The 57671-nt window shown below is 39.5% G+C and carries 52 protein-coding genes (2 of these 52 cut by a window edge); 23 read left to right on the top strand and 29 right to left on the bottom strand.

The window, feature by feature from the left end; all coding sequences use genetic code 11:
- Nucleotides 1-1520 carry the 5' portion of a trypsin-like peptidase domain-containing protein gene (locus AB669_RS14860; RefSeq protein ID WP_047800069.1) on the bottom strand. The gene continues 34 nt to the left of window position 1, outside the view, so 1520 of the gene's 1554 nt are visible here — the first part of the coding sequence; its start codon is at nt 1518-1520; its stop codon lies off the left edge, out of view.
- Nucleotides 1521-1897: 377 nt separating this feature from the next.
- Here AB669_RS14860 and dapF point away from each other — a divergent pair, with 377 nt between their 5' ends.
- Together dapF and AB669_RS14850 are read left to right on the top strand one after the other, a co-directional pair.
- Nucleotides 1898-2680, top strand: coding sequence for a diaminopimelate epimerase (gene dapF / locus AB669_RS14855; protein ID WP_047800068.1), 783 nt, complete (start codon nt 1898-1900; stop codon nt 2678-2680).
- A 64-nt stretch (nt 2681-2744) separates the two neighbouring features.
- Complete coding sequence (locus tag AB669_RS14850) at nt 2745-3113, top strand: YccF domain-containing protein (protein ID WP_047800067.1); 369 nt, start codon at nt 2745-2747, stop codon at nt 3111-3113.
- Between the two features lie 30 nt (nt 3114-3143).
- Here AB669_RS14850 and AB669_RS14845 read toward each other — a convergent pair whose 3' ends face one another.
- On the bottom strand, nt 3144-4118 hold the full coding sequence (locus tag AB669_RS14845) for an App1 family protein (RefSeq protein ID WP_047800066.1): 975 nt from the start codon (nt 4116-4118) through the stop codon (nt 3144-3146).
- A 58-nt stretch (nt 4119-4176) separates the two neighbouring features.
- On the opposite strand from AB669_RS14845, the gene AB669_RS14840 reads away from it, so the two are divergent.
- Nucleotides 4177-5034 (top strand): diacylglycerol kinase family protein, encoded by an 858-nt coding sequence (locus AB669_RS14840; RefSeq protein ID WP_047800065.1) that lies wholly within the window; start codon nt 4177-4179, stop codon nt 5032-5034.
- On the opposite strand, the gene AB669_RS14835 is transcribed toward AB669_RS14840, so the two are convergent.
- The 9 genes from AB669_RS14835 to AB669_RS14795 form a co-directional block, all read right to left on the bottom strand.
- Nucleotides 5017-5424, bottom strand: a complete 408-nt coding sequence (locus AB669_RS14835; protein WP_047800064.1) for a hypothetical protein — start codon at nt 5422-5424, stop codon at nt 5017-5019. The genes AB669_RS14840 and AB669_RS14835 overlap by 18 nt on opposite strands.
- An 18-nt stretch (nt 5425-5442) precedes the next feature.
- Entirely contained in the window at nt 5443-6099 is a 657-nt protein-coding gene (locus tag AB669_RS14830) for an energy transducer TonB (protein WP_231582688.1), read from the bottom strand.
- 16 nt (nt 6100-6115) lie between these two features.
- Complete coding sequence (locus AB669_RS14825) at nt 6116-6820, bottom strand: peptidoglycan DD-metalloendopeptidase family protein (protein WP_047800063.1); 705 nt, start codon at nt 6818-6820, stop codon at nt 6116-6118.
- A 23-nt stretch (nt 6821-6843) separates the two neighbouring features.
- The gene (gene rbfA, locus AB669_RS14820) at nt 6844-7221 is read right to left on the bottom strand and encodes a 30S ribosome-binding factor RbfA (protein WP_047800062.1); all 378 of its coding nucleotides are present in this window, start codon (nt 7219-7221) and stop codon (nt 6844-6846) included.
- Nucleotides 7222-7224: 3 nt separating this feature from the next.
- Nucleotides 7225-8415 (bottom strand): GTPase HflX, encoded by a 1191-nt coding sequence (gene hflX, locus AB669_RS14815; RefSeq protein WP_047800061.1) that lies wholly within the window; start codon nt 8413-8415, stop codon nt 7225-7227.
- 103 nt (nt 8416-8518) lie between these two features.
- Entirely contained in the window at nt 8519-9301 is a 783-nt protein-coding gene (gene trpC, locus AB669_RS14810; protein ID WP_047800060.1) for an indole-3-glycerol phosphate synthase TrpC, read from the bottom strand.
- A 15-nt stretch (nt 9302-9316) separates the two neighbouring features.
- Entirely contained in the window at nt 9317-9901 is a 585-nt protein-coding gene (locus AB669_RS14805) for an aminodeoxychorismate/anthranilate synthase component II (protein ID WP_047800059.1), read from the bottom strand.
- Between the two features lie 47 nt (nt 9902-9948).
- Nucleotides 9949-11346, bottom strand: a complete 1398-nt coding sequence (locus AB669_RS14800; RefSeq protein WP_047800058.1) for an anthranilate synthase component I family protein — start codon at nt 11344-11346, stop codon at nt 9949-9951.
- A 397-nt stretch (nt 11347-11743) separates the two neighbouring features.
- On the bottom strand, nt 11744-12187 hold the full coding sequence (locus AB669_RS14795) for a hypothetical protein (RefSeq protein WP_047800057.1): 444 nt from the start codon (nt 12185-12187) through the stop codon (nt 11744-11746).
- Between the two features lie 111 nt (nt 12188-12298).
- Here AB669_RS14795 and AB669_RS14790 point away from each other — a divergent pair, with 111 nt between their 5' ends.
- From AB669_RS14790 to AB669_RS14770, 5 genes are all read left to right on the top strand, one after another.
- Nucleotides 12299-15319 (top strand): amidohydrolase family protein, encoded by a 3021-nt coding sequence (locus AB669_RS14790; protein ID WP_047800056.1) that lies wholly within the window; start codon nt 12299-12301, stop codon nt 15317-15319.
- A gap of 1 nt (nt 15320) precedes the next feature.
- A complete protein-coding gene (locus AB669_RS14785; RefSeq protein WP_047800055.1) occupies nt 15321-16631 on the top strand; it encodes an amidohydrolase family protein in 1311 nt (436 codons plus the stop codon).
- Nucleotides 16632-16793: 162 nt separating this feature from the next.
- On the top strand, nt 16794-19970 hold the full coding sequence (locus AB669_RS14780; RefSeq protein ID WP_231582687.1) for a TonB-dependent receptor: 3177 nt from the start codon (nt 16794-16796) through the stop codon (nt 19968-19970).
- A 105-nt stretch (nt 19971-20075) separates the two neighbouring features.
- Complete coding sequence (locus AB669_RS14775; protein WP_047800398.1) at nt 20076-21824, top strand: ABC transporter ATP-binding protein; 1749 nt, start codon at nt 20076-20078, stop codon at nt 21822-21824.
- A 15-nt stretch (nt 21825-21839) separates the two neighbouring features.
- Complete coding sequence (locus AB669_RS14770) at nt 21840-22058, top strand: PLDc N-terminal domain-containing protein (protein WP_231582686.1); 219 nt, start codon at nt 21840-21842, stop codon at nt 22056-22058.
- Nucleotides 22059-22116: 58 nt separating this feature from the next.
- Here AB669_RS14770 and AB669_RS14765 read toward each other — a convergent pair whose 3' ends face one another.
- The 5 genes from AB669_RS14765 to AB669_RS14750 form a co-directional block, all read right to left on the bottom strand.
- Nucleotides 22117-23397, bottom strand: a complete 1281-nt coding sequence (locus AB669_RS14765; RefSeq protein ID WP_231582685.1) for an MFS transporter — start codon at nt 23395-23397, stop codon at nt 22117-22119.
- A 90-nt stretch (nt 23398-23487) separates the two neighbouring features.
- Nucleotides 23488-25593, bottom strand: a complete 2106-nt coding sequence (gene recG / locus AB669_RS14760) for an ATP-dependent DNA helicase RecG (protein WP_047800051.1) — start codon at nt 25591-25593, stop codon at nt 23488-23490.
- 160 nt (nt 25594-25753) lie between these two features.
- Nucleotides 25754-26134: a RidA family protein gene (locus tag AB669_RS14755; protein WP_047800050.1), complete on the bottom strand. Its 381-nt coding sequence runs from the start codon at nt 26132-26134 to the stop codon at nt 25754-25756.
- A 13-nt stretch (nt 26135-26147) separates the two neighbouring features.
- Nucleotides 26148-26285, bottom strand: a complete 138-nt coding sequence (locus AB669_RS22590; RefSeq protein WP_316798843.1) for a DUF6728 family protein — start codon at nt 26283-26285, stop codon at nt 26148-26150.
- A gap of 98 nt (nt 26286-26383) precedes the next feature.
- Nucleotides 26384-27727, bottom strand: coding sequence for an OmpA family protein (locus AB669_RS14750; RefSeq protein WP_047800049.1), 1344 nt, complete (start codon nt 27725-27727; stop codon nt 26384-26386).
- 172 nt (nt 27728-27899) lie between these two features.
- On the opposite strand from AB669_RS14750, the gene AB669_RS14745 reads away from it, so the two are divergent.
- Nucleotides 27900-29189: an aminopeptidase P family protein gene (locus AB669_RS14745; protein ID WP_047800048.1), complete on the top strand. Its 1290-nt coding sequence runs from the start codon at nt 27900-27902 to the stop codon at nt 29187-29189.
- A gap of 253 nt (nt 29190-29442) precedes the next feature.
- Here AB669_RS14745 and meaB read toward each other — a convergent pair whose 3' ends face one another.
- On the bottom strand, nt 29443-30345 hold the full coding sequence (meaB, locus tag AB669_RS14740) for a methylmalonyl Co-A mutase-associated GTPase MeaB (RefSeq protein ID WP_047800047.1): 903 nt from the start codon (nt 30343-30345) through the stop codon (nt 29443-29445).
- Between the two features lie 92 nt (nt 30346-30437).
- Here meaB and AB669_RS14735 point away from each other — a divergent pair, with 92 nt between their 5' ends.
- Nucleotides 30438-31313 carry a hypothetical protein gene (locus AB669_RS14735; protein ID WP_047800046.1) on the top strand — a complete coding sequence of 292 codons (876 nt, stop codon included), beginning with the start codon at nt 30438-30440 and terminating at the stop codon, nt 31311-31313.
- 9 nt (nt 31314-31322) lie between these two features.
- Nucleotides 31323-32378, top strand: coding sequence for a glycosyltransferase family 1 protein (locus tag AB669_RS14730; protein ID WP_053058424.1), 1056 nt, complete (start codon nt 31323-31325; stop codon nt 32376-32378).
- On the opposite strand, the gene AB669_RS14725 is transcribed toward AB669_RS14730, so the two are convergent.
- Nucleotides 32354-33541 carry a glycosyltransferase family 87 protein gene (locus AB669_RS14725; RefSeq protein ID WP_047800045.1) on the bottom strand — a complete coding sequence of 396 codons (1188 nt, stop codon included), beginning with the start codon at nt 33539-33541 and terminating at the stop codon, nt 32354-32356. The two genes, AB669_RS14730 and AB669_RS14725, sit on opposite strands and share 25 nt — an antisense overlap.
- Before the next feature lie 170 nt (nt 33542-33711).
- On the opposite strand from AB669_RS14725, the gene AB669_RS14720 reads away from it, so the two are divergent.
- Nucleotides 33712-35544 (top strand): ABC transporter ATP-binding protein, encoded by a 1833-nt coding sequence (locus AB669_RS14720; protein ID WP_047800044.1) that lies wholly within the window; start codon nt 33712-33714, stop codon nt 35542-35544.
- Here the strand turns inward: AB669_RS14720 and AB669_RS14715 are convergent.
- Nucleotides 35541-36779 (bottom strand): glycosyltransferase family 4 protein, encoded by a 1239-nt coding sequence (locus tag AB669_RS14715; protein ID WP_047800043.1) that lies wholly within the window; start codon nt 36777-36779, stop codon nt 35541-35543. The two genes, AB669_RS14720 and AB669_RS14715, sit on opposite strands and share 4 nt — an antisense overlap.
- Nucleotides 36780-36876: 97 nt before the next feature.
- Between AB669_RS14715 and AB669_RS14710 the strand changes: the two genes are divergently transcribed.
- Genes AB669_RS14710 through AB669_RS14690 form a run of 5 tightly spaced genes read left to right on the top strand, consistent with a single transcriptional unit; the run spans nt 36877 to nt 41445 of the window.
- A complete protein-coding gene (locus tag AB669_RS14710; protein WP_047800042.1) occupies nt 36877-37683 on the top strand; it encodes a DUF5672 family protein in 807 nt (268 codons plus the stop codon).
- A gap of 6 nt (nt 37684-37689) precedes the next feature.
- Nucleotides 37690-38619, top strand: coding sequence for a glycosyltransferase (locus tag AB669_RS21615; RefSeq protein WP_053058423.1), 930 nt, complete (start codon nt 37690-37692; stop codon nt 38617-38619).
- 7 nt (nt 38620-38626) lie between these two features.
- Complete coding sequence (locus AB669_RS14700; RefSeq protein WP_047800041.1) at nt 38627-39358, top strand: glycosyltransferase family 2 protein; 732 nt, start codon at nt 38627-38629, stop codon at nt 39356-39358.
- 3 nt (nt 39359-39361) lie between these two features.
- Nucleotides 39362-40372: a hypothetical protein gene (locus AB669_RS21610; protein WP_156166755.1), complete on the top strand. Its 1011-nt coding sequence runs from the start codon at nt 39362-39364 to the stop codon at nt 40370-40372.
- Nucleotides 40372-41445, top strand: a complete 1074-nt coding sequence (locus AB669_RS14690) for an acyltransferase (protein ID WP_047800040.1) — start codon at nt 40372-40374, stop codon at nt 41443-41445. Before AB669_RS21610 ends, AB669_RS14690 begins: the two co-directional genes overlap by 1 nt.
- A 94-nt stretch (nt 41446-41539) precedes the next feature.
- Here AB669_RS14690 and infB read toward each other — a convergent pair whose 3' ends face one another.
- From infB to AB669_RS14670, 4 genes are all read right to left on the bottom strand, one after another.
- Nucleotides 41540-44584, bottom strand: a complete 3045-nt coding sequence (gene infB / locus AB669_RS14685; RefSeq protein WP_047800039.1) for a translation initiation factor IF-2 — start codon at nt 44582-44584, stop codon at nt 41540-41542.
- 60 nt (nt 44585-44644) lie between these two features.
- Complete coding sequence (nusA, locus tag AB669_RS14680) at nt 44645-45889, bottom strand: transcription termination factor NusA (RefSeq protein ID WP_047800038.1); 1245 nt, start codon at nt 45887-45889, stop codon at nt 44645-44647.
- 1 nt (nt 45890) lies between these two features.
- Complete coding sequence (gene rimP, locus AB669_RS14675; protein WP_047800037.1) at nt 45891-46355, bottom strand: ribosome assembly cofactor RimP; 465 nt, start codon at nt 46353-46355, stop codon at nt 45891-45893.
- A 121-nt stretch (nt 46356-46476) separates the two neighbouring features.
- Entirely contained in the window at nt 46477-46908 is a 432-nt protein-coding gene (locus AB669_RS14670; RefSeq protein ID WP_047800036.1) for a hypothetical protein, read from the bottom strand.
- Nucleotides 46909-46924: 16 nt separating this feature from the next.
- Between AB669_RS14670 and AB669_RS14665 the strand changes: the two genes are divergently transcribed.
- Entirely contained in the window at nt 46925-47269 is a 345-nt protein-coding gene (locus tag AB669_RS14665) for a phage holin family protein (RefSeq protein WP_047800035.1), read from the top strand.
- Nucleotides 47270-47315: 46 nt separating this feature from the next.
- On the opposite strand, the gene AB669_RS14660 is transcribed toward AB669_RS14665, so the two are convergent.
- From AB669_RS14660 to panC, 4 genes are all read right to left on the bottom strand, one after another.
- Nucleotides 47316-48455 carry an acyl-CoA dehydrogenase gene (locus AB669_RS14660; RefSeq protein WP_047800034.1) on the bottom strand — a complete coding sequence of 380 codons (1140 nt, stop codon included), beginning with the start codon at nt 48453-48455 and terminating at the stop codon, nt 47316-47318.
- 155 nt (nt 48456-48610) lie between these two features.
- Nucleotides 48611-49588 (bottom strand): lysylphosphatidylglycerol synthase transmembrane domain-containing protein, encoded by a 978-nt coding sequence (locus AB669_RS14655; protein WP_082120687.1) that lies wholly within the window; start codon nt 49586-49588, stop codon nt 48611-48613.
- Nucleotides 49589-49592: 4 nt separating this feature from the next.
- The gene (gene panD, locus AB669_RS14650; protein ID WP_047800032.1) at nt 49593-49943 is read right to left on the bottom strand and encodes an aspartate 1-decarboxylase; all 351 of its coding nucleotides are present in this window, start codon (nt 49941-49943) and stop codon (nt 49593-49595) included.
- 13 nt (nt 49944-49956) lie between these two features.
- Entirely contained in the window at nt 49957-50802 is an 846-nt protein-coding gene (gene panC / locus AB669_RS14645; protein WP_047800031.1) for a pantoate--beta-alanine ligase, read from the bottom strand.
- Nucleotides 50803-50951: 149 nt separating this feature from the next.
- Between panC and AB669_RS14640 the strand changes: the two genes are divergently transcribed.
- The 3 genes from AB669_RS14640 to glmS all read left to right on the top strand — a co-directional run bounded on the left by AB669_RS14640 (nt 50952) and on the right by glmS (nt 55170).
- On the top strand, nt 50952-51776 hold the full coding sequence (locus tag AB669_RS14640; RefSeq protein WP_047800394.1) for a glycogen/starch synthase: 825 nt from the start codon (nt 50952-50954) through the stop codon (nt 51774-51776).
- A 21-nt stretch (nt 51777-51797) separates the two neighbouring features.
- A complete protein-coding gene (locus AB669_RS14635) occupies nt 51798-53195 on the top strand; it encodes a DUF4270 domain-containing protein (RefSeq protein ID WP_047800030.1) in 1398 nt (465 codons plus the stop codon).
- A gap of 136 nt (nt 53196-53331) precedes the next feature.
- Nucleotides 53332-55170, top strand: coding sequence for a glutamine--fructose-6-phosphate transaminase (isomerizing) (gene glmS / locus AB669_RS14630; RefSeq protein WP_047800029.1), 1839 nt, complete (start codon nt 53332-53334; stop codon nt 55168-55170).
- A 69-nt stretch (nt 55171-55239) separates the two neighbouring features.
- On the opposite strand, the gene AB669_RS14625 is transcribed toward glmS, so the two are convergent.
- Together AB669_RS14625 and mutY are read right to left on the bottom strand one after the other, a co-directional pair.
- Entirely contained in the window at nt 55240-55680 is a 441-nt protein-coding gene (locus AB669_RS14625) for a single-stranded DNA-binding protein (RefSeq protein ID WP_047800028.1), read from the bottom strand.
- A gap of 60 nt (nt 55681-55740) precedes the next feature.
- Entirely contained in the window at nt 55741-56790 is a 1050-nt protein-coding gene (gene mutY / locus AB669_RS14620; RefSeq protein ID WP_047800027.1) for an A/G-specific adenine glycosylase, read from the bottom strand.
- 168 nt (nt 56791-56958) lie between these two features.
- On the opposite strand from mutY, the gene AB669_RS14615 reads away from it, so the two are divergent.
- Together AB669_RS14615 and AB669_RS14610 are read left to right on the top strand one after the other, a co-directional pair.
- A complete protein-coding gene (locus AB669_RS14615) occupies nt 56959-57261 on the top strand; it encodes an HU family DNA-binding protein (RefSeq protein ID WP_010601128.1) in 303 nt (100 codons plus the stop codon).
- A 9-nt stretch (nt 57262-57270) separates the two neighbouring features.
- A protein-coding gene (locus AB669_RS14610; protein WP_047800026.1) for a M48 family metallopeptidase crosses the window boundary here: on the top strand, nt 57271-57671 show its beginning. The gene runs 475 nt beyond the window's last position; the window shows 401 of its 876 coding nt (coding positions 1-401); its start codon is at nt 57271-57273; its stop codon lies off the right edge, out of view.

Here is a 57671-nt window from a genome sequence, read left to right as displayed (position 1 = left end):
TGCTCACCAATACCAGAAATATTGATCATATTATTTCTGCCCATTGGCAATGCCTTCTGCACATCTGCAACAGAGCTTACCGGCTGTCCGTTAACTTTCGTAATAATTAATCCCTTTTCTACACCAATGTTATCGAAAGCTTTACCAGTAACAACTGAAGTCACTACAACCCCACTATTAATTCCATACTTAGATTTCTGGGCTTGCGTAGCAGGAGCAAACGTTGCGCCCAACTTAGAAACCTCAACACTTTTCGCAGCAGTATTGGTTGCGGTTAAACCAACACTTGATTCACCTTTTAAGGTTACGGTAATGTCTTTTAATGAACCATCTCTCAATACGCTTAATTTCACTTTATCACCTGGATTTAGGCGGCCAATTTTCTCCTGTAAATCAGGTGAGTCGTTAATAACCACACCCTCTACCTTTTTGATAATGTCGCCTGGTTTAATACCAGCTGCAGCAGCACCGCCACCAGCAACCACATCACTCACGTATAAGCCGCTCACCTCGTTTGTCTTGATATTATCTGGTTTTTCCTCTGCACTAAGCGGGAAGAAGTTAACACCAATATAACCACGTTTAACAGAGCCATATTTCATAAAATCATCAACAATTTTACGGGCGAGGTTAACCGGTATAGCAAAACCATAACCCTGGTTATAACCACTTTGAGAAGCAATAGCTGAATTGATACCTACAAGCTCGCCACTTGCGTTTACCAATGCGCCACCACTGTTTCCGGGATTAATGGCAGCATCTGTCTGGATAAAAGATTCGATACTCGTGTTCGCCGGTGCCTGTGGTCTTTTACCTGTACGCTGATATTCACGGTATTCCTGCTCTGTCATTTCATTTCCACGTTGTTCCTGACCAATAATACCTATGCTCCGGTTTTTTGCGCTTACAATACCTGCTGTAACAGTTGTATTTAAATCTAACGGGAAACCTACTGCCAGCACCCATTCACCAACCTGAACATTATCAGAGTTACCCATTTTCACTACCGGCAATCCTGTAGCGTTTACTTTGATCAAGGCTAAATCTGTATTAGGGTCACGACCAATTACCTTAGCTTCTACCTTTCTTCTGTCGGTTAACACTACTTCCACTTTCGAAGCATTTTCTACTACGTGATTATTCGTTACGATATATCCATCCTGGCTGATGATGACACCCGATCCGGATGCCGCCCTTGGCTGACGTTGTGCCTGACGGCCACCGCCTCCGAAGAAATCATCGAACATATCAAAAGGAGATGAACTGCGTTCATTACCACCACTCTTAGCTTCGTATGTTGTTTTAATGTGGACTACGCCTGGCGCAACCGCAGCCGCTGCCTGAGTAAAATCTGCAGTACCCGCAGATGAAACCTTTAACGGGTTATTGGCAAAGTACAAATTCTGCTTTTCAGAAATTGTACTGCCTGTTTGGTTGCGCTCAAATAGCTTATAACCCCCAACCGCTGCTACCCCACCTATAAAGGCAGCTAATACGGTAACTCCTAATATTTTTTTCATGTGTTTGTATATTGTTTTTTAATAGTCATGAAGCCATTAAAACCTATTGATTGGTTAGACTCTAGTAACTTCACTTGTTTGATAATGTTAATTTAAAAACCTGATCTGTTATAAACTAATTTGCTAGCTAATGGTTTGCCTATAATCGATTTCGGTCAATTCGCTTAAGCACCTGGTCACTTTGATTTAAGCAGGATGCTCAGGCAGTTTTTATCTGCTCAAATTTTCTTTTGTAAGTTTATTCAAATTTAATACCATATAAACGATATTTGCATCTTCAAAGCGCTTTAAACCTTGTTAAAAAATGTTAAATTACAAAACATAAGGAGCCTAAGAAATATTGCAACTCAAATATTGCATAAAATAATGAAGATTAAATGAAAATCAATTTTTTAAAATATCAGGGTGCAGGTAACGATTTTATTTTGATTGATCACACTGCAGGACCACTAAAAAACATTGATAATGAACTGGTTGAAAAACTATGTCACCGACGTTTTGGTGTGGGCGCAGATGGGCTCATGTTTCTGACCAAACATCCTGATTATGATTTTGAGATGCACTACTTTAATGCTGATGGAAAATTAGGTAGTATGTGTGGAAACGGTGGCCGCTGCATTGTGGCCTTTGCTAAGCACCTGGGCATCATTGGCAAAGAGACTAACTTTTTGGCAGTAGACGGTCCTCATTATGCCAGAATTTCAGAATCGGGAGATTGGGTTGACCTTCAGATGATTGATGTGGATTCCATCACAAATGATGGCGAGGCTTTCGTACTAAACACAGGCTCTCCTCATTATGTTGCCATACAGGATAACTTAAGCAGTTTTGATGTTTTTAATGCCGGAAAAAGCATCCGCTATAATACCAACTATAACGAAAAGGGAATTAATGTAAATTTCGTTGAAGATAATGGCGACCATTTATTTGTGCGTACTTACGAACGTGGCGTTGAAGATGAAACCTATGCCTGTGGCACTGGTGTTACCGCTGTTGCAATGGCAATGGCGAAATACAAAAACCAGACAGGCCATATTACAACTGCGATCAAAGTATTGGGCGGCGACATTAAAATAGAATTCGATTACGACGGACATAAATTTACCAATGTATTTTTATGCGGTCCGGCAAAATTAGTATTTGAAGGCGAGGTTGAATAACCTGGCCTTTAAGTATCCAGTTGTAACAAAGCCAGCCATTCGATATCTTAACTAAAAGCAAAACATGAACTTTTTAGGCAATATCATCTGGATTATTTTTGGCGGTATATTTATCTTTTTCGAATATATTATTGGCGGATTAATTTTATGCCTCACTATTGTTGGCATACCCTTTGGCATTCAATGTTTTAAATTTGCGATAGTTGGCCTTGCGCCTTTTGGCGTCAAAATTAAAGATACATCTTCTAACACCGGCTGCCTGTCAACCATTATGAACCTGATCTGGATTCTCTGTGGAGGATTCTGGATTGCACTGACACATCTTTTCTTTGGGATATTACTTTGTATCACCATCGTAGGTATCCCGTTCGGACGTCAGCATTTCAAGCTCATGAATCTGGCGTTTACACCCTTTGGAAAATCCATTTCCTGAAAAACTATAACTGACGATAAAGCGTAAGAACTATTTTATCAGGCCTATTTTTTTTGAATGGCTGATGGCTTCCTCACTACTGTTAAACAAACAGGTTTCCACCCCCTTAAGCTCAATTTTGTCTAAAGCGGACCTTGCATCTATGAATTTTTCAGGCCTGATGTTCCTGATGTAGACCGCAGCTATATTTTGTGGATATTTTTCTACGATAGCCGCATATATAGTGGGATCCTGCTGAGAATTGTCGCCAAAGAAAACAAATTTTTGGTTCGGGAAAGCATCAAGTATCCTCATAACCCTAAGTAACTTGCCCTCGTGTCCGGTTTTACCTGTAGCTATTAAATCCTTCCATCTTTTTAATGTGTTCAGTAAAAAAGCCCCATCTGGCAGTTTATGGAAATGAAATGTTTCAATTAAATAATCGTAAAGGTTCCATTCGCTGCTGCTGACATAAAAAAAAGGGTTGGGCTGATCCTCCTGCGTATGTGATAAAGCAAGCTGCCGGTAATGTTCTGCAACATTCGGAAACGTTTTTCGTGTATGTGGATTTTTAATAAAAAGTTCTCTTAACCTCCTGGCAATGGTAGCCGAGTGAGAAATCATCACGGTATCATCCACATCAGAAATAAAAGCATACTGTGTGATATGAGGAACATACACTTTCCCTTCACCTGCACTTAACACATTTCCGGCCTCATCCACCGCCTCAACTTTTACAAAATGCCATCCCGCTTTCACATCTTCAGTAGCTTCCCATTCAAACCTGAAAAAGCCGTCTTGTTCCGTACGGTTATAAATGGTTTGATCAAAAAACTGCAGCCTTACGTTTATAAATGGATAGGGCTTCAGGATGAAAAGCTTTAACAGGTGTAGAATATTAACAAATATTTTGTTGCTGTAAATCTGCCGGCTTTTCGCCCTGCGTTTGAAAACATGCCCATAAACTACCAGATTATGCTTGTGTCCGTATCCATGATAAACTTTTACACTTGCAGATTTATTCATTGTTGTAAAACAGTGTTTGTTAAAACTTGTTTGTGTTGTAAATCATTAAGGTAAAAATATGAAACTTCAATTCATCATCAATCCAGGTTCAGGAAGTCACGATATTGACCTTAAAGAGGCAATCACTTCGCATTTTGCGAACAGAGAAGCAGATGTAGTGATTTATGAACTACCGGATAATTGTTCGCTTGCAAAAATTAAAGAACAAATTGAATCTGTTCAGGCAGACAGGGTGATTGCGGTTGGAGGTGACGGTACTTTGAAACTGGTTGCGAGTTGTTTATTAAAATCACAAACACCCATTGGGATTATCCCTGCAGGCTCGGCAAATGGTATGGCAAAAGAACTTGGTATCCCAACAGATATCAGTGAGGCACTGAGCCTGATTGAGCATGGAACTGCCAAACAAATCCACGTGATTAAGATTGATGATGAGATCTGCATCCATCTGGCAGACCTGGGATTTAATGCTTATCTGGTTAAAAAATTCGATGCGCTGCCGGAAAGGGGGATGTGGGGTTATGCTAAAGCTACCTGGCATGCGCTCTGGAACCATAAAAGGATGGAAGTGGAGCTTTCGCTGAAAGGCGAGAAAATAAAGTCAAAGGCCGCAATGGTGGCCATTGCCAACGCCACCATGTATGGAACAGGCCTCAAAATAAATCCAGATGGAAAACTTGATGATGAGCTGTTTGAAATTATCCTGGTGAAAGATTATTCCTATCTGGAGATTATAAAGATATGGTTAACCAGACTGCCTTTTAATCCTAAAAAGATTGAAGTATTTCAAACAGCATCAGTAAAAATATTTTCAAAACATCAGGTTCACTTTCAGGTAGACGGAGAATATATCGGGAGGGTAAATGAAGTAAGTGCGGAAGTGATACCACGTGCGATATCAGTAATTGTTCCTTAATTGATCGCGGTGAGTCTGGATCGTGAAGTATAGTCTGAAAAACTCTGCGACAAAGCATACTTTGAGCAGGATATAAAACCATTTTTCACTTAAACTAACCTGAAACAACTCAGGGAGGTAAGTGAGAAACCCGATAGAAAATACCCATACGATTAATCTGAATGGGAACTGCACATAATAGGTAATAAAACCAAAGCGCTTATATTGAAAGAGTCCTGCAGCAGAAACAAATAATGATAAAAACAGTGGGATTAATAACGCTACCTTGATTTGAGAGAGCAGCTGATCTGGAATTTGATTTAAGTGAGTGACCATACTCCAGAATTGCGTGGCCAATAATATAATGCTGATTACATCCAGCAATGCAAAAAGTCTGCTTGTATTTCTCATTAAGCGATTTATATAAACCTACTTGCAATATTTAACCAGGTATTCATCCGCTAGTTTGCTCCCCATGTATTTAACAAACAAAAAGTCTTCACACGCGCCTTGTTTATCGCCCTGCTTCATTTTTTTCATTCCGCTATCGATACGCGATTTGAGGTAATCATCATCTATACCCAACTGATTTTTGATGGAGATAATCTGCGCCTCCTGACCTGGTTTGGCCTGATCTATATTTTTATAAAAGTTGATTACGGAATTGGTCAACCCTTCTTCAGCCTGGTAGTTGCGTATGGCTTCCTGAATATCTGAACTGGATTTACCTTCGCAGTTGTAACCCGAAAGCCTGAAATTAACAGGTACCACAACAGAAGCAGTTGTATCGTAACCTGCAGGAACCTGCCATTTTCCACTGCTCATTCTCACAAGCCTAAGGGCTTCCTCATCCAGCTCACTCAGTATTCCTTTGCTCACTTTCGAAGAATACACCCTTCCTTTTTCATCTAGTTTAAAACTGATATTTACGGTGCCCTGAATACAGTTATCTTTTGAAAAGCCGGGATAGATCATCTTGTCTCTCAAAAAAGTAGCAAAGCCGGTTTTGCCAGATTTAAACTGCAGCTGGGCCATGCTGGCACCACTATAAAGCAGCAGGCAAAGGATAATCAACTTTCTCATCATACTAATTTACGCTTTATCAGGCAATAAAAGTTGATTGCAGAATAATATTCGGATCAGGGCAGTTGGCCAGATATTTCTCCCGTTCGCTATACTTGCATACACCAGGATAATCACCTTTAAGGCCTTCCATATCCTGAATGACTTGAAAATGCAGATGCGGAGGCCAGTAGCCGTTTTCTTCTTTTACCCCTAAAGTGGCAAAAGGAGTGGCTGCCGGAATGAACTTTCCTGCAGTTAGTCCGTCCAGGGAACTGAGACTCAAATGTCCGTGAAGCACGTTAAATTGAATGCCTTCGATATCGTAGGTCAGAATAATCGTAGCACCATAGTCGCCGAAATGGTTATTATTGGCAAAACTATGCACAGTGGCATCAAAAAAATTATAAACCGTAGTGCCTGCCGGCGCCCATATATCAACCCCTAAATGCAATCTCCTGGGCTCTTCGCCAGTATCAAAATGAGCACTTCGGGAATAAATGGTTCTATGCTCATCATAGCCACCAATTCCATAGCGGGCATCACGGGTGGCAAGTTTTTGATTTACCCAGGCAGAAAATAATGCAGTATCATCTAAAATCTCATTGGTCAGCTCGGTATTAGCGGCTGTGAAATCCATCTGAAGTAAACGGTCTTTCGAAGTGTCGAAATCTATAACAGGCTGAATTAACAGTCTGTTAGACTCAATGATCTGTTCAAAAGATGGCTTCGAAAAGTTGGACATACTTACTGCGATACTGCTTAGAATTATTCTTCGTCTTCGTCTTTTTGTCTGGGCTCTTTGGCAATCTTTTCGAAAAGATGATCCATGCGTTCTACATATTCGTTTGTATCATCAACAAAAAATGTTAACTCGGGCACTACCCGTACCTGGTGACGGATTCTGCTGCCCAGCTTATATCTGATTTCACCAGCATGTGCATTCACAGTGTTGATTGAAAGCGTAGTATTATTGGTATTAAAAAAGCTTAGATAAACCTTTGCCACAGCTAAATCCGGCGATACGCGAACGCGGGTAATGGTTACCAGTGTATTTGGTAAAAATGCAGCACCCTCACGCTGAAAAACCTGTGCTAACTCCTCTTGCAGTACCCCTGCAAATTTCTGCTGACGTTTACTTTCCATATTCTAATATAACAAATTACTATCATACGGGTATCTCGCTACGTGTGCAGCTTTGATTTTATCGTACAACAGTGTTTTAAATTCTTCAATATTTTCTTTTTCTGTTGCCGAAATAAAGAGAACAGGCACCTTATCGTGACTCATCCAGCTGCGCTTAAAATCCTCGAGTGTTAGTTTTCCATCATCTTCTTCGTTGTCAACTTCAGGAGATACATATGCATCTATTTTATTAAATACCAGGATGGTATCTTTATCTACAGCGCCAAGATCTTTTAAAGTTTCATTAACGGTATTAATCTGGTCTTCGAAATTGGGATGCGAAACATCCACAACATGGATCAATAAATCCGCCTCACGAACCTCATCCAGGGTAGATTTAAAACATTCTACCAGATGGTGAGGAAGTTTGCGGATGAAACCCACAGTATCAGACAGCAAAAAGGGCAGATTTTCAATCACCACCTTCCTCACTGTAGTATCCAATGTGGCAAATAACTTATTTTCTGCAAAAACTTCAGATTTGGAAAGCATATTCATGATGGTTGATTTTCCTACGTTAGTATAACCAACCAACGCTACACGAATAAGCTGCCCTCGGTTTTTGCGCTGGGTTTCATTCTGCCTGTCAATATTCCTCAGGCGTTCTTTTAGCAGTGATATTTTATTTAGAATAATACGCCTGTCACTTTCAATTTGCGTTTCCCCTGGTCCACGCATACCAATCCCTCCTTTTTGTCGCTCAAGGTGAGTCCACATCCCCGTTAAACGAGGCAAAACGTATTGTAATTGGGCGAGCTCAACCTGTGTTTTTGCCTGTGCGGTTTGTGCCCTGCTGGCAAAGATATCGAGGATTAAATTGCTTCTATCGAGTACCTTTACACCGAGTTCACGGTCAATATTTCTCAATTGTGAAGGCGAGAGCTCATCATCAAACACAACAGTATCAATCTCTTCCGACTTCACATAGGCTTTAATTTCTTCCAGTTTTCCTGTACCTACGAAAGTTGCCCGTTCAGGTTTAAGCATTTTTTGAGTAAAAACCTTCTCCACTTTTCCTCCGGCTGTATCAACTAAAAAGGCAAGCTCATCTAAATATTCTTTAGTCTGCTCTTCTTTTTCATCGGGTGTTACCACGCCAACTAATATTGCCCGCTCCTGCTTGATAGCAGTATCATAAAATTTCTTTTTTCCCATGTAATTATACAAATATACGAAAATTGATCAGCTGTAAATTAGCGAACGAAAAACGCAGATCAACAAACCTTGCCGGTTTTTGAAATTTATGAAGTTAGACCACTTATATCTGTGCTACAAAATCTTTTATCGCCGTACCCGGATCATCTGTTTTCATAAAGTTTTCACCAATTAAAAAGCCGTCAAAGCCGGCAGCTTTAAGCTCCCTAATGGTTTGAGGGTTACTGATTGCACTTTCAGAGATCTTTAAAAACTCGTTTGGAATAGTATTCACCAGATCAAATGAAGTTTGTATATCTACCGTAAAATCTGCAAGATTCCGGTTATTAACACCGATAGCATCCAGGTGCGGGCAGATACTTCTTTCAAGTTCCTCTAAATTATGTACCTCCAATAACACATTTAAACCAAGGTTTTGAGCAAACTTTCCAAAATCACTAATTTGTTGAGGGCTAAGGATTGCAGCGATGAGCAGAATGATATCCGCTCCCCAGGCTTTAGCTTCTAAGATCTGGTACTCATCAATCATAAAATCTTTACGCAGGATTGGAATTTGATTTGCAGCTCTGGCTGCCAGGATATCATCGGTTTTACCACCAAAGAACTCAACATCGGTTAATACGGAAAGTGCCGATGCCCCCGCATGATTATAAGCCTGGGTCACCTCAGCTACATCGGCTATACCGTTTATTAATCCTTTTGAAGGAGAGCGTCGCTTAAACTCGGCAATAATGCCGGTACGATCTTCGGCCAGTAAAAACTCTTTGAAGGAATATGGCGTTCTGTTGAAGTGAACCGATTGCGTTAAATCATCAGCAGAAATTAATCGCTTCGCATCAGCAACTTCTTCCTTTTTTCGTAGTACGATCTTATCTAAAATGTTCATGTAATTTCTTGTTTGTTAACTCGTCAACCAGTTCTCCATCATTTGCTTACCATATTCTGTAAGTACACTTTCGGGGTGGAATTGTACTCCGCGAACGTCGAGCGACTCATGCCTTAATGCCATAATTTCACTTTTGTGGTCTCTTGCAGTAATTTTCAGGCAGGAAGGAAAGTTTTCCTTACTCACTACCCAGCTATGGTAGCGTCCTACATTGATGGTTTGGGGACATTCCCAGAACAAGGGCTCATCGCCGTCGACAACAGTAACGGGTGTCGCAATACCATGCATAGGACGTCCGAGGTTTAGCAAAGTTCCACCGAAAACCTCTGCAATTGCCTGTTGCCCTAAACATACTCCGAAAATACTTTTGCTCGGAGCATAGGTTTTGATTACATCCAGAAGTAAACCAGCCTCTTCCGGAATACCGGGACCCGGGGAAAGCAAAATTTTATCGTATTGTGATACGTCTGCCAAATCAAACTTATCATTTCTCCATACCACAGCGTCGTATCCAACTTCATTAATTAAATGAACCAGGTTATAAGTAAAACTGTCGTAATTATCTATCACTAAAACTGGCTTTTTATCTTTATTTTCCATCTTGATTTCTTCTTTTTTTCGGGTGATTTACCTTGCAGCTTTTTATATTAGATGCCTTCAGCCATTTGCAGTGCTTTTCTTAAGGCGGCAATTTTATTGTTCACTTCCTGCATTTCAGTTTCCGGAACAGAGTCTGCCACAATACCTGCCCCGGCACGGTAATGCAATTCGTTATTTTTACTCATGAAAGTCCTGATCATGATGGCATGGTTAAAATCTTCATTGAAGCCCATAAAACCAATGGCGCCAGCATAAAAATTGCGCCCCAGTTTTTCATTCTCATCAATCAGCTGCATGGCTTTGTATTTAGGCGCCCCGCTAAGTGTCCCTGCCGGATAAGTATCGGCAACAACTTTAAAAGCACTTACATCTTCCTGAAGGTGGCCACTCACTTTACTTACCAAATGGATAAGGTGCGAGTAATACTGAACCTCCTTAAATGATTTTACTTCCACACGGTTACAATGCCTGCTTAAATCATTACGGGCTAAATCAACCAGCATCACATGCTCAGCACTTTCTTTCGGATCCTGCTCCAGTTTACGGGCCTGTTCTGCATCTTCGATATCATTTCCACTTCGCTTAAAAGTCCCCGCTATTGGAAAAATATTGGCTGTGTTATTTTTGATCGTAATTTGAGCCTCTGGTGATGATCCAAAGAGCTTGAAGTTACCGTAATCAAAATAGAAAAGATAGGGCGATGGGTTGATGGAACGCAGGCAACGATATACATTAAATTCATCACCCGAAAAAGCTTGTTTAAATGCCCGCGACGGAACTATCTGAAAAACATCACCGCGATAAATATGTTTTTGGAGCTTTTCCACCAGCTCCATAAAGCCCTGATCGGTTAAATTTGAGCTTTCCTCCCCCCGAAGCTGGAATTTATATTCAGGATAGTTTTTATTCTGTATAAGGTACTCCATTTTTTCCAGTCCGCCTTCCTCTTCCCCTTCGAAAGTATTCTTGAACAAAGTGATTTCATTTTTAAAATGATCGATAGCAATCAGATAACGATACAAATGATATTGCATCTCCGGAATTTCCTCTCCTTCGGGAGTTTCGGATGTGAACTGAATATCTTCAAAATGCTGTACGGCATTCCAGGTGAAATAACCGAATAAACCACTGGAAATGAACTTAATTTCAGGAAAGTCTGTTTGTTTAAACTGATCCTTAAATTCGGCTATTTCTTCAGTAAGGTTTTTACTTTCTTTGATCGCAACGGTTCCATCCGGAAAATAGGTTTCCAGCCGTTTGCCTTTCAAAATAATTCCGGCTACAGGTTCAGCACAAACGAAACTCATAGAATTCTCACGGCTGTGATAGTCTGAACTTTCGAGTAAGATGCTGTTTGGATAAACATCGCGTAATCGTAAATAAATGCTAACAGGCGTTGTGGTGTCAGCAAGCATTTTTTTATAGGTGGTATTAATTTTAAACATTTTTATCGTCATTGCGGGGAGGAACAATGTAGGCATCTCCCCTTTGTAATTTTTTAAAAAAATAAAAGCCCGGCGTGTGGTTCTACGCCGGGCTTTATTGGTTCAATTAAGGTTTAGGTTGATAAACTATATTTTTCTCATACGCAGCCAGCGCAACTCTTTTTAGAATTACCGCGCCAAAGCCATGTATGTATCTTGCTGATCATGAGCGACAAAAATATAAAGAAATTTGAAAAAGCAAAATATTTACCACAATTAATTCAATATATTTTATGTTAAACTTTTATTTGTTCACGAATAAAGCCGGCTGGCAGGGCGGCTTTATTTAAAATATTATCAATATTCCAGAGTTTCTGTTGCAAAATACACTTCGGCTAACTCAGAAAGCAATCATTTTTTAAGAAACTCCAAAAAATGATCTTCCGGGAACTTCTTTGATCATTAGTGAGATGGCCGCAATAATAATAGTTAAGGCCAATCCAAAGAAAATAGCTATAGTGCGGTGTTTTGCCACAGCATCTGCCACTTTTTTCGATTTTGAGTTCCCAATAGTAATCAGAATAATGGCAATCAGCATCATGCTGGTATGCTCAGCTTTGAAGTATCTTCCTATCGTGTCGCTCATCGGAAGTTTTGTTAGCGGACTTAAAAAATAAAGCACTAATCCGATCAGAAACTGAATATGCGCGCTGATTAAGGTAAAGACATTTAGCTTACGGTTACCTTCTGTATACGTTTTTTTACCTAACCACCCCTGCAGGCCATTAATTACGGCAACAACTAATAAAATTAATACGATGTAGCGCCACCCTGAGTGCGCAGATTTTAAAATACTATACATTTTTCCAAATATGTTTCTTCAAAAATAGTCATTAATTGTAAAAAATAGGATATTCAGCACTTCCAACACTAATTTATATTAGTTTTAAACAAAATAACCACTAAACTTATTATGAAGAAAATTTTACTTGCCCTTGGGCTGGTGTTTTCTACTACGATAATGTTTGCACAACAAACTACTTTCCCTGTTAATGGTTCGTATGATACCCGACCTGGAATGTTTGCTTTTACTAATGCAACTATTGTAGTGAATGCTAACCAAACCCTCACCAATGCAACACTGTTAATTAAAGGCCAAACCATCCAGGCGGTTGGAGCTGGAGTTGCTGTACCAAAAGGATATGTTGTTGTAGATTTAAAAGGAAAATTTATTTACCCCTCACTGGTTGATGCCTTTACCAGTTATGGAATTGCCGAAACTCCGGCGCAGGGACGAGGTTTTGGAGGCCAGCGTCAATCTATTTTCGTTTCGACCAAAAAGGGGGCTTACGGATGGAATGAGGCCATCAGACCAGAAACTTACGTCAAAAGTATATTCTCTGCCGACAGTAAAAAAGCGGATGAATTACGCAAAGTGGGTTTTGGGAGTGTTAATGTCATCAGCCGTGATGGTATTGCGCGCGGGGTTTCTGCCGCTGTTACACTGAACGATGATGCTGACAATAACCTTATTTTGAAAGATCAGACCGCAGCTAACTATTCGTTTAACAAAGGCACATCATCAAATGATTATCCTACCTCTTTAATGGGGTCGATCGCCTTACTCCGCCAAACCTATTATGATGCACAATGGTATAGCAAACAAAAAGAGGAATATAATATTTCTTTAGATGAGTTTGGGAAACAGCAGGCCATGCCGCAGATTTTTGAAGTGGACGGTTGGGCAAATATCCTCCGTGCGGATAAGATTGGTAAGGAGTTTGGTAAAAAATTCATCATCAAATCCGCGGGAGATGAGTATCAGCGAATCAATGAAGTTAAAGCCACAGGAGCGAGCTTAATTATTCCCTTATCTTTCCCAAAAGCATATGATGTGGAAGATCCTGCGGAGGCCAGAAACGTTTCCTTATCGCAGATGAAGGGCTGGGAGCTGGCACCCACCAATCCTGCAGTTTTGGAAAAAGCAGGTGTAAAGTTTGCGCTAACTGCATTCGGTTTAGAGAATAGCCGCGATTTTTGGGGCAACATCCGCTCTGCAATAGAAAACGGATTAACCGAAAAACAGGCTTTACTAGCAACCACAACTATTCCTGCAGAACTTTTAGGAATCAGCGATAAAGTAGGCTCACTGGAGAAAGGTAAAGTGGCCAACTTTCTGATCTCTTCTGATAACCTATTCAAAAACGGCAACATCATTTTTGAAAACTGGGTTCAGGGAAAACGCTTCATCGTTAACAAAATGGACGTAAGTGATGTTCGCGGAACATATAACCTGAACATTGATGGTGTAGGTGCCTTAACCTTAAAAATAACCGGAACGGGTGGAGGCTCTGCTGCAGCGATTGAAAGGACAGGTGCAGATAGTGTAAAAACGACTGCTACCTTTACACGCAATGGCGACTGGGTGAGCATTAACTTCAACCTTAAGAAAAACCCTAAAGGTGATGTTCGCTTAAGCGGATATATTACCTCGGCAAATCCGATCACCATTAAAGGTGAATCTGCTCTTGCTGATGGTTCGGCAGGTAAATTTACGGCCAGCTACAAAGAAGCTGCTAAAGAAATGCCTAAAAAAGATGAACCCAAACCTGCATTAGCTGTTGGCCCGGTAATTTACCCGTTCACCGCATTTGGCAGTGTTGAGTTGCCTAAACAAGAAACTGTTTTGATTAAAAATGGTACAGTATGGACGAATGAAAAAGACGGTGTTTTGCAAAATGCGGATGTTTTGCTGGAGAACGGAAAGATTAAGGCAGTTGGTAAAAACCTTTCTGCCGTGGGCGCGAAAGTAATTGATGCAACAGGCAAACACATTACTGCCGGAATTATCGACGAACACTCACACATTGCCGGTAGCGGAGGGATAAACGAAGGCGCTCAATCGGTATCCGCTGAGGTTCGCATAGCTGATATTATTAATTCGGAGGATGTCAATATTTATCGCCAGCTGGCAGGTGGTGTCACCACTTCGCATATTTTGCATGGTTCAGCAAACCCTGTTGGCGGACAGTCTCAACTGATTAAATTACGCTGGGGTAAATCGCCTGAAGAACTGAAATTTGCAGGTGCAGATGGTTTCATCAAATTTGCCCTTGGAGAAAACGTAAAGCAAAGTAATTTTGGTACAGGTGCCCGTTTCCCAGTTACCCGTATGGGTGTTGAACAAACCTTTGTTGATGAGTTTACACGTGCAAAAGAATATGCCAAAGCGATGTCGATTAAAGGCAGTAATGTTCGGAAAGATCTTGAACTCGATGCCATCGTGGAAATTCTAAACAACAAACGTTTCATCACCTGTCACTCTTACGTTCAAAGCGAGATCAATATGCTGATCCATGTTGCAGACAGCTTAGGCTTCAAAATCAACACCTTTACCCACATCCTTGAGGGCTATAAAGTGGCAGATAAAATGAAAGCACATGGCATTGCCGGTTCAACTTTTTCTGACTGGTGGGCTTACAAAAATGAAGTTGCCGAAGCTATTCCTTACAATGGAAAGATTATGCACAACGTAGGCATTACTACAGCATTCAATTCTGACGATGCTGAAATGGCCCGTCACTTAAACCAGGAGGCTGGTAAATCAGTATTATACGGTAATGTACCAGAAGAAGATGCACTGAAATTTGTAACCTTAAACCCTGCACACATGCTTCACATTGATGACAAAGTGGGTAGTTTAAAGCCTGGAAAAGACGCTGACGTGGTAATCTGGAGCGCAAATCCGTTATCTATTTATGCAAAAGCAGAGAAAACTTTTGTAGATGGGATTGCTTACTGGGACATTGAAAAAGATGCGCAGATCATCAAAGCTCAACAAGCTGAAAAAGCACGTTTGATCCAGAAAATGCTGGAAAGTAAAAGCAAAGGCAGTCGCACGCAGCGCCCGATGGGTGATGCGCCTCGTTTATACAATTGCGAAACATTAGAGAACTATTCAGCCGAATTAACTGAGAAAGAACATGCACACTAACATGAAAACATATTTAATGAGTCTGGCTTTTTCAGCAACAAGCCTGATGTGTTTTGCCCAGGCAAACATTTCGCCAGCGAAAAAACAAAGTAAAACCATTGCCATTACAGGCGCAACCATTCACGTGGGTAACGGAACGGTGATCGAAAATGGTACCCTCGTTTTCAGCAATGGTAAAATCGTATCTGTAACAGCCGGCGGACAAGCCCCTGTTGATGATGTGATAAAAATTGTAGCCACAGGAAAACATGTCTATCCTGGTTTTATTGCAGCAACAACTAATCTGGGACTAACTGAAATAGAAGCCGTGAAAGCCACTTTGGATTTTCAGGAAATTGGCGATTACAATTCACACATTCGTTCTATCGTAGCTTATAATACCGATTCGAAGGTTCCTGCAACTTTGCGAAGCAATGGAGTATTAATGGCACAACCTACTCCCCAAGGTGGCACCGTTTCAGGTAGTTCATCGGTGGTACAGCTTGATGCATGGAACTGGGAAGATGCCGCTTTAAGGACTGACGATGCCATGCACATGACCTGGCCGGTTACGCCACGCTTCAGGGGGGGATTTGGCGGTTTTGGAAGGCCGCAAATGTCGCCCGAGATGTTAACAGAAAGGACACAGGCCGCTATTGCCCAGCTTACTTCTTTCTTTGCAGAAGCCAAAGCGTATGTTGAAATGGGTAAGCCAGAGGTGATCAATACCCGTTTTGAAGCGATGAAAAGAGTTTTCAATGGCGAGGAAAAACTATTTATAGCAGCAGATTCTCAAAAAGACATTGTTGCAGCGGTTAACTTTGCCAAAAAATTTGGCATCACTCCTGTAATCACCGGTGCAGACGAAGCTTATCTGATAATCGATTTCTTGAAAGATCATAACATCAGCTTGGTGGTTAAACAACCACATTCGTTACCCAATAACAATGATGATGATGTGAATATGCCTTACAAGAATGCGGCAGTTTTAGCTAACGCGGGCCTTAATGTGGTACTTAGCATTGATGGTTACTGGCAGCAAAGGAATTTGCCGTTCATGGCGGGCACCGTAACCGCATGGGGTTTAGATAAGGAAAAAGCTCTATCAACCATTACCCTGAATGCTGCAAAAGTAATGGGTGTTGATAAAACTACAGGCAGTATAGAAAATGGTAAGGATGCCACATTCTTCATTTCTGCGGGTGATGCATTGGACATGAGAACCAATAAAGTGGAACAGGCTTTTATTCAGGGTAGAGATATTAACCTGGACAACCTGCACAAGCAACTCGACAGAAAATTTAGCGACAAGTATGCTGCTGATAAAAAGTAAGCAAAAAACAGCTTAACAAAACGGCCGATATTAATTTATCGGCCGTTTTTTATTTTAACATAGGGCGAAAATAAGACCATTTGTAAACCATTTAATAACATAAAATAGAAATCAGCTTAACACTACAACAACAATTTTGCATCATAAAAATCAGAACTAATCATGATGAAAAATTTACTAGTTGCAGTGATGCTACTATTGTCTTTTGCAACTCATTCGGCAATTGCACAAACCACACAAGCATCCATATCCGGTATTGTAACGGATAATCAGAAGAAGCCCATACCCGGAGTATCGGTTCAAATCAGAAACAATTCTACAGGCTTCACCACCAGAACATCAACAAATGCTCAGGGAGAATATACTTTTAAAGAACTTCCTCTAGGCGGACCTTATACCGTTAAAGCAACTTACATAGGCTTTGCAGAGCAAAACAGAACAGGTTACATGCTTAACCAGGGCGATGCTGTAAGTGTGGCGGTTAATATGCAGGAAGACGCCCAAACCCTTGATGGTATCGTAGTTAATGGTTCGGCATTAAGAAATAAAGTACAGCAATTTGGTGCTTCTACAGAAATTTCATCAAAAACAATGAACTTATTACCTGTAAATGGACGTAACTTTTCGAGTTTAACAGATTTATCACCTTTATCAGGTCCTGGGGGAATTTCTGGTCAGTTAGGTTCTTCTACTAACTTTACAATTGACGGTATGACGGCAAAAAACCCAACTTCAGCAGGAAGTACAACCAGCCGTAGTGGTGCACCCTATTCCATCTCCATTGAAAGTGTACGTGAGTTTAAAGTAGTAACCAATCAATACGATGTAAGTTTAGGCCGTTCAGGCGGTGGAACAATTAGTGCCGTAACGAAATCTGGTACAAATGAAATTACAGGTAGTGCATTCGCTTATAACAGAGCCGATTTCTTAGCCAGTACTTACGACATCAGAGGAAATAAAAGAGTGAACGATTTCTCTACTTATCAATATGGATTTAGCTTAGGCGGACCGATAATAAAAGATAAATTACATTATTTTGCAGCCTGGGATCATCAGAGAGATTCCCGCCCGTTAATTATTGCTGATATTAGTTCGGATGCAGATATAGCTCGTTTTAATATTACGAACAGCACCCTGAACAATTTTTTAGCTGTAGCAAAAACCAAATATGGTGTAGCAAACACCCCCCAATTTGGATCTTTCCCTAAAAAAAGAGGTACTGACGCCGGATTTCTTCGCTTAGACTGGCAGATTAACGATAAGAATTTATTAACCGTTAGAGATAACTATACAAACGACAGAAATCCGTTAGGATTAGCTGACAATACCGCCATTAATTTCTATGAAAGTTATGGCAATGACAAAAATGTGGATAATAGTTTATTGGCTACTTTACGTTCTACCATTAGCAGTAAAATTACCAACGAATTAAAACTGCAGCATTTATACACCTACCAGGCCAGTACTCAAAATGATGAGCTAGGCTTTGCCATCCCAAGGGCTGTGGTTTCTAACTTAGAATCTACATCACCAACCGGAGCTACACTGGCAACAGCAGTTCAAATTGGCGGACACCGTTTCGGACAAGAGGGTTTTACCAATAACGTTTTCCAATTAGTAGATAATTTTTACTACAACACCGATAAAATCAAATATACTTTTGGAGTTGACCTGATGTATACGCATGCAAAATCGTTGTATGGTAGTGAAGTGAATGGCCGTTTTACATTTAACACCTCGGGTACTGTAGCAGCAGGAAACAGGCAAACTGCTTTACAAAACTTCGACAATTTAATCCCAATCAGTTATTACCGAGAAGTTCCATTAGTTGCCGATCCGACAGTTGTTGGTAAGTTATGGAATACGGCAATTTATGGCCAGATGCAAACTAAACTGGGTAAAGGTTTAGATTTTACAGGGGGCTTACGTTTAGATTATAGCAAATACCCAACATCACCGCTAAACCAGGATCTTTTTAATGCCATTGGGGTAAGAACAGATCATAAATTAAAGCAATTTTTGATTCAACCCCGTATTCAGTTTAACTGGGACGTTAATGAAAAACATACTGATTATGTACGGTTAGGAGCCGGAATTTTCGGATCGGATGTGAACAATTATGTAACCATTAATAACCTGACATTTGATGGTAAACACTTTGCAACGGTTGATGTTACAGGCACAGGCGTTCCTACTCCAAACTTTATTGGTTACAGAAATGGAACCGCTACAGCGCCAACTTTACCAGGATTACAAATTCCTACCATCAATACTTATGCTGAGGATGCTAAAATCCCGGTAGTTTATAAAGCTAACTTATCATATAACAAATTGATCAATGATAGAATAAGGGTAGGTATTACCGGTTATGCAACATTGGCACGCAATAACTATATGTATGTAGATAGAAATATGGTTGCCAATCCTTTCTTCAGGCTGTCAAATGAAGGGAACAGAGGCGTATATGTACCGGCAAATACTATTATTGCGAGTAACGGAGTTACGGATTGGAAAACAGGCCGTTTAACGAATTTATTTGGCAGAGTACTGGAAATGAACAGTAAAGGTAAAGTAAATCAATTTGCTGTTGTTATAGATGGTACATGGAGATACTTTAAAGACGGGGAAATCTCAGCGAGTTTTACCTGGAATGATACTAAAGATAATACCTCATATAATGGTAACGTAGCCAATTCTGCAACACTATCTTTACCTGTTATCGATGACCCACGCGACTTAAGTAAAATGACTTATTCAAATGGCCAGTTTAGAAATAAAGTAGTTGTTTATGGAACTTTACCTTCATTCTACGGCATTAAAGCCGGTATCCGTTATTCGGGCATTGGCGGCACAAGATACAGTTTACTATCTGGAGGAAATACCAATGGTGATTTCGTAGCAACCAATGATTTAGCTTACATCTTCAACCGGTCAAATGCAAATGTTCCGGCTGCGCTTAGAACTGCTTTACAAACATTACTTGATAATGGTGCTGCAAGCCAGAGCTTAAAAGATTATATCACTAAATATGAAGGCACATTTGCCGAGCGTAATGGTGGTATAAACCGTTTCTACGGTACATTTGATTTGAGACTAGCTTATGAGATTAAATTTGGCAAGAAACAAAAGGTAGAAATTTCTGGCGACTTGTTTAACGTAGCAAACTTATTTAAGAAAACCTGGGGAACATCAGAAACCTTAGGTACGCAGGCTTTATATGCTGTTACCGGCTTTGATGCTGCAAGCTCGAATTACAACTACCGTTTAAACAACACTGGTATCGTAACGCCAACCGGAAACCCTTGGCAAGCCCAAATTGGTTTGAGATATGGATTTTAAACATTGAAAGATACGCTGTATCTTTCTGCAAAGTCATAAAAAAAGGGAATGGATTTTTATCCGTTCCCTTTTTTTATGTTTGCATTAACAAACAACAAAACTTTAATGGGATTATTATTAGACTACCTGAAAAACCACAAGTGGATTGTGGCCCTTGCGCTATTGCTTGCAGGTGTAAATATTGGCTTTTCACTGTTAGATCCATATATCACAGGACGAATTTTAGATCGTTTTATTAATCAAAAAGATAAATTAACCTATAGCCAGTACCTTTGGGGTTCGCTGGGTTTAATCGGTCTTGCCATTGGTGCGGCAATGGTTTCGCGTATTGCTAAAAACTTTCAGGATTATTTTACCAGCGTTATTGTACAAAAGGTTGGTGCTAAAATGTATGCCGATGGCTTACAGCATTCCTTAAAATTACCCTATCAGGTTTTTGAAGATCAGCGCAGCGGTGAAACGCTGGGTATTCTGCAAAAGGTTCGTTTAGATTCTGAAAAGTTTATTACCTCCTTTATCAGTATTTTATTTGTGAGCCTCATCGGGATGATCTTCGTTATCGTGTATTCGGTTTCCATTAGCTACAAGGTTACGTTGGTTTACTTCACCGCGATACCGCTTATTAGTTTCGTGAGCTGGTTTTTAAGTCGTAAAATCAAAACCATTCAACGTTCTATTGTAGGTGAAACAACAGCGCTGGCTGGCTCCACTACCGAATCATTGAGAAACATCGAACTGGTAAAAAGTTTAGGTTTAGCTGATCAGGAGATCGATAGGTTGAATAAAACCACCTACAAAATTTTAGGTCTGGAACTTAAAAAAGTAAAATACGTGCGAAGCATGAGCTTTGTACAGGGTACAACTGTAAACCTGGTTCGCAGCACAATGATATTGGTTTTATTGTTGTTGATTTTTGATAATTCGATTACAGCAGGTCAGTACCTAACCTTTCTTTTTTACTCATTTTTCCTTTTTGGTCCGCTTCAGGAGCTTGGAAATGTTATCCTCGCCTGGCGTGAAGCAGAGGTATCGTTAGGCAACTTCAAAAAGATTTTAAGTACACCGGTTGACAAGAAGCCTGACAATCCTATCTCTATCCAGAAGATAAAAGATTTAACATTTAGCAATGTTGGCTTTAAGCATCAAACCGCAAACAGAAATGCGTTGGAGAACATATCTTTCAAAACCCATAATGGCCAGACCATTGCTTTTGTTGGTCCATCGGGATCTGGCAAAACGACATTGGTGAAGCTTTTGGTAGGGCTATATCAACCTAAAGAAGGTGAAATTTTATACAATGGAACGCCTAGCAATAACATTGATCTTGATGCTTTAAGAGAGAAAATCGGATTCGTTACGCAGGATACGCAACTTTTTTCGGGTACCATCAGAGAGAATCTATTATTTGTAAATCCGACTGCTACCGATGAAGAATGTTTTAAGGTATTGAACCAGGCTGCCTGTCAGACGCTATTAGCCAGAGCAGATAAAGGACTGGACTCATTAATCGGAGAAGGTGGAGTAAAGGTTTCTGGTGGAGAGAAACAACGTTTATCAATAGCAAGAGCGCTACTCCGTCAGCCAGATATCCTGGTTTTCGACGAGGCAACCTCGTCACTTGATTCGATTACCGAAGAAGAAATTACCAAAACCATCAGAACCGTTTCAAACCTGACCGATCACATCACCATTTTAATTGCGCACCGCTTATCAACCATCAAGCATGCAGATGTTATTTACGTGCTGGAAAAAGGCAATATCATCGAGCAGGGTAAACACGAAGCGCTGATTGCACAAAATGGTTTATATCAGGCCATGTGGCGCCAACAAATTGGCGAAAGGATTGTTGAATGATAAGAAAAACAGAAAATGATGTTGATAGCACAAATCGAAAGTAACCAGATCGGAATGATTATTATCCTGGCGGCCATACTATGGCTGGCCCTGATACTCACTGCGCTCTATCACATATCAAGAAACACATCAATGGTGTTTCCGGTAAAGATACTTTGGTTCATTATTATTCTTTTAGCTCCATTTTTAGGCTCGATTATTTACCTGATCTGGGGCAAAAACAGGAAATTCTAATTCCAGGAAATCCCAAAGGCTTTAGAAGCCTTTGGGATTTTTTATAAGATTGGCTTTATTAGTTAGTTGTTTGCTCATTAATATCCTGCAAACTGAGCTTAGTAAGTGGCTTTGTTTTCAGCCAGGTGAAAAAGGCAATTCCAATCGTCATACTTCCTCCGAAAACCACAGCAGGTACAAGGCGCATGTATTTTGCTGTAAGTCCCGACTCAAATTCGCCGATTTCATTTGATGAACCGATAAACATGCTATTTACCGCAGACACCCTTCCCCGCATTTCGTCGGGTGTAAGCAATTGCATAATGGTTTGTCGGATAAGCACACTAACACTATCGAAAGAGCCTTCTAAAAACAGGAAAAACAATGTAAGGTAGAAGTTTCTTGACAGGCCATAACAAATGATACTCAGGCCAAAACCTGTAACTGCGATCAGTAAATTCCGCCATGGTTTTGCCATTGGTGAAAACCGTGTCATGGCCAGCATGGTAATTACTGCCCCCAACGATGCCGCACCACGCATCATTCCCAAACCGAAAGAGCCGAGGTGGAAAACATCCTTGGCAAAAATGGGCAGCAGCGCCACAGCTCCTCCAAAAAACACCGAGAATAAATCCAGGCTCATTGCCCAAACCATCATTTTGGTTTTAAACACAAACTGAATACCCTCTTTTAAACTGTTAAAAATATCTTGTGTTGGCAGATAGGTAGCCGGATGTTTTTTAAAGGTGAATATGCAAATTAAAGCAACGGAAACAAAGAAAACGATTACAGTATAAGCCGCGGTAATGCCCCAAAGCCAATTTACTAAACCTCCTAATGATGGTCCGATAACCGTAGCCAGCTGAAAACTACTGGTGCTCCATGTACTTGCATTCGGATACAGTTCTTTAGGAACAATTTTAGACATTAAAGAGAACGTAGCCGGACCGAAGAAGCCTCTCGCAATACCGATACAAGAAACCAATCCATACATAATCAAAACTATCAAATCCTCTTTCAGGTGGAGGTATTCACTGGTAATGAACAACATCAGCACTGATGCTAGCCACACGCCCGAAAAAATCCTGATTAATAGCCCTCTTTTTTCACTTTTATCAGCAATGTAGCCGCCATAAAGGGCGATACAGATTGCCGGTATTACTTCACAAAGTCCGACTAAACCAAGCTTTAGAGGATCATGAGTTAAATCATAAATATGATAAGCGATAACCACGGCCTGCATTTGATAGGCCAGCGTAAAGAAAAAGCGCATACCTAGAAACGATTTGAATTCTCTATATCGTAAGGCTGCAAAGGGGTCGGGTTTTGTTACAACCGGATTGGGGTCTGAATCTGCCACTGGAAAAATGTTTCTGCAAAACTAAGGTTTGAAAAACTAAAAGTACAATGGAATCAAAATACTATTATAAACGTTACTGTGCGATGATGATTAAGATATCTTATCAAATGAAATTCCCCGCTCCAGTTTTTGCAGATGAATTTTTAAGATCCTGTTTTCAGGCTTTTCCAATTGAGGGTCCTCAGCAAAAATTTCAATGACTGTATTTCTGGCTTCTGAAAGCACAATCTGATCTTTAGCTAAGTCAGCTAGCTTTAAATCCAACACGCCACTTTGCTGCGTACCGGTAATATCTCCCGGACCACGTAGCTGTAAATCAATTTCAGAGATTTCAAAGCCATTATTGGTTCTCACCATGGTTTCCAATCGTACTTTACCCTCCTTGCTTAATTTATTCCCACTCATCAAAATACAGAACGATTGCTCTGCACCACGGCCAACCCGTCCTCTTAACTGATGGAGCTGAGAAAGACCAAAGCGTTCAGAGTTCTCGATCACCATTACCGATGCATTCGGAACATTTACCCCAACTTCAATTACCGTTGTTGCCACCATAATCTGGCTTTTGCCATCAATAAACTGTTGCATTTCGAACTGTTTATCGGCATTAGGCATTTGACCATGTACAATACTAATCTGATAATCGGGACGGGGGAACTGGTAGCTCAATTGCTCTACACCAGCTTCAAGGTGTAACAGATCGAGTTTTTCACTTTCTTTAATGAGGGGATAAACAATATATACCTGACGCCCCTTGGCAATCTCCTGTTTCATAAAACCAAACATCCGCAAGCGTTGCCCTTCAAACAAATGCTTTGTTTCAATGGGTTTTCTGCCGGCAGGAAGCTCATCAATTATGGAAACATCCAGGTCACCATACAACGTCATAGCCAGGGTACGGGGAATTGGGGTAGCAGTCATGACCAATATATGGGGGGGAATGATATTTTTCCGCCAAAGTTTGGCCCGCTGTTCAACGCCAAAGCGGTGTTGTTCATCAATCACCACCAGACCCAGATTTTTGAACTTCACTTTATCTTCAATTAAAGCATGGGTTCCGATCAGGATATCGATTTCATTGTTTTCAAGCTGCTCATGTAAAAGCGTTCTCTCTTTCTTTTTAGTATTTCCCGTAAGGATAGCCACCTTCACCAGGTCATCTGTAACCAGGCTTACGATTGACGCATAATGCTGACGGGCTAAAATTTCCGTAGGCGCCATCATACAGGCCTGATAGCCATTATCGTTTGCTAATAACATACTCATTAAGGCCACGGCTGTTTTTCCGCTCCCTACGTCTCCCTGAACAAGCCTGTTCATCTGCACGCCACGTTGTGTATCTATCCTGATTTCTTTTACAACACGCTTTTGTGCATTGGTGAGTTCAAAAGGAAGAAATTCATTATAAAACCTGTTAACCTTGTCTCCAACCTTATCGAAAGTTGCCCCTTTAAATTTAAGTTGCCTCAAATGTTTGTTGTGCAGCAACTGCAGCTGGATGAAAAATAACTCTTCGAACTTTAAGCGGCGTTCCGCAGCATTTAACTCACTCTGGTTTTTAGGGAAATGGATATTTAGTAAAGCCGTTTTTTTATCAGCCAATTGATACTTATCTAAAATATAGGCAGGTAAAGTTTCAGGAACCTGAGGAATCACCTGATCGAGCAAACCGGCGATAAGCCTTTGAATGCCTTTCGAATCAAGCATAAATTTTTTAAGCTTCTCTGTAGAATGGTACACCGGCTGTAAGGTCAGGTTACCTCTCCCTACCGACCGGTTCTGGTACAATTCCATTTCCGGATGAGAGATACTAAATGTACCGTTAAACAGCGTTGGTTTCCCAAAGGCGACATATGCGGCGCCTACCAGAATATGATCTTCTACCCATTTCAGACTCTGGAACCAAACCAGTTCCATTAGTCCGGTGTCATCCTTAAAAACAGCAACAATACGTTTTGCTCTTTTATCCCCGATCACCTTTTTACTCACTATCCGGCCGATGATCTGGATATAAGTGGAATCTGGATTAATCTGATTAATTTTAAAATACTTTGTACGGTCAATGTAGCGAAAAGGATAATGGGCAAGCAGATCATGATATGTGAATAGACCCAGGTCTTTCTTCATCACATCTGCGCGACTTGGTCCTACGCCTTTAATAAACTCTATACGTGTATCTAAAATTGAATTTTGCAAAATAGTTATTGCTGCGGTTTGACTATATTTTTTAGCAATATCCGTTAAAAATAAGCATCAACAAGAGCAAAAGCAAATGGATAAAATTCTTAATAAAAAGAAACAGGCATTAATTTCCCTTTATGGGAAAAATAATGCCTGCCAAAAAAGTGATCAGGTATTAACCTGTAATAGCTATAACAGAGATTTCTACGTTAACATTTTTCGGTAATACCGAAACCTGAACAGTCTCACGAGCTGGAAAATCTGATTTGAAGTATTGCCCGTACACTTCGTTAACCTGCGCAAAAGTGCCCATGTCGCTTAAAAAGATACTCGACTTCACTACGTTTTCGAAAGTTAGACCTGCTTCAAGTAAAACAGCTTTAAGGTTACGCATCACCTGGTGGGTTTCCTCTTCGATATTAGTTAGATTTAATTCACCGTTTTCAGGATTAATCGCAATCTGCCCGGAGATAAATAAAAAGTTTCCTGCCTGCACGGCCTGACTATATGGGCCAATCGGAGCGGGCGCATTTGTTGTATTGATTATTTTTTTCATAAGATGAAATTGACTAGTGACTTAGCCACTGAATAAGCTTGTAAATAATTCCTGCAAGAAAGATCGTAATTGCCAGTGCATTGATAAAATGCATAATTTTAATATTCGTATTTGTTGGCCTGTTAGGATCCTTTTTTCTGAAGAAGTACATTACACAAACTTAGCTAAAAAGCGTTATATGGAAAATAAAAGACACAAAAAAAGTCCCGACTTTCATCGGGACTCTTCTTTAACTTTTATATTGAAATACTAGTTTCTAGCAGTTTCAACACGACGGTTTTGGATACGACCTTCTTCAGTATCGTTAGAAGCAATTGGATTAGCTTCGCCTAAACCTTTAGTAGCAACTTGACTAGCGTTAACGCCAGAGTTTACTAAGTAAGTTTTAACAGAGTTTGCTCTGTCTTTAGATAACTTCAAGTTATATGCAGCAGTACCTTCGCTAGAAGCGTAACCGTTTACAGTTACTTTACCACCGTTTTCACGTAAAGTTGAAGATAATTTATCTAAAGTAGGATAAGACTCAGTTTTAAGAACTGAAGAGTTGAAATCAAAAGCGATTTTCTCGAAACCAGTTACATTAGATGTTGCAGCTGCAGTAGTATCCATTTTTGGAAGTGGACATCCTGAACCATCAACAGCAGTACCTGCAGGAGTTCCTGGGCATTTGTCGAATTGATCAGCAACACCGTCACCATCAGAATCTTTTTTCAAATCTTCAACAGATTTCTCAACAGCAGAAACACGGTTTTTCAATGCTTCAACTTCTTGACGTAAAGTTGGATCTTTTAACTCATCGTACATAGTAGCTAATGGGTTAGTCCACTCTAAGCTTGGTTTAGCTGAAGAACCTAAAGAGAATTCTAAACCAGCATAACCGTAAGAATATTTATCTTTAGTAGTTCCTTTTGCATAAACTCCATCAACGTTATCAGCATCAACAAAGTTCATAGTGTAACCTAAGTTAAAGTTAACACGCTCAGAAACTTTGAATTTAACACCAGCACCAACTGGAATATAGAAACCTTTTACGTAATCTTTAGCATCGTGTCTGTCATCAGCAGGGCCATTAGCTCTACCTTTCCAGTCGATAACAGTTCCGTTAGTTAAAGTTACTTTTGGAGCGTAAGCGATTAAACCACCACCCGCAGTTACGAAGAAACCAACTGAATTCTCACGACGTAAGAAGTCGATTGAACCAACGTTGATTACACCACGTAAGTCAACAGCATATTGTAATTCTGTTTCGAATTCTCTAACACCTGTAGTGATACCTTCGTTAGTACCTGAAAGTTTACCACGTGTTCCGTTTAATTCTAAACCGAAAGAGTGACCTAATTGCTTACGGATGTTTAAACCGTAACCTAAGTTAGCATCCCATCTGTTGAAGTCATTTGATCCACCGATAGCAACAACTGGCATTAAAACACCACCGTGTACACCGATCGACCAAGTTCTGTACTGAGCCCTTCCGCCAAATACCTTGGCAGAAGAAGTAGTTGCAGGAGCATCCTGAGCGACAGCAAGAGAAGCTACTCCTGTTAATGCCACTAAAGAAAGCGCAACACTTTTCTTTAAAGTAGAATAATTCATAATCTTTTTTCTTTTTTAAGGGTTAAACAATTTAATTGATTAATTTTTTAGTAATCGCAAAATTAAACAAATATTTAAAATTTCAAACATTTATACAAACTCCGTTCCAAACTTCCCCCTGAATAATCATTTTCTTACATTTGGCATTTTCTTATTTAAATTTACCTTATTTATGAAATATCCAACTATTGATCAGTCATTATTTATGTTAAACAGAAATAACTTCATTAAAGAACTCAAAAACAATTCATTAGCTATATTTAACGCCAATGATGAGTTCCCCAGGAGCGGTGATCAAAGCTTCATATTCAAGCAAAACCCCGATTTATTTTATTTATCAGGCATCGATCAGGAACAGACAATATTACTGTTATACCCAGATTGTCCTAATCCTTTATACAGAGAAGTCCTGTTTTTAAGACAGACGAATGATTTCATCAAAGTTTGGGAAGGCTATAAATATACAAAAGAGCAGGCAAAGGCTGCTTCCGGTATTCAGTCGGTATACTGGCTAGAAGATTTTGAGAATATACTCCATAGTATTGTTCATTATGCTGACCATATTTATTTAAACACAAACGAAAACGATAGATATGCCCATGCTGTCCCTTACAGGGATATCAGGTTTATTGAAAAAATGAAGGCCAACTATCCATTGCATCATTTCGAAAGAGCAGCTCCAATTATGCGGAAATTGAGGGCAGTGAAATCTGATGTGGAAGTAGAACTCACCAAAAAAGCAGCTGCCATTACCAGAGATGCCTTTATCAGGATACTTAAGTTTACAAAACCTGGCGTAAAAGAATATGAAATAGAGGCAGAAATTATCCATGAGTTCATCAGACAGGGCGGGACAGGGCATGCTTATACCCCAATCATTGCTTCTGGGCATAATGCAAATATTCTTCATTATAATGATAACAATCAGGAATGTAAGGATGGTGATGTGATCCTTTTCGATTTTGGAGCAGAATATGCCAACTACAATGCGGATATGAGCAGGTCAATTCCGGTAAACGGAAGATTTACCCAAAGACAAAAAGACGTTTACAAGGCTGTACATCATGTGATGAAAGAATCGATTAAATTAATTGGGGTGGGGACAGTGTGGAATACTTACCACGAACAAGTTGGGGAATTAATGACAGAGCAGCTCATTAAGCTTAAGTTAATAACAACGGATGATGTAAAAAACCAGAATCCGGCATGGCCAGCCTATAAAAAATATTTTATGCATGGCAACTCCCATCATCTGGGAATAGACGTACATGATTTTGCAGGGAGGTACACGCCATTTGCAGCCGGAAATATACTGACAGTAGAACCGGGCATTTACATCCCTGAAGAAGGGCTCGGTATTCGCCTGGAAAATAATATTCTGATCACTGAAAATGGAAATATCGATTTAATGGCAGATATTCCTCTGGATGCAGAAGAGATTGAAGATATCATGAACGGATAATACTTCGGTGGCCATTTAACCCGGTAAGCAATTGTAACTATTAATGATGCTACTTCATGATCTCCTGATTAACCTTTTGTTGAGTATTTCTTAACCTATTCTTAACCCTGGGGGTTAACAATAGGTTAAGAAAGGGTTAACGTAGGGTAAGCAATAGGTAGAGAAAAGGTTAAGGATGGGTACAGAAAAGGTTAGCAAGGTGTTAACCAGGTACGAACAAAGGGTTAAAAAAAGTATATCACACTTCAACGAATTAGCCGGCTGATTTAATAAAGTTTTCGGTAAACCGATAAACATTAAAGTCATCCTTCAATAAGGCTGCCTGAATTTCATCATGCAGCCTTATTTTATCAATCGTTTGCATTTTTCGATGTTGGATAATTTTCCAGACTTTTTCTGCAACCAGAAAAACTTTTCGCTGATTTTCATTTTTAACTGGGCGCTCAATCCACTTTACAAGTTCAGGAATACCAATCCCCTGATCGGCTACCGTTTTTATCACAGGCACGGATTTCACCCCTTGATGGATCATCTTCGATAGGTTATTGGCAAAAACGTCTGCTCCATCCCGGTCGGCTTTATTCACTACAAAACAGTCGGCAACTTCCATTAACCCCGATTTGATATTTTGTATCTCGTCGCCTGATTCAGGAACCAAAACCACAACCGTTTTATCAGCCAATCCGGCAATTTCTACCTCCGATTGACCCACACCTACAGTTTCAATCAGAATCACATCAAAGTTTGATGCTTTCAAAACGTCGACCATCTCAATGGTTTTGGCAGAAATCCCTCCCAAAGCGCCCCGGGTAGCCAATGAGCGGATAAAAACATCGGGATGGTTAAACTGGGCAGCCATCCGGATCCTGTCGCCGAGTAGTGACCCAAAATTAAACGGAGAAGTAGGATCGATAGCCAGAATGGCCACTCTTTTTCCATCACCAACCAATTGACCGGTTAATGCGTTAACAAGGGTGCTTTTGCCCGCTCCCGGTGGGCCGGTAATCCCAATAACAACAGCTCCTGATAAAGTATCCAGATTTGTAAGAATTAAATCTGAAGGCGCAATATCGTTCTCAACAAGAGTTAATGCCCTTGCTAAAACCTTATAATTGCCCTGCTTTAATTCGTTTAAAATGGATAGATGTGTATTCATCAATAAAACTATCTTTGTACAAATAAACTGATTTATTTTTAATCGAATCGTTATGATTTGATGATACCCGCAACCATGCATCTTAATTATCAATGAAAGTTACAGGCTTTACTTTTCTAAGAAACGCAATTGTAAATGACTATCCAGCTAGAGAGGCCATACTTTCAGTACTGCCTTTATGTGATGACTTTGTTGTTGCACTTGGCAATTCCTCAGATGCAACTTCGGAGATGGTTAAGAACATTAGCCCAAAGATCAGAACAATTGATACGATATGGGACGAGCGCGTAAGGCATGGAGGGCGTGTTTTTGCTGATGAGACTAACAAGGCTATCGGAGAAATATCTACGGATACGGACTGGATGATCTATATCCAGGGTGATGAAGCAATACATGAAGATTATCTCCCACTTATTAAAAAGGAAATGGAGCGAGAGCTGCACAATGAAAAAGTAGAAGCTTTATTACTCAAATATAAACATTTTTACGGCTCGTATGATTACGTTGCCGAATCCCGAAGCTGGTACCGGAGAGAAATCCGCATTGTTAAAAACCTGCCGGGTGTTTCCTCCTATAAAGATGCTCAGGGCTTTCGCATAAATGGCAGAAAGCTGAATGTTAAGCTGATTGATGCTTACGTTTTTCATTACGGATGGGTTAAACCACCTGCAGGCCTGGTACGGAAAGGAGTAAATTTTAACCTCTATTACGATAAAAATGCGGTAGACAGAGAAGTTCCGGCAACGGCAGAGTTTGATTATGGGAATGCCGACAACCTTAAGCGTTTTAAAGGTACACATCCAAAAGTGATGCTCGACAGGATAGATGCCGTAAACTGGAAATTCAGCTACGACCTCACAAAAGTAAAAAGTACCCATTCGCTGCGCGTTAGGATTTTAAATAAAATCTTAAAATATACCGGCATCAGAATAGGCGAGTACAAAAACTACAAGATTGTTTCCAGATAAAATATTGATATGAAAATTGTTTTTGACTGTGAACGGATGAAATATCCATTTACAGGACTTTTCGAATATTGCCATAAATTGGGTATAGCTTTGAGCACAAAGGGCAAGCCCGACAATGAGGTAATTCTTTATCTGCAGCAAAAAGATCAATATTATTTCGATAAAGATCTTACATTCATTAATCAGAAAAGCCTGCATAAGGTTATATTCCCTTCATTTAACAAAGAAATTAAGCTTTGGCATACGGCGCACCAAACTTCGTGGTATGTACCACCTGCCGGGCGCAAGGTGGTACGTGTGCTTACGGTACACGATTTAAATTTTGTTTATGAGGAAGAATCAGAAAGTAAACGCCGCAAAAAACTCAAAAAACACCAGCAAACGTTAGATAAGGCCGATCATATTATAGCAATATCCGAATTTACCAAACAGGATATTTTAAAACATTTAAAAGTAGACAAACCCATTACAGTTATTTATAATGGCTGCGACTTTGAAGTTTACCCGGATTTTGACAACCCGGTTTACCGCCCTCAAAAGCACTTTATATTTGCCATTGGTACGGTTATTCCAAAAAAGAACTTTCATACTTTGCCTTGTTTGCTGGCTGGCAATGATCTTGAGCTAGTGATATCTGGAAAAGAAAATTCTGATTATGTGAAAGAAATCCTTGATGAGGCAAAAAAACAAGGCGTTGAAACCCGTGTACACATTACCGGCCCGATAACCAAGGAGGACAAATACTGGTATTATAAAAATTGTACAGCATTTGCATTTCCGTCGCTGGCAGAAGGCTTTGGGATTCCCGTTATCGAGGCGATGAACTTTGGGAAGCCTGTGTTCTTATCTACCCGAACTTCACTGCCGGAAATAGGCGGCGAACACGCTTATTATTTTGAAAACTTCAATCGTGAGTATATGCAAAATGTTTTTGCAAAAGGAATGGAACATTATCTCAGTACAAATCCTGCTGATAAAATCACCGCCCACGCAAGAAAATTTACCTGGGAAAAATGCGCTGAAGCGCACTGGCAGCTTTATCATTCACTAACTGGCGAAATTTGATCATTTTCACCTTGTTTTTTGAAATTCACCGTTAACATTTGATAAATTATGGTGAACCAAATGATAGCACATGGTAATGCTTTCAGTGAATAAATCCTGATAAAATACCTGACATCTCTGGGGATAATGTCTGTTGGGGATAAACTGGTGACCACAAAAGCGAAAATTAACAGGGACACTACAAACCAATTTTTCTTCGGTTGCAACATAAACCATATAGCGATGCCAACAAAGGCAATGATGTAAGTAGGAGATTCCGAGCCGGTGCTGAAAATAACCGTAAAAATTAATGTTGATGCAAGAAGCATCAACCGGAAGCCAACTTCCTTATACTGGTTTATCCTGATGTAGGGTAAAAGAAATAATAGAAGGCCACCCATTAACATCGGTCCGTTAGGAATTTCCTTATTATGAGCGACCCGCCTAACCAGGCCCATTAATGAAATATCCTGAAATGAGTCTAGCGTAGTATTGCTATCATTCTTTTCAACCAAAGATCTGTACCAGTCTTGATAGGTATGTAATATATATTGCGGAGAAGAAAACAACATGGGCACCAGAAAGAGTATAGCTAGACAAACCAGTCCATATAAAATAAACCGCAGCTTATCTTTTGTAAAAAAGAAAAAAGCAAGCGCTACAATTCCGTACAGTTTCACCATTGTACCAAATGCAATGAAAAACGCTGATTTGAAATTTTCGTTTTTGATGATGTAGGAGAAACTTAGCAGTATTGTACCTGTTAATGCCACATTAAACTGATAGCTAAAAAGTGCTGTCAAAGCTTCATGGGCACAAATGTATCCGATAATGATTTTGGTATTCTTTTTTAAAGGCAGGCTAAAAATCCCCCAAAGCAGTACAATAACGTTTGCGATATTCCATAAAACTGTTCCCGCCCAATCGGGTAAAACAGCAAATGGTGCAATAACAAGAGCGAAAGCAGGGCCATAGTGATTACAATCAAAGTAGGGGTTGAGAGGCGAATTGATATATAGTGGCTTTAAATCGATAAGATGCCAGAAGGTATATTTAAAGATGAGGTAGTTATTAAAAGAATGGTGTAGGTATTGCTTCAATGCGGCAACAACCGCCAACAAAATATATAAACCGTAAACAAGTTTCTGATTTAAAAAGATACTCCAACGAAATCTGTTCAACATAGGTAGTCAATTATTAGCCCTGCAAAGAAAGAATTATTTTTTCAAATTATTATTTCTACTGATGCAATAATACATTAGAAATCATCGAAATGTCGATTTAGAGCCATTGCTTAACAGTGGTTATTAAATAACTTGTCTAAATGCTTAACTTTGGCATTTAAACATTTTTGATGAAAATATACTTTCGGTTATTATCTTTTGCCAAGCCAATAGAAAAGTTTGCGATTCCCTACGTCATCGCAACCCTCTTGTCGATCTTATTTGGCACGCTAAATCTAGCACTGTTGTCTCCGCTTTTTGAAACACTTCTGAATACGAACAAGGGGCAAAAGAAGGAATCATTGGTGGATAAAGCATCATCATCTTTTGATATATTAGGCCAATTTAGACAAACGGTAAATCAATATAGCGCAACTCATGGCCTTGAAAAGACCTTAGGTTTGGTTTGTATCGTAATCATTGCATCAGTATTACTATCAAACTTATTCAGGTATTTTTCACAACGGTACATGGAAGATTTACGCGTTCATACACTTTTAAATCTTCGTAAAACGGTGTTCAATAATGTAATGAACATGCATGTTGGATTTTTCAACAATGAACGCAAGGGTGATATTATCTCAAAAGTTGCATCCGATGTACAGGTTGTGCAGTTTACTGTGACTAATACATTGCAGGTTGTATTTAAAGAGCCTGTAACTTTGATCGTTTACATATTTTTTCTATTTAACATATCAGTAAAGTTAACCTTATTCTCTTTATTGGTGATACCAGTTTCCGGGTTCATTATTAGCAAGATTGTAAAAAGGTTAAAACAACAGGCTAAAGAATCTCACGAATCATTCGCCAAAATGATAGGCTTTTTGGATGAATCTTTAAGTGGTATCAAAATCATAAAGGCTTTTAATTCAACAGAACGGATCAAAGACAAGTTCAATAAGGAAAATATTTACTATTCCAACCTAACAAGAAAAATGACCCGCCGCCAGCAGCTTGGTTCGCCTGTTTCCGAATTTCTGGGGGTACTAATGGTTTCGGCAATAGTATGGTACGGCGGTTCACTTATCATCAACAAAGAAGCTAATGCACTGGCTGCAGCAGACTTTATTGCTTACATTGCTATTTTCTCTCAGGTGATGCGCCCTGCAAAAGCACTAACTGATTCATTTAGTGGTATTCACTCAGGCATTGCAGCAGGAGAGCGCGTACTGGACCTGATTGACACCAAACCTCAACTGGTTAACGCCGCTGATGCGAAACCTTTAAGTGGCTTTAATAGTGCTATAAAATTTGAGAATGTTTCTTTCAGCTACGGCGAAAAACAAATTCTGAATAACATCAATTTCGACGTCGAAAAAGGCAAAACCATTGCTTTAGTTGGTCCGTCTGGTGGCGGAAAAAGTACCTTGATGGATCTGATCCCACGCTTCCATGACCCTAAATCAGGAAGTATCAAAATCGATGGTTTTGACTATAAAAACCTGACCGTTGAAAGTATACGTGCACAAATGGGGATTGTGAACCAGGAATCTTTCTTATTTAATGATACGATCTTTAACAACATCGCATTTGCAAAACCTGATGCAACAGCAGAAGAAGTAATTGCTGCTGCTAAAATCGCCAATGCACATGAGTTTATTCAGAATACCGAAAATGGATACCAGTCGTTTGTTGGTGACCGCGGCAACAGGTTGTCAGGAGGCCAGAAACAACGTGTATGTATTGCAAGGGCAGTACTGGCAAATCCCCCGATTATGTTGCTCGATGAAGCTACCTCTGCATTGGATACCGAATCTGAAAAACTGGTACAGGAGGCATTAAATAACCTGATGAAAAACCGTACTTCAATTGTTATTGCCCACCGGCTGAGCACCATTCAGCACGCCGATCAAATCGTTGTTATTGATAAGGGAAATGTTGTTGAAACGGGCAACCATAGTGAATTGATGAGTCAGGGCGGTTTATATAAGCGCCTGATTGATATGCAGGCTTTTAACGACTAGTTTTTAGCAGAAACATAATCAACAGCACTGTTTACTTTGTCAATAACAACATTCCAGTTATAACTTTCCATGACATACTTTTTTGCATTGCTTTTTAGCAGTGCAAAATCAGTTTCCGGACTGGTTAACATATCCAGTGCCTTCTTAAAAGTTTCTACATTCGAGAACAAATAACCTCCACGGCTTTGCTCTATATGATTTTTTAATACCTCGCTATAGTCATTGGCAATAACAGGAACCCCTGCTATCATACTTTCCAATGTAACTAATGATAAACTTTCGTAAAAAGAGGGAATAATAAGTGCAGCGGCATATTGCAATAAGCCGCCTTTCAATTCCTCACTCACAAAGCCCTGAGGCAAGATATCGTTGTGCTTTGGGATCTCCATGAACGGCTGACCCACTAAAACAAGCTTCAAATTACTAGTATCAGTTTTTTTATATTCAATGAAATATTCAAACAAAATGTCGCATCCTTTTGCCGGATCGATTCGACCGATATAAATGATGTATGGATCCGTTTTGGGTACTACATTCGGCCTTGCATAATAAACTGGCTCATCTATTCCTACCCCCACTACGTCACTGTAAATCCCCTGATTATGGAAAAGCTGATTGACGAAATGTTGCTCAGCTTTGGTATTGTATAAAATTGCTTTAGGTAGCTTAAAAAAGGTTTTAAAATTAGGAAAATAGATTGGTGGCTCGTCATGAGCAGTGGGGATTAAAATAGATCGCTCGGATGCAGTCTGTAATCCATAAAAAGTAGGATAATACAGATAGGTAAAGAAAATAATGGCGTCATAGTACTGCTTATTGTGTTGTAGAAAATCAATAAGTGAAGGCGTATATGGTCCTTGCTGTTTCGCCCATTCATTCCCAAGCTCTTTGAGATTATCGTTTAAATTAAATAGTGTTTCCACAAAAGAAAGAATTCCGAACAGCTGCAGACTTTTATGGAAAAAGGTTTTTTTTCTCAGCCTCCGTTCAATAGATTGAGTCTTTTTTTTGTTTCGCTCTTGTACAACTTCAAATCGCCTGACTTTAACCCCATTGACACTTGAAACACCAGGTTGATATTCGTTCCGCCATGTGGTATAATCCTTGGCACATGAAGTAATCACTTCCAGATCAAATAAAGGATTAAGCTTTTCTGCCAGTATTCTACAATGATATTCTGCACCGCCATTAACCTCTAAACCATATCTTTGTACAACAATTGCGATTTTTTTCATAAATTTTCTATTCCTGCAAAGTTATATTTAATCCATTAGTTAATATAACTTTGGAATCTTATTAACAAACCTGTTTAGGCATTATTTCACCAATAGAATGAAAAAAAGTGTTACTGTAGTTATTCCTATATACAAACCTTCGCTGAGTGAAATGGAAATCATCTCGCTCAACCAGTGCTTTAAAGTACTTGGCGAATATAATATTGTTGCGGTAAAACCCCTGTCACTAGATCTAAAAAACTATAAGTATCCTTTTAACACCGTTTACAGCTTCGATGATGTATATTTTACAAACATCGCCGGATATAACAGATTGATGTTGGCTTCGATATTCTATGAGAAATTTCTTGCCAATGATTTTATCTTAATCTACCAGCCTGATGCTTTTGTATTCAAAGATGAGTTGCAACAGTGGTGCGAGGCAGGTTATGATTATATTGGTGCTCCCTGGTTAAGAGAAGCAGACTATCCAGATTTATTCAAAAAACTAAAGAATCAGTTTAAAGCTTATTTTCACATTAAGTATGATGTAAAACAAAAAAGGACTGGTATCCCCAGTGACTTACAGTTTGAAAATAAAGTGGGTAACGGCGGATTTTCGCTTAGGAACACCAAAAAGTTCTTTGATTTATGCCAGTCAAAGCAGAAATTGATTGCTGATTATACTGCTCAAAACTTTCACCGTTTCAACGAGGACGCCTTCTGGAGTATAGCGGTAAACCGAAAATCAGAACAGTTAAAAATCCCAAACTATAAAAAAGCAGCTCTTTTTTCTATTGAAAGCCATGGTGAATATGCATTAGAATTAACCAAAGGGGTACTTCCATTCGGTTGTCATGCCTGGGATAAGAACCTTGAGTTTTGGCAGCCAATATTTAAATCACAAGGAATTGAAATAAAATAAATCACCATGTCTGAAACATTACGACCACTTATTTCAGTAGCACTGTGTACTTTTAATGGAGAGAAACACATCACAGAACAACTTGAGAGTATTCTCTCACAAAGCTACGAATCTATTGAAATCATTATTTGTGATGATCAATCTACTGACGGTACTTTTGAAATTCTCAAGCGTTATGCGTCGAATTATCCTATCATTTCGCTGTACCAGAATGATCAAAACCTTGGCTTTGTTAAAAACTTCGAGCAGGCTATTTCCCGGTGTACGGGTGACTACATCGCACTCTCTGATCAGGATGATGTTTGGATGATAGAAAAATTAACCACACTAATTACTCAGATTGGTGATTCTGACATGATCTACCATGACTCAAACCTGATAGACAAGCAGGGAAAATTAATCCCACATGTAAAAATGAGCGATCATTACCGCTCATATGATGGAACATCCAACCTTCCTTTTCTTATTTCTAATTGTGTAGCAGGCCATGCAATGCTTTTTAAAAGCACTTTAATATCAGTTATTTTACCTTTCAACAGTGAATTTTATCACGATTGGTGGATTACCTTTGTTGCGATAACCATTGGAAAGATAAAGGCTATCCCTGATATCCTGGTTAATTACAGGCAGCATGACTTAGCTATTACAGATACGCTTAACTTAAAAAAACAGGATGATAGCACTGGGAACAAGGGTTTTTTGAACTACAACTTAAACTGGATAAATTATTGTTCAGGTTTTAGCTTGAATAACAGAAATCAAAAGGAGATTCGGAAGATCTATTATTATCTGGTAGCATATCAAGAGGGGCTCAGGGGATTCAGGCTATTTTTCTTCCTATTGAGATACTATCACATCCTGTTCTATTTTCATTTGAAAGGAAAGAATAAATTAAGTCAATTAAATACAATAAGAAAAATTTGTTTTAATAATTAAAAGCACTATGAAAGTAAGTTTTGTAATACTCAGTTGGAATAGATATAAATTTCTGGATGAATGTTTATCGGCATTATTGCCATCAATCAAAAACAACACTGAAACTGAAGTGATTGTAATGGATAATGGCTCAACAGACAACACTCATGTTGTTCTGGATAAATACAGCTCAAATCCGCTTGTTAAAATTGTAAGAAGAAAAAAAAATCACGGACTAAATGCCTACAAGCGCCTTTTTGGGATGGCAAAAGGTGAATATATTATTATTGTAGATGATGATGTACTGACCTTTCCACCTGCAGTTGAAGAAATATTCATTGATTATTTGAAAGCATTTCCTGATTATGGTTTTCTTGCATTAAATGTCGTTCAAAATGAGTTTACACTAGGCGCTAAACCTCCAATTGAGAATTACGTTGAAGAAATTAGGGGTGAAAAAGTAATAGAAAAAGGACCTACAGGTGGTTGGTGTGCTTGCTTCGAAAAGAAAAACTATAATAAAATAAAGCTCAGGTTTTTACTGAATGATTTAAATATGGCTAAAGGAGAAGACGGGCTACTGGTTAACTTGTTCAGCAGAAAGCTTAAGCTTAAATCAGGATTGATCAAAAACCATTACTGCCTCCACGCTTGTGGTCCGCATTATGCAAAGGTTTACGGTCATATGGATAGAGAGTTAGAAAAATATGAAAATGCTGGACTGCATTCAATTGTTGAGGAATATAAAAACTACAAATAAGGGATGATCGTATTAGAAAAAGGGGCGAAAATTTACATTCAATGTCCCGCCGCAATGGCAACGGGTGGCCCGGAGGCTTTACACCAGCTGGGACATTATTTGATTAAAAATGGCTTTGATGCGCAAATGTCATATATCCCACCCAATCATCCTAATCCTATCCACCCTCAGTATGAAGCATACTCAGTACCTTATACTAAAGAGGTGGACAACAATGCTAAAAACGTGATGATCCTGGCTGAATCTAATTTATATCCTATTTATCAGAAACCATATTCGAAGATCAGAAAAGCAATCTGGTGGTTAAGTGTAACTTACTATTGGGAAGGCTTAAAACCCTGGAAGGAAAAAATAAAAAAGAAACGTTTCTATGCTTTAAAGTCTTTGATTAATCCACATATAAATCCGCCTCTACCTACTTTAGAGCGGCTTAGAAAGCTCCCTCTGGATCATATCCGGCATTCCTTCTACTCCGAAGTTTTATTAAAAGAAAACAATATCCGCATAACAGGTAAAATTTCTGACTATATGAACCAGGCATTCATCAATGAGATAGATGATAATTGTATTAAAGAAGATATTATTCTATACAATCCAAAAAAGAATGATGTTTTTTTGGATGATTTAATTAAACAAACGCCACAATTCAGTTGGGTAGCAGTCCAGGGACTTCTAGCATCAGAAGTGGCTGCGCTAATGAATAAAAGTAAATTGTATATCGACTTTGGTTTTCACCCCGGCAAAGAGCGAATGCCAAGGGAGGCCTGCCTGATGAATTGTTGTATGATCATTGGAAAAAATGGGTCTGCAGCTTATCGGGAAGATATGCCTATCCCTGATGAATATCGTTTTAATAAAGACGTAAGCTTATATCCAGACATTACTAATCTCATATCCGATTGCCTGGCAAACTACCCGGTCAGGATTAAAGATTTTGCAAAATATAAAGAAGAGCTTTTAACAGAGGAAGCAGTATTTAATAAGGATATCAAAGCTATATTTAACCACAAATAATGAGAGAGCCAAAAAAAAATATCAATTATAGCTTTATCGATAACCTGAGGTTTATATCCATGTTTGGGATTGTGATGGAGCATTCTACCCTTTTCTGGAACAGGTACTTCACAGATTTTGACGATCAGCTCGCACAGACATTAAGCATTCAGGTCTTTAAGTTTGGAACCATTATATTTTTTATTTTATCAGGTTTTCTGATTGGAGATAAATTTACAAAATATAACTCTTGGGAGTACCTTAAACGTAGATTTGACAACACATTCAAACCATGGTCATTCTGGTGTTTCATCATGTTATGCCTCACCTATATCAGCTGGTATTTCAAATACGTAAAATCGGGTAATATGGAATTATTAATAAATCCTGCCGACAAGTTTTTCGAAAACATTTATCACATTACTTTGGATACGAGTTACTGGTTTATCGTAAATTTTATGATCTGCATCGCCGTTTTGTTAACGTTCAGGAAATACCTTTACTCGAATGTTTTTGGTGCTATTCTGGGTCTCTTATCATTGTTTTATGCTCTAAATCTTTACATACAGATTATTCCCACCGCACATACAACAGCCGTATTAGGATTTGTATTTTACCTTTGGTTAGGATTTAAGTTGAACATCCACTTTGAAAAATTTTGTGACTGGGTTGAAAAAATAAAGGGATGGCAGATTGTACTCGCGCTTGTTGCATCTTTCATCTTATCATGTACAGAAACCATAAATCTGATGAACATACTGCCTAAAGATCCGTTTAATACCCTTAGATTGTCAAATATTATTTATTCATTAATCAGCTTTATATTCCTGTTTAAATACTGCAATTTTAGCTTCATTAAAAAACTAAAACCGAGAGATACAACCTTTGGAATTTATCTTACACACCAGCTTTTAATCTTTTACCTTTTACCGATGATTTTTGAACCTCTGCATATTTCCAATGATCAGAAGTCAACAAGAGTGCTTGTCATCCTTCAGATCGTAAGATTTGCAATTGTATATCCGACAGCATATCTGCTTACCATTTTAATTTCCAAAGCCCCAAGGAAAATGCGGTGGATAATCGGGCAGTAAGTACGATTAAAACAGGGCAATGTTGCAATCATACAAAACAAAAAAAGGCCTCAATCACTTGAGGCCTTAAATATTTATATTGCTTTTAGCTGAACTACAACTTTCTTGCTACTTCAACCTGTTCGTAAGCTTCAACGATATCGCCAACCTCAATGTTATTAAAGTTCTGAATGTTTAAACCACACTCATAACCTTTATTAACTTCCTTAACATCGTCTTTAAAGCGTTTTAACGATGCCAGTTCACCAGTGTAAACAACTACACCATCTCTAACGATACGGATTTTGCTGTTACGCGTAATCTTACCATCCAATACCATACAACCTGCGATGGTACCCACTTTAGTAATTTTGAATGTCTCACGAATTTCAACGTTAGCCACGATTTTCTCTTCAAATTCCGGATCCAACATACCCTCCATTGCCGATTTAATCTCGTTGATTGCATCGTAAATGATTGAATATAAACGGATGTCGATTTGCTCTGCTTCTGCAAGTTTACGTGCACCTGTTGATGGACGAACCTGGAAACCAATGATGATCGCATCTGAAGCCGAAGCTAACAATACGTCAGACTCTGATATCTGACCAACACCTTTACTGATGATGTTGATTTGAATCTGCTCTGTTGATAATTTCAGCAATGAATCGGCTAGTGCTTCGATAGAACCATCTACATCACCTTTAACAATGATATTAAGCTCTTTAAAGTTACCGATTGCCAAACGACGACCAATTTCATCAAGCGTGATGTGTTTCTGCGTACGTAAGCCCTGCTCACGTTGCAATTGCATACGTTTGTTTGCAATATCACGTGCTTCAGTTTCGCTTTCCAGTGCATTGAAACGATCACCTGCTGTAGGAGCTCCTTGCATACCCAATACCTGTACCGGTTGCGATGGACCTGCCGATTCTACTTTAGCTCCACGCTCATTGGTTAATGCTTTAACACGACCGCTGTAACTACCTGCAAGAATTGGATCTCCAACCCTTAATGTACCGGCCTGAACCAATACTGTAGTTACAATACCACGACCTTTATCTAGTGCCGATTCAATTACAGTACCTGTAGCCCTCTTATTCGGATTAGCTTTAAGTTCTAATAATTCAGCTTCTAATAATACCTTATCTAAAAGCAAATCGACATTTAAACCGCTTTTGCTTGAGATCTCCTGTGACTGATATTTACCACCCCAATCTTCAACCAGAATATTCATTGCTGATAACTGCTCACGCACCTTATCTGCATTTGCACCTGGCTTATCTACTTTCGTGAAAGCAAATACTAAAGGTACACCTGCCGCTTGTGCGTGGTTTATCGCCTCTTTTGTCTGAGGCATCACCGCATCATCCGCAGCAATTACAATAATTGCAATATCTGCTGCCTTAGCACCACGGGCACGCATCGCTGTAAAGGCTTCGTGACCTGGTGTATCTAAGAAAGTTACTTTTTTACCGGTTGGAGTAGTTACCATGTATGCACCAATGTGCTGAGTAATACCACCCGCTTCACCTGCAACCACATTCGCTTTACGAATATAATCCAGTAATGAAGTTTTACCGTGATCGACGTGACCCATAATCGTTACAACCGGAGCTCTCTCGATTAAATCTGCCTCGTTATCTTCTTCTTCAATAACGTTTTCCTCATCTTCATCAGGCTTAACAAACTGAATTTCGTAACCAAACTCATCAGCAACGATGGTTAAGGTTTCAGCATCTAAACGCTGATTAATGGAAACGAACATACCAAGACTCATACAAGTACCAATAATTTTGGTAACCGGTACATCCATCATGCTCGCCAACTCATTCGCAGTAACAAATTCTGTTACCTTTAATATTTTTGATTGAGATTCAAGCTCGTTTGCTGCCTCTTCTGCATTGAACGCTACATCATCACGCTTCTGACGACGTAATTTAGCACGCTGAGCAAATTTACCAGATTTACCTGCTCCACTTAAGCGGGCAAGGGTTGCCTTGATCTGATCTTGAATTTCTTTCTCTGTAGGTTCTTCTTTTGGTCCGCTTGGGGTAGCGTTCCTGTTTTGAAAACCAGGTCTGTTATTATTTCTGTTGCCCTGATAACCTGGACCGCCTTGTCCCGCCGGACGGTTGCCTTGATAAGGCGTACCCCCCGGTCTGTTACCCTGATAAGGCTGACGAGGTTGTCCTGGCGCTCCACCCTGACCCTGACCTGCTGGGTTTTGACCCGGCTGGCCCTGACCACCCTGTTGTCCGGGTTGGCCTGGTGCTCCTGGCGTTTTTTTACGTTTACGCTTACGTTTAGCAGCCTCACTATCACTAGACGACGCTACCGGGTTACTTCTTCTATCAGGAGTAGTAGGTAAAGTAATCTTTCCAATGATATTTGGACCACTTAATTTTACCGTTCTCGCCTTAATTACTTCCGGCTCTGCATTTGCTGGTTTTTGTTCAGCTTTTGGCTGCTCAACAGGTTTAGCAGGTTCCGGTGTTTTAGCAACAGGTGCCGGTGCAGGAACTTCTTCTTTTTTAACTTCCACTGGTTTTTCTTCCACCTTCGGCTGTTCTACCGGTTTTACTGACTCTTCTACTTTAGCTACCGGTGTTGGTTCCGGAGCAGATGGTGCTGGCGCAGTCTCCTCTTTTTTAACAGGACGTGTTTTAGAGTTAAGGTCGTTTAAATCGATCTTACCTACAATTTTTACTCCTGGTAAACCACTGTCTTCAGATTTGTCTTCCGCTTTTGAAGCTGCAACAGGCTCTGCTGCCGCAGGCGCTGGTGTTTCTACTTTCGGTGCCGGTGTTTCGGCAACTTTTGGTTTCTCCGCCGGTGCTGTAAATGACTGAGCATTTTTTATTAAAATCTCATCACTTTTTTCAAAGTCGGTATCTTTCTTCGGCGCTTCTACTGGCTTTTCAGTCTCAGGCTCGTCACGACGTATTTTACCAATCACTATTTGTTTGGCTTCTTCTCTTACGATCTTATCTCCCTGATACTCTTTCAACAAGGCACTGTACATGTCTGGCGTAAGTTTAAACATAGGGCTCTTCTCGGCAGAGAATCCCTTTTTGTTTAAAAACTCAACGGCCGTACCCATGCCTATGTTAAGTTCTTTAATAGCTTTAATTAAAATGATTGGTTTGTCGTCTGACATCTAGCTCCTTTTATTTTTTAATATAATACAAAAGTAGTGTTTATTTGGCAATTACACCACTTATTCAAATTCTGACTGCAAGATCTGAACCACTTCTTTAATGGTTTCCTCTTCTAAGTCGGTGCGTTTAACCAAATCTTCTACTGTAAGTGCTAAAACACTCTTAGCAGTATCGCAACCGATAGCCTTTAATTCATCAATGATCCAGCTGTCAATCTCATCTGAGAATTCCTCTAAATCTACATCCTCGTCGTTTTCTTCTCCAGCTTCGCGATACACATCAATTTCGTAACCAGTTAATTTACCAGCCAGTTTAATGTTATGTCCGCCACGTCCGATAGCCAATGAAACCTGATCTGGTTTTAAATAAACAGATGCATGTTTTGTTTCATCATCTAATTTAATAGACGTGATTTTCGCCGGGCTTAAAGCACGGGTAATGTATAATGAAATGTTATTTGTGAAGTTAATCACATCAATATTTTCGTTTTTCAATTCGCGAACGATACCATGGATACGTGATCCTTTCATACCCACGCAAGCACCTACCGGATCGATACGGTCATCATAAGATTCTACCGCAACTTTAGCACGTTCTCCTGGTTCACGAACAATTTTCTTAACGGTAATTAAACCATCAAAAATCTCCGGAACTTCAAGTTCGAACAAACGCTGTAAAAACTCAGGTGCTGTTCTTGAAATAATGATCTTCGGATTTGCATTGATCATTTCCACTTTAGAAATTACTGCTCTCACAGAATCACCTTTTTTGAAATAATCTGCAGGAATCTGCTCCGTTTTTGGCATTAAAAGTTCATTACCTTCATCATCCAGAACCAGGGTTTCTTTCTTCCAAACCTGATAAACCTCGCCGGTAATAATTTCACCAACACGATCTTTATACTTTTTGAAGATCTCGTCTTTTTCTAACTCCAATACTTTAGAAACCAAAGTCTGGCGTGCTGCTAAAATTGCTCTACGTCCGAAACTCTCTAATGTAATCTGCTCGATATAATCATCACCAACCTCTAAAGTCGGATCAAACTGATGTACATCAGCAAGTTCAATTTCTAAATCATCATCTTCTGAGAAACCATCCTCCATGACTTTTCTAGTTCTCCAGATTTCCAAATCCCCGTTATCGGGATTTACAATCACATCACAGTTTTCGTCTGTTCCGTATTTTTTACGCAACATACTACGGAAAACCTCTTCCAACACACTGATCACAGTAGGGCGATCTATATTTTTAAAATCCTTAAACTCCTGAAAAGAGTCGATCAAATTAATTGTTGTAGTACTCATTTTACTTAAATGAAATTAACACACTGGTTTCTAATATATCATTAAGCGACACTTCAGTTTGAACTAAAACCGCTTTTTTCCCTTTTTCCTTAACCGATTCCTCCATCAGCAGGTTATTTTCTGCAAGCCCTAAAAGTTTCCCTTCCTTCTTCTTTCCGTCCTTTAATTTCAGACTTAACGTTCTGCCGATATTTTTTTGATACTGACGGATCAGCTTTAAAGGCTCACCAACTCCGGGAGAAGAAACTTCTAAATTATAAGCCTGTTCAATTGTATTTTCCTCTTCTAAATGAAAACCAACATGCCTGCTTATGGCCACACAATCCTGTATGCTAATACCTTCGTCACCATCAACATGAATAATTAATTTATTGTTTGGCAACATTTTCACATCAACCAGAAACAGCTCTGGCCGGTCTGCAATTTTTTCCTCTACGAGGTCAACAACTCTCTTTTCTACTTGCATATTTTAACCTGATTTCATAGAAAAAGGGGACACTGTCCCCTTCTCTTTTCTTCGATTACGATGCAAATGTAATAATTTTTTTATAAAATTTCAATAGCCATGTGAATTATTATACTGATTACTACCGCTTAAGAATTTGTTTTTGCGGCTGCAGGTTCTGTTTGATGGTACCAGAGAATAGTTTACTCACGGTAGCAAACTCAGCACCGATAAAACTCTCAACCAGATATCTTTTATTTTTCTTAAAAGGCTGATCTGGCTTAAACAAGATGGAATCTCCCTGAAGCAAATAATGACCCTTTACCACAATTTCATCCTGCAGGCTATCCAGCTCGCCTGGCAAGGCAATCACTGAAAGCAGGTTTGATGAATCAAGGTTTTTTGAATAGACATTTTTGACCTGAACAAGACTGGCTTCACCTAGATTGTTAAGAATAATTGAAGTACTATCTATCGAAAACTTAATGACTGCTTTGTTGTTTCTTCCTGAGCAAGAAATGAAAAATGCAGCCACCATAAAAATGATCAGTTGCTGATTTAAATTTTTAACCATTGTCAAATTTAACATTATGAGATTAATTATCGAGATCCTTTTAATGGGACTAGCCTTTTTTATCGGCGCAAAATTAGTTCCCGGCGTAGAAGTAGCGGGCTATTCGAGCGCCTTGATTGCCGCAATTCTAATCGCCCTTGCAAATGCAACAATAGGGTTTATCCTGAGGCTATTAACCTTCCCGATTAATTTCCTAACACTAGGATTGGTATCATTCATCATTACTGTGTTAATGATTCTTCTGGTAGATAGCATGATGACCTCATTCAATACATCTGGTTTCTTTGCAGCAGCTTTTCTGGCGATCATTGTGGCGCTGATTAAGGCAATATTTGGTGCTATTGCCGGAGAAAAAGAATAGTATTGAGCTGGGCGATTGAAACAAGGGCCAAACGCCCAGCCTAAGATTATCTGATCACCTCACGCGAGATGACCATTTTCTGGATTTCAGATGTGCCCTCGTATATTTGTGTAATTTTTGCATCGCGCATTAAACGCTCTACATGGTATTCTTTGACAAAGCCATAACCCCCATGAACCTGCACGGCTTCTATGGTCACATCCATAGCAACTTTAGAAGCGAAAAGCTTGGCCATTGATCCCGCCTGAGTATATGGCAAACCCTGATCTTTAAGCCATGCGGCTTTGTAAACTAATAACCGGGCAGCCTCAATTTGTGTCGCCATATCAGCCAGTTTAAATGCAATAGCCTGGTGTTCAAAGATTGGTTTACCGAATGACTTACGCTGCTTTGAGTACTGCGTTGCCAGTTCAAAAGCACCTTGAGCAATGCCTAAAGCCTGGGCAGCAATACCAATACGGCCGCCTTCGAGCGTTTTCATAGCGAACTTAAAACCAAAGCCATCTTCACCGATCCTGTTTTCTTTAGGTACCTTCACATCATTGAACATCAATGAATGGGTATCAGAGCCCCGTATGCCGAGCTTGTTTTCTTTAGGGCCAACGGTAAATCCTGGTGTTCCTTTTTCCACAATAAAAGCATTTATCCCCTTGTGTTTTAATTCAGGATGGGTTTGCGCAATAACAAGATAGGTTGAGGCTGTTCCACCATTTGTAATCCAGTTTTTTGTTCCGTTTAGCAAATAATAATCGCCCTTATCCTCAGCAGTAGTGCTTTGCGAAGTGGCATCCGATCCTGCCTCAGGCTCTGAAAGGCAAAACGCACCAATCTTTTCTCCTGAAGCCAATGGCTTTAAATACTTTTCCTTTTGTTCTTCTGTTCCGAAAGCTTCCAGTCCGTAACACACCAGCGAATTATTTACTGAAACCACTACAGATGCTGAGGCATCAATTTTGGAAAGCTCCTCCATTACCAATACATATGAAATGGCATCAAGGCCGCTTCCATTATATTTTTCATCAACCATCATCCCCAGAAATCCCAGTTCACCAAGTTTTTTAACCTGCTCTGCCGGAAATTTCTGATGTTCATCTCTCTCAATCACCCCAGGCCTTAATTCCTGCTGCGCAAAATCGCGGGCAGCCTGCTGAATCATTAATTGCTCTTCACTTAATTCAAAATGCATAACATTTATATATAAAAAGGTTAGTAAATCAAATGTATGATTAATAGATCAAAAATGCTATGGCTGCATAGTATTTTTTTGACGACTTTTTAACTAAACAAACACTAAAGGAGCGCCGAAGAAGGGGTACAAAATGTTAGGTTTCACTTTTAATGTCAGATTTGTTTTCTGGTCAGCGCCAGGATCAAGCTCACACTTCCTAAAACCAGGACCAATAATACCTGAGAGGAGTGAATAATGGCAGCATAAGCCAAACCATCTTTAAAAGGAACAGTGTATAGCATAAGCGATTGCGCAACCATCCAGTGAAAAACGCCTATACCGCCCTGAACCGGGGCGGCCATGGCAAAACCTGAAAATACGATAGCTGTAGCGGCAACGCTAAGCCCAAGATGAGCCGTTGATTGTAAAGCAGAAAAACAAAAATACATAGACAAAATGTAAAAAAACCAGATTGACAATGTATACAGCCAGAAAATTCCTTTGCGTTTTAATCTTCTGTAGGAGCTAAAACCTTGCCTCAGGCTGATAAATAATTTCAGCAGTTTGCGACCGACCTTTTGTCTTAATAAATAGAATCCAAAGCCGCCCAGAACCACCAGTATCAGGAAGGCCGCGAGGAACCACCAGTAACTCACCTGATCAAACCTGTGCCTGATATTCTCAAGAAGTATTTTATGAAAAAAGGAACTAAGCTTATTGTATTGAAAAAAGGTGATACAAACTGCACTGCCTAATAACACGCCCATATCAAACAGCCGCTCAGTTATTACCGTCCCGATGGAAACAAACATGGGAACTTTATTTGTTTTATGAATAACCGAGCAACGCCCGATTTCGCCAAAGCGGGGTAGTGCAAGATTGGCCAGATAACCAATCATTACAGCATGATAGATATTCACAATACCGACGTTATATTTCATTGACTGATATAGCAATTGCCAGCGCAAAGCTCTCAATACATGCGCAGCCAGAACAGCCGCCATAGAGGCCAAAACCCAGAAATAATTGGCGGACTTAATTTCTTGCCATAAACTTTGTAAATTCTGCCCCCTAAACGCTAAATAAAGTACTCCTACACCCAATGAAAATAAAAGGAGATACTTAAGAGCCGTTTTAAGGTCGAAAGTCACAAGACTATTTTAGCAAGTGGTTATTGTCATCAGGAAAAACTAAAATCGGATTATATTTTTTTGCCTCATCAATGGGAAGGGAACCATAAGACATAATAATTAAAACATCACCTAGCTGTGCCAAACGGGCTGTAGCTCCGTTCAAACAGATTGTACCTGTACCACGTTCTCCTTTAATTACGTAAGTTTCGAAACGGGCACCATTATTATTATTGACGATCTGCACCTTTTCATTAGCGATAATGTTAGCTGCATCCATTAAATCCTCATCAATCGTAATACTGCCTACATAATTCAGTTCAGCCTGTGTTACACGAACACGATGTATTTTCGATTTCAATATTGTAATAACCATGATGCAAAGTTAACTATTTAATGATCATATTATCAATAAGTCGTGTTGACCCGACTTTGGCTGCCACCAAAACCACCAGACTATCTTCCTCTTTAGATTCCGCAGGTTCGAGTGTATTTCCGTTAGCAATGGTGAAATAATCAAGTTCTACGCCATCGATTCCCTGATAAAGTGCCTTCCCTTTTTCCTCAAGCTCTTCGATGGTGTATTCTGCCCAATGATCGATAACGAACTGAAGTGACTCGCTGAGCACTAAAGAATGTGCTCTGTCGGCCGGTGAAAGATGGATATTTCTACTGCTCATTGCCAAACCGTCATCTTCACGAATAATTGGACAAGTGATAATCACAATAGGCAACTTAAAATGATCCAGCATATTCTTAATCATGAGTACCTGTTGGTAATCTTTCTGTCCGAACATGGCTAAATCCGGTTCAACTGCATCAAACAGTTTTTTCACAATTTGCGTTACCCCCTGATAATGTCCTTTCCTAAATGCCCCTTCCAGTAAGAATTCAGCATTCCCCAGATCTATGTGCCATTTTTCATCGGATCCCTGAGGATACATCTCATCCACATTCGGCATGAAAACACCGTTACAGCCCGCCTCGGCAAGCATAGCCAGGTCGTGTTCTATCGGCCTTGGATATTTCTCAAGGTCTTTTGGATCTGTAAACTGAGTAGGGTTAACGAAGATGCTGCAAATTATGATATCTGCATTTTCCTGAGCCAGTTTAATGAGTGAAATGTGGCCGTTGTGCAAAGCACCCATGGTAGGGACAAGTGCAATTTTTTTACCTGATGCTTTTAAGGGTGCAATAAAAGCCTTAAGTGCTGATTTGGTTTTAAATACTTCCAAAGTCGACAATCTAAATTAAAGCCGTAAAGGTGTAAATTAATCTAAATGAAACCAAACAATACTTGCCAATCTTGATAAATAGTATTATTATGCTTATCTTTGCGGCTCATTATCTTTTATTTAACTTAATATTTTCTTAAAATATGGAGATGGCAAAAACGAAGCTGCTGATTGTTACACACGAGATGTCGCCTTTCCTCGAGCTTACTAAAATTTCTGAAATTACGCGTCAATTACCACAGGCCATGCAAGAGAAGGGATTCGAAATCCGCATTCTTATGCCCAAATTCGGTAATATCAACGAAAGAAGAAATCGTCTACACGAAGTAATACGCTTATCGGGAATGAACATCATTATTGATGACAATGATAACCCTTTAATTATTAAAGTAGCCTCCATCCCAGCTGCACGAATGCAGGTTTATTTCTTAGATAACGAAGAGTACTTCCAGCGCAAGCAGGTATTCAGAGACGCTAGTGGTAAATTCTTTGATGACAATGATGAGCGTACTATTTTCTTTTGTAAAGGCGCATTGGAAACCGTAAAAAAATTAGGATGGGCCCCTGATATCGTTCACTGCCACGGCTGGATGAGTTCATTAGTTCCTGCCTACATCAAAACCACTTACAAAAACGACCCTACTTTCAAAAACTCAAAGGTAGTATACTCTATTTATGAGGATTCATTTGCTGAAAAATTGAATGCCAACTTTGCGAAGAAAGCAGTAATGTCTAACATGACTGAAGAGGATACTAAAGCATTCCTTCCTTCAGATTGTAATAGCATGCACATTGGTGCTGTAACGCACTCTGATGCAGTGGTTTTAGCAGATGAAAACCTGGATAAAGATGTGTTAAAATTTGTTAAAGATTCCAATAAGCCAACATTAGCTTTTAACTTAACCGAGAATTTTGAAAACTTCTATACTTTTTATGAAGAAATTTCAAATGATGAATTGGTTTCAGTTGCTTAATTAGGTATTATTATTTTAAATATGAAATTTACAAAACAAGACTTATTAACCCTGTTGATAAGTCTTTTTCTTTTTGCGTCGTGTAAGAATCCCGATGGTGTTGGTTTAGATATCGATTCAAATACCGCCATCACCGGCAATCTGGTTGTATCTAATGTTACAACACAGATCGTTAAAGAAGCAGACATCAGCACAATTGCGCTTGCCCGTTATCCTATCGGCTATATGAATGACCCTGTTTTTGGTAAAACAGAGGCCAGCATTGCAATGACAGTTGCACCACCAACAACACTCGCTCAGGATTTCGGCACTTCCCCAACTCTTGATTCTGCAGTATTGGTATTAAGCCTTCCAACTACTGATGCAGTAACTAAATTCTACGGAGATACCACCAGTTCCATATACAGTGTTGATATCTATCAACTAACAAATAATATCACTAAATATAAAAACTCTGATGTGCAGGCGCACAACAGTCAGCTTTTGGGAAACTTCAGAGGTAAAATAAATCCTAATACCCCTGTAAAAATTTATGATATTGTTACTGCTGCTGCAGACACAATTAAAAACATGCCCGCTCAACTTAGAATTCCGCTGAACAAGGCTTTTATACAGCAACAAATCATGAACCTGGCGATAACCAATTTCACTACCAACGCTAAATTTGCTAACATTTTCAAAGGGTTATATGCGCAGATCAACAAAACGACGTCCAGTGGTACCGGAGGAATTGCGTTCATTGACTTTTCAAGCAGCACTTCTTATTTGCAATTGGTATATAAGCATACCAACACGTCAAGCGGCATTGATACTACATCTGTTAACTTCCCTATCGGAACCAGTTCGACGGCTTTACCAATTACTGCTACGATTAGTCATGACTATACCGGAACACCTGTTCAAACTCAACTATTAGCCCCAACAGCCGAGTATCAAACTACCTATCTTCAGGGATTGGTAGGTGTTAAAACAAAAATTAAGTTTCCTGACCTGGCTAAGTTTAACAGTACATATGGAAAATCGGTGGTAAACAAAGCTGATCTGATCATCGAGCTGGGTAGCGGAACTTCAGTTTATCCTTTCCTGGCTGCACAAAGGTTATCCTTATACAGATGGGACCTTGCCGAACAACCGGCTAACATTTCAGACTATACAAGTTACGTTGCCAATAGTACACCGGCTTTGTTTGGAGGTTATTTCGATTCCATTAACAACAGGTATATTTTTAACGTAACCAATTACGTGCAGACATTAATTGATGGAACAATCGAGGATAATGGCACCTTTCTGGCACCAACATCTTACACCTTATTCGAAACTACTCCCACCGCAACTTCAGCAGAAAGAGCAATTATCGGAGCCAAAACTACTACAACTAACAAGATTAAGCTGAACATTTATTACACCAAGATAAATTAGAACTTGAACTCAGTATTTTAAAAGCCAGCATATCGCCGATATGCTGGCTTTTTGTTTCCAGATAATTTTCATTGAAAATTCATTTAAGTCAAACGTTTGTTTTAGTATGTTTACACAATTAAAATTTTAAATTATTATGTGTGGAATAGTAGGCTATATTGGCTATAGAGAGGCTTGGCCAATTGTATTAAAGGGCCTTAAAAGACTAGAGTACCGGGGTTATGATAGTGCAGGTATCGCATTGATGAACAACAGCGGTCAGCATATTTATAAAAAGGCCGGTAAAGTTGCCGTACTGGAAGAATTTGCAGAAAACCATGATAAATCTGGGACAATTGGAATGGGTCATACCCGCTGGGCTACGCACGGAGTTCCATCCGACAGGAATTCACATCCACATACTTCGAATAACGGGCAATTATCCATTATTCACAATGGCATTATAGAAAACTATGCCACACTAAAAGAGGAGCTTACCCGCAGGGGCCACACCTTTAATAGCGATACTGATACTGAAGTACTCGTTCACCTGATAGAAGAAATACAGAAAGTAGAACAGATTGATCTGCTTGAGGCGGTACGTTTGGCATTACATGAAGTGATTGGTGCTTATGCCATTGTAATTATGGATAAGAGTAATCCTGATCGCCTGATCGCTGCGCGTAAAGGTAGTCCGATGGTGATTGGTGTAGGCCAAGGCGAATATTTTATTGCTTCAGATGCAACACCCATCATTGAATATACTAAAAATGTAATCTACCTGAACGATAATGAAATCGCTTTGATTACCAAAGACGATTTGTTAGTGAAGCGTTTAGATAATGTGGTACAAACCCCATTTGTACAGGAACTGCAATTACAGCTGGAGATGCTGGAGAAAGGCGGCTTTGATCACTTTATGTTAAAAGAGATTTATGAGCAACCCAGATCAATTAAAGACTGCATGCGCGGACGTATCTATCCAGAGGAAGGTTATGTACAACTGGGAGGCATTAAAGAGTTTGCAGAGAAGCTAAAAAACATAGACAGGATCATCATTGTAGCATGCGGAACTTCATGGCACGCAGGTTTGGTAGGCGAATACTTAATTGAAGAGTATGCCCGGATTCCGGTAGAGGTAGAATATGCTTCTGAATTCCGGTACCGAAATCCTATTATCACGGAGAAAGACGTTGTTATTGCCATTTCTCAATCTGGAGAAACTGCAGATACGATGGCTGCAATTGAAATGGCAAAAGAACGTGGTGCAACCATCTTCGGAATATGTAATGTGGCAGGCGCGTCTATCCCACGACTAACGCATGCTGGTGTATATACGCATGCAGGACCAGAAATAGGAGTAGCGTCAACAAAAGCTTTTACCGCTCAGGTAACAGTGCTTACACTAATGGCATTTTACATGGCACAGAAAAAAGGCACTATTACCACATCTAAATTGATTGAACTTTTAACAGAGCTTGATAACATACCTGATAAAATTCAGATCGCATTGGAGTCAAATGACTTGATTAAGGAAGTAGCTGAAAAAATAAAAGATTCCAGGAACTGCCTATTTTTAGGTAGAGGCAGCGGGTTTCCGGTTGCACTTGAAGGCGCATTAAAACTTAAAGAAATTTCCTATATCCACGCAGAAGGCTATCCGGCAGCCGAAATGAAACACGGCCCTATTGCGCTTATTGATGAGGAAATGCCAGTCGTATTCATCGCAACACAAAACTCATCATATGAAAAAGTAATCAGCAATATACAGGAAGTTAAAGCCAGGAAAGGACAGGTTATTGCAATAGTAACACAAGGTGATACAGAGGTAAAGAAAATGGCAGACTATTGTATAGAAATACCGGATTCAGCTGAAGCATTTTTGCCGTTATTAGCAACCATTCCATTACAACTGTTGTCATATCACATTGCTGTAATGAGGGGATGTAATGTTGATCAACCCAGAAACCTGGCCAAATCGGTTACTGTTGAATAAAAATATGAAACACCATAAAAAAAGCTACCTGAATAAATCAGGTAGCTTTTTTTTATAATAATTTAAACTTTAGAATGGAAGATCTCCATTTTCATCAGAAGGACTAATTGTAAACTCATCCTGTATTTTAGACTCCGTATTTTGAGGAATAGCTGCTGTAACAGGGCTTTGTTCGAAATCACTTTTCCTGCCGAGCATGGTAAAGTTTTCAGCAACAATTTCAGTAACATACTTTTTTACTTTTTCTTTATCTTCAAAAGACCGGGTTCTTAATTTCCCTTCGATATAAACGAGTTTACCTTTTTGCAGATATTTGGATGCCACCTCAGCCAGTCCGCGCCATAATACGATATTATGCCACTCTGTTTGTTCTACTCTTTTACCATCTTTATTATAAGTTTCAGAAGTAGCTAGTGGAAAACTAGCTACTGTTACGCCCCCTTCTAAATGACGCACCTCCGGGTCTTTACCCAAATGGCCTACTAAAATAACTTTGTTAATGCCCGACATAAATATTTTGGTTAGTTTTTTGTTTATCCTTTTCCGCTAAAGATGGTTAGTTATTCCAACTTATCTCCGAAAATATTCCACTATAAAATCGTGAATAACTTTCGGTTGCGGCAACTCATCTAGCTTCTCTAATGAAACCCAATTAAGTTCCTTTTGTTTATTAAAGTTAAATATATAATTTTTTAATGCAAAAAATTGTATATGGATTATTTGGTGCGTTAAAATATGCTTTTTGGCAGATAGAAGGGTGTATTCAACCTGGTTCCCGAAAGTACTCTTAACGTGTTGGTGGAAAACACCATCCATTTGTGATACCGAACCAGTTGTTTCTATGGCCGGAAAATCGTATAAATGTTGCCAGATATCACCCGATTGCCGCTCACGAACCAGTATCTTGCCATTCTCATGACAAATAAAATAACTGATAAATCTGTGTTTCTGCGCAGCTTTCTTGATTTTTACGGGCAATAAATTAACGGCATTTTGATTAAATGCGTAACATGATAAATTAACCGGACAAACACTACAATTTGGCGATTTTGGCTTACATTGCAGCGCACCAAATTCCATTATTGCCTGGTTATAGAGCGCCGGATTCTCCTGATAAAGCAGATCATTTGCCAGCGTAAAAAAAGCCTTCTTACCTGCGGGGGAATTGATCGCAATTTCAATTCCAAAGTGCCGTGCAAGCACCCTGAAAACATTTCCGTCTACTACAGCGCGGGCCTCACCGGAAGAAAAAGACGATATTGCGGCTGCTGTGTATTCTCCGATTCCTTTTAGTTTCAGGAGCTCATCATGTTGGTTTGGGAAGATTCCGTTATGTTTTTCCATCACAATTTTTGCTGTGGCATGCATGTTTCTGCCTCTGGAGTAGTAGCCTAACCCTTGCCAGAGCTTTAAAACCCGGGCCTCCGCTGCACCGGCAAAGTCGGCTACCGAAGGAAAGTTCTGAAGGAATTTATTGAAGTAAGGCATACCCTGGTCAACCCGGGTTTGCTGTAGTATTATCTCTGATAACCAGATGGTATAGGCATCTTTTGTATGTCTCCAGGGCAAATCCCTTTTGTTATTTTGATACCAGTTAATCAGTTCTTGTTGGAATGTCATTCCTGCAAATTACGGTGTTATTATTGGTTTTAAAAAAAACTTGCAATCGGATGATAAGCGCTGCGATAAAAAAATCATCTTTTATTTTCCTATCTCATTAAAAAGCAATACTTTTGCAACCCCAAAACAGTTATAATATTAAAACACAATATATATAAATAAGTAAATATGACTAAGGCAGATATTATTTCAGAAATATCAACAAAAACCGGAATTGAGAAGGTTGATGTACAGGAAACAGTTGAGGCATTCTTCAAAGTTATCAAAACTAGCATGATTGGCGGTGAAAATGTATACGTTAGAGGCTTCGGAAGCTTTGTTGTTAAAAAGAGAGCGCAGAAAACTGCTAGAAATATCTCGAAAAACACTGCAATAATTATCCCAGAACACTTCGTACCTAGCTTTAAACCAGCAAAAGTATTTGTTGATAAAGTTAAAAGTAACTCAAAAAAAATCAGCGTAGAAGCTTAAGTCGGCATTATGAATAGCAGCATCAGATCAAAACAAATCATCATCATTGGAGCGGTTGTATTGTTGATTGCTTTCCTATTCACAAGAGACATTAAAGGTTTAGTAAAACCAACTGAAGAAAATGGCAAAATGCCTTCAACTGGTCAGGTATCAGGCGGAGCTTCAGCAAACCCTTCAGCTTTAAGTATCGAAACTTCATCAACAGCAGCCAAAAATGTGCTAAACAAAAATTTAGCTACAGACATTACTGCCTTAGAAAATAGTTATAAAGGTGCTTCTGGTACAGAAAAAACCGACCTTGCAAAACAATTAGCCCAGAAATGGGATGATGTAGAGCAAATTACTCCATCAGCACTTTATTTAGAAGTTGTTGCCCAAAACGAACCATCGTCGAAAACATGGTTAGCGGC

It is taken from the genome of Pedobacter sp. BMA (assembly GCF_001027745.1).
GTDB lineage: Bacteria > Bacteroidota > Bacteroidia > Sphingobacteriales > Sphingobacteriaceae > Pedobacter.
Note: the sequence above shows the minus strand (reverse complement) of the source record. Positions and strands in the feature narration are given on the sequence as shown.

Coding starts and splice junctions, on each gene's coding strand:
- dapF (WP_047800068.1), top strand. CDS start 1,898: ATGAAAATCAATTTTTTAAAATATCAGGGTGCAGGTAACGATTTTATT.
- AB669_RS14850 (WP_047800067.1), top strand. CDS start 2,745: ATGAACTTTTTAGGCAATATCATCTGGATTATTTTTGGCGGTATATTT.
- AB669_RS14845 (WP_047800066.1), bottom strand. CDS start 4,118: ATGAATAAATCTGCAAGTGTAAAAGTTTATCATGGATACGGACACAAG.
- AB669_RS14840 (WP_047800065.1), top strand. CDS start 4,177: ATGAAACTTCAATTCATCATCAATCCAGGTTCAGGAAGTCACGATATT.
- AB669_RS14835 (WP_047800064.1), bottom strand. CDS start 5,424: ATGAGAAATACAAGCAGACTTTTTGCATTGCTGGATGTAATCAGCATT.
- AB669_RS14830 (WP_231582688.1), bottom strand. CDS start 6,099: ATGATGAGAAAGTTGATTATCCTTTGCCTGCTGCTTTATAGTGGTGCC.
- AB669_RS14825 (WP_047800063.1), bottom strand. CDS start 6,820: ATGTCCAACTTTTCGAAGCCATCTTTTGAACAGATCATTGAGTCTAAC.
- rbfA (WP_047800062.1), bottom strand. CDS start 7,221: ATGGAAAGTAAACGTCAGCAGAAATTTGCAGGGGTACTGCAAGAGGAG.
- hflX (WP_047800061.1), bottom strand. CDS start 8,415: ATGGGAAAAAAGAAATTTTATGATACTGCTATCAAGCAGGAGCGGGCA.
- trpC (WP_047800060.1), bottom strand. CDS start 9,301: ATGAACATTTTAGATAAGATCGTACTACGAAAAAAGGAAGAAGTTGCT.
- AB669_RS14805 (WP_047800059.1), bottom strand. CDS start 9,901: ATGGAAAATAAAGATAAAAAGCCAGTTTTAGTGATAGATAATTACGAC.
- AB669_RS14800 (WP_047800058.1), bottom strand. CDS start 11,346: ATGTTTAAAATTAATACCACCTATAAAAAAATGCTTGCTGACACCACA.
- AB669_RS14795 (WP_047800057.1), bottom strand. CDS start 12,187: ATGTATAGTATTTTAAAATCTGCGCACTCAGGGTGGCGCTACATCGTA.
- AB669_RS14790 (WP_047800056.1), top strand. CDS start 12,299: ATGAAGAAAATTTTACTTGCCCTTGGGCTGGTGTTTTCTACTACGATA.
- AB669_RS14785 (WP_047800055.1), top strand. CDS start 15,321: ATGAAAACATATTTAATGAGTCTGGCTTTTTCAGCAACAAGCCTGATG.
- AB669_RS14780 (WP_231582687.1), top strand. CDS start 16,794: ATGATGAAAAATTTACTAGTTGCAGTGATGCTACTATTGTCTTTTGCA.
- AB669_RS14775 (WP_047800398.1), top strand. CDS start 20,076: ATGGGATTATTATTAGACTACCTGAAAAACCACAAGTGGATTGTGGCC.
- AB669_RS14770 (WP_231582686.1), top strand. CDS start 21,840: ATGATGTTGATAGCACAAATCGAAAGTAACCAGATCGGAATGATTATT.
- AB669_RS14755 (WP_047800050.1), bottom strand. CDS start 26,134: ATGAAAAAAATAATCAATACAACAAATGCGCCCGCTCCGATTGGCCCA.
- AB669_RS22590 (WP_316798843.1), bottom strand. CDS start 26,285: ATGTACTTCTTCAGAAAAAAGGATCCTAACAGGCCAACAAATACGAAT.
- AB669_RS14750 (WP_047800049.1), bottom strand. CDS start 27,727: ATGAATTATTCTACTTTAAAGAAAAGTGTTGCGCTTTCTTTAGTGGCA.
- AB669_RS14745 (WP_047800048.1), top strand. CDS start 27,900: ATGAAATATCCAACTATTGATCAGTCATTATTTATGTTAAACAGAAAT.
- meaB (WP_047800047.1), bottom strand. CDS start 30,345: ATGAATACACATCTATCCATTTTAAACGAATTAAAGCAGGGCAATTAT.
- AB669_RS14735 (WP_047800046.1), top strand. CDS start 30,438: ATGAAAGTTACAGGCTTTACTTTTCTAAGAAACGCAATTGTAAATGAC.
- AB669_RS14730 (WP_053058424.1), top strand. CDS start 31,323: ATGAAAATTGTTTTTGACTGTGAACGGATGAAATATCCATTTACAGGA.
- AB669_RS14725 (WP_047800045.1), bottom strand. CDS start 33,541: ATGTTGAACAGATTTCGTTGGAGTATCTTTTTAAATCAGAAACTTGTT.
- AB669_RS14720 (WP_047800044.1), top strand. CDS start 33,712: ATGAAAATATACTTTCGGTTATTATCTTTTGCCAAGCCAATAGAAAAG.
- AB669_RS14715 (WP_047800043.1), bottom strand. CDS start 36,779: ATGAAAAAAATCGCAATTGTTGTACAAAGATATGGTTTAGAGGTTAAT.
- AB669_RS14710 (WP_047800042.1), top strand. CDS start 36,877: ATGAAAAAAAGTGTTACTGTAGTTATTCCTATATACAAACCTTCGCTG.
- AB669_RS21615 (WP_053058423.1), top strand. CDS start 37,690: ATGTCTGAAACATTACGACCACTTATTTCAGTAGCACTGTGTACTTTT.
- AB669_RS14700 (WP_047800041.1), top strand. CDS start 38,627: ATGAAAGTAAGTTTTGTAATACTCAGTTGGAATAGATATAAATTTCTG.
- AB669_RS21610 (WP_156166755.1), top strand. CDS start 39,362: ATGATCGTATTAGAAAAAGGGGCGAAAATTTACATTCAATGTCCCGCC.
- AB669_RS14690 (WP_047800040.1), top strand. CDS start 40,372: ATGAGAGAGCCAAAAAAAAATATCAATTATAGCTTTATCGATAACCTG.
- infB (WP_047800039.1), bottom strand. CDS start 44,584: ATGTCAGACGACAAACCAATCATTTTAATTAAAGCTATTAAAGAACTT.
- nusA (WP_047800038.1), bottom strand. CDS start 45,889: ATGAGTACTACAACAATTAATTTGATCGACTCTTTTCAGGAGTTTAAG.
- rimP (WP_047800037.1), bottom strand. CDS start 46,355: ATGCAAGTAGAAAAGAGAGTTGTTGACCTCGTAGAGGAAAAAATTGCA.
- AB669_RS14670 (WP_047800036.1), bottom strand. CDS start 46,908: ATGGTTAAAAATTTAAATCAGCAACTGATCATTTTTATGGTGGCTGCA.
- AB669_RS14665 (WP_047800035.1), top strand. CDS start 46,925: ATGAGATTAATTATCGAGATCCTTTTAATGGGACTAGCCTTTTTTATC.
- AB669_RS14660 (WP_047800034.1), bottom strand. CDS start 48,455: ATGCATTTTGAATTAAGTGAAGAGCAATTAATGATTCAGCAGGCTGCC.
- panD (WP_047800032.1), bottom strand. CDS start 49,943: ATGGTTATTACAATATTGAAATCGAAAATACATCGTGTTCGTGTAACA.
- AB669_RS14640 (WP_047800394.1), top strand. CDS start 50,952: ATGGCAAAAACGAAGCTGCTGATTGTTACACACGAGATGTCGCCTTTC.
- AB669_RS14635 (WP_047800030.1), top strand. CDS start 51,798: ATGAAATTTACAAAACAAGACTTATTAACCCTGTTGATAAGTCTTTTT.
- glmS (WP_047800029.1), top strand. CDS start 53,332: ATGTGTGGAATAGTAGGCTATATTGGCTATAGAGAGGCTTGGCCAATT.
- AB669_RS14625 (WP_047800028.1), bottom strand. CDS start 55,680: ATGTCGGGCATTAACAAAGTTATTTTAGTAGGCCATTTGGGTAAAGAC.
- mutY (WP_047800027.1), bottom strand. CDS start 56,790: ATGACATTCCAACAAGAACTGATTAACTGGTATCAAAATAACAAAAGG.
- AB669_RS14615 (WP_010601128.1), top strand. CDS start 56,959: ATGACTAAGGCAGATATTATTTCAGAAATATCAACAAAAACCGGAATT.